Origin of the sequence: Paenibacillus pectinilyticus (assembly GCF_001700435.1) — a bacterium.
Classification (GTDB): domain Bacteria; phylum Bacillota; class Bacilli; order Paenibacillales; family NBRC-103111; genus Paenibacillus_E; species Paenibacillus_E pectinilyticus.
The window spans coordinates 1-57,671 of the sequence record NZ_LYPC01000014.1; the positions used below are offsets into that span (position 1 = coordinate 1).

Annotated in this window: 49 protein-coding genes, 1 tRNA gene and 1 other annotated feature (1 of these 51 running past the window's edge); of the genes, 39 read left to right on the forward strand and 11 right to left on the reverse strand. The window is 46.4% G+C overall.

All coding sequences use genetic code 11. The features are described from left to right. Positions 1–249: 249 nt before the first annotated feature. Complete coding sequence (locus A8709_RS07655) at positions 250–3,243, reverse strand: efflux RND transporter permease subunit (RefSeq protein ID WP_065851679.1); 2,994 nt, start codon at positions 3,241–3,243, stop codon at positions 250–252. Between the two features lie 288 nt (positions 3,244–3,531). Between A8709_RS07655 and A8709_RS07660 the strand changes: the two genes are divergently transcribed. Then, positions 3,532–4,314 carry a peptidoglycan-binding protein gene (locus A8709_RS07660; RefSeq protein WP_065851682.1) on the forward strand — a complete coding sequence of 261 codons (783 nt, stop codon included), beginning with the start codon at positions 3,532–3,534 and terminating at the stop codon, positions 4,312–4,314. Positions 4,315–4,387: 73 nt separating this feature from the next. Here A8709_RS07660 and A8709_RS07665 read toward each other — a convergent pair whose 3' ends face one another. Continuing rightward, a complete protein-coding gene (locus A8709_RS07665; protein WP_065851684.1) occupies positions 4,388–5,419 on the reverse strand; it encodes an anthranilate phosphoribosyltransferase in 1,032 nt (343 codons plus the stop codon). Then, entirely contained in the window at positions 5,416–6,066 is a 651-nt protein-coding gene (locus A8709_RS07670) for an ANTAR domain-containing response regulator (RefSeq protein ID WP_084224741.1), read from the reverse strand. The genes A8709_RS07665 and A8709_RS07670 overlap by 4 nt, the downstream gene beginning before the upstream one ends. A 482-nt stretch (positions 6,067–6,548) precedes the next feature. Between A8709_RS07670 and A8709_RS07675 the strand changes: the two genes are divergently transcribed. The 5 genes from A8709_RS07675 (at position 6,549) to A8709_RS07700 (ending at position 14,736) form a co-directional block, all read left to right on the forward strand. Then, positions 6,549–7,790: a nitrate/nitrite transporter gene (locus A8709_RS07675; RefSeq protein ID WP_065851685.1), complete on the forward strand. Its 1,242-nt coding sequence runs from the start codon at positions 6,549–6,551 to the stop codon at positions 7,788–7,790. 51 nt (positions 7,791–7,841) lie between these two features. Then, positions 7,842–10,262, forward strand: a complete 2,421-nt coding sequence (nirB, locus tag A8709_RS07680) for a nitrite reductase large subunit NirB (protein WP_065851687.1) — start codon at positions 7,842–7,844, stop codon at positions 10,260–10,262. Positions 10,263–10,296: 34 nt separating this feature from the next. After that, positions 10,297–10,650, forward strand: coding sequence for a nitrite reductase small subunit NirD (nirD, locus tag A8709_RS07685; protein ID WP_065851690.1), 354 nt, complete (start codon positions 10,297–10,299; stop codon positions 10,648–10,650). Between the two features lie 43 nt (positions 10,651–10,693). Continuing rightward, positions 10,694–12,802 carry a molybdopterin oxidoreductase family protein gene (locus A8709_RS07690; RefSeq protein ID WP_244163131.1) on the forward strand — a complete coding sequence of 703 codons (2,109 nt, stop codon included), beginning with the start codon at positions 10,694–10,696 and terminating at the stop codon, positions 12,800–12,802. 377 nt (positions 12,803–13,179) lie between these two features. Continuing rightward, complete coding sequence (locus A8709_RS07700; protein ID WP_084224742.1) at positions 13,180–14,736, forward strand: leucine-rich repeat domain-containing protein; 1,557 nt, start codon at positions 13,180–13,182, stop codon at positions 14,734–14,736. A gap of 142 nt (positions 14,737–14,878) precedes the next feature. Here the strand turns inward: A8709_RS07700 and A8709_RS07705 are convergent, their stop codons facing one another. Continuing rightward, positions 14,879–15,100 (reverse strand): helix-turn-helix domain-containing protein, encoded by a 222-nt coding sequence (locus A8709_RS07705; RefSeq protein WP_028556998.1) that lies wholly within the window; start codon positions 15,098–15,100, stop codon positions 14,879–14,881. Between the two features lie 202 nt (positions 15,101–15,302). Here A8709_RS07705 and A8709_RS07710 point away from each other — a divergent pair, with 202 nt between their 5' ends. From A8709_RS07710 to A8709_RS07720, 3 genes are read left to right on the forward strand one after another with little or no spacing between them, the layout of a single operon-like run. Beyond that, positions 15,303–15,977, forward strand: coding sequence for a DUF6483 family protein (locus tag A8709_RS07710; RefSeq protein ID WP_065851698.1), 675 nt, complete (start codon positions 15,303–15,305; stop codon positions 15,975–15,977). A 48-nt stretch (positions 15,978–16,025) separates the two neighbouring features. Further along, on the forward strand, positions 16,026–16,757 hold the full coding sequence (locus A8709_RS07715; protein ID WP_065851700.1) for a class I SAM-dependent methyltransferase: 732 nt from the start codon (positions 16,026–16,028) through the stop codon (positions 16,755–16,757). A 10-nt stretch (positions 16,758–16,767) separates the two neighbouring features. Further along, positions 16,768–17,748, forward strand: a complete 981-nt coding sequence (locus A8709_RS07720) for an MBL fold metallo-hydrolase (RefSeq protein WP_065851702.1) — start codon at positions 16,768–16,770, stop codon at positions 17,746–17,748. A gap of 78 nt (positions 17,749–17,826) precedes the next feature. On the opposite strand, the gene A8709_RS07725 is transcribed toward A8709_RS07720, so the two are convergent. Further along, positions 17,827–18,213 carry an IS3 family transposase gene (locus tag A8709_RS07725; RefSeq protein ID WP_065851704.1) on the reverse strand — a complete coding sequence of 129 codons (387 nt, stop codon included), beginning with the start codon at positions 18,211–18,213 and terminating at the stop codon, positions 17,827–17,829. A 74-nt stretch (positions 18,214–18,287) separates the two neighbouring features. Continuing rightward, positions 18,288–19,250, reverse strand: a complete 963-nt coding sequence (locus tag A8709_RS33580) for a phosphatidylglycerophosphatase A family protein (protein ID WP_084224743.1) — start codon at positions 19,248–19,250, stop codon at positions 18,288–18,290. A 282-nt stretch (positions 19,251–19,532) separates the two neighbouring features. Here A8709_RS33580 and A8709_RS07735 point away from each other — a divergent pair, with 282 nt between their 5' ends. The 3 genes from A8709_RS07735 to rdgB all read left to right on the forward strand — a co-directional run bounded on the left by A8709_RS07735 (position 19,533) and on the right by rdgB (position 22,174). After that, on the forward strand, positions 19,533–20,579 hold the full coding sequence (locus A8709_RS07735; protein WP_065851706.1) for a GerMN domain-containing protein: 1,047 nt from the start codon (positions 19,533–19,535) through the stop codon (positions 20,577–20,579). A 205-nt stretch (positions 20,580–20,784) separates the two neighbouring features. After that, positions 20,785–21,543: a ribonuclease PH gene (gene rph / locus A8709_RS07740; protein WP_065851708.1), complete on the forward strand. Its 759-nt coding sequence runs from the start codon at positions 20,785–20,787 to the stop codon at positions 21,541–21,543. Further along, the gene (rdgB, locus tag A8709_RS07745; protein WP_065851710.1) at positions 21,527–22,174 is read left to right on the forward strand and encodes an RdgB/HAM1 family non-canonical purine NTP pyrophosphatase; all 648 of its coding nucleotides are present in this window, start codon (positions 21,527–21,529) and stop codon (positions 22,172–22,174) included. Before rph ends, rdgB begins: the two co-directional genes overlap by 17 nt. A 48-nt stretch (positions 22,175–22,222) precedes the next feature. On the opposite strand, the gene asnB is transcribed toward rdgB, so the two are convergent. Continuing rightward, positions 22,223–24,067 (reverse strand): asparagine synthase (glutamine-hydrolyzing), encoded by a 1,845-nt coding sequence (gene asnB, locus A8709_RS07750; protein ID WP_065851711.1) that lies wholly within the window; start codon positions 24,065–24,067, stop codon positions 22,223–22,225. 188 nt (positions 24,068–24,255) lie between these two features. Between asnB and A8709_RS33585 the strand changes: the two genes are divergently transcribed. Both A8709_RS33585 and A8709_RS35415 read left to right on the forward strand, forming a co-directional pair. Then, positions 24,256–24,369: a DUF4023 family protein gene (locus tag A8709_RS33585; protein WP_082593271.1), complete on the forward strand. Its 114-nt coding sequence runs from the start codon at positions 24,256–24,258 to the stop codon at positions 24,367–24,369. A gap of 164 nt (positions 24,370–24,533) precedes the next feature. Continuing rightward, positions 24,534–24,665 (forward strand): hypothetical protein, encoded by a 132-nt coding sequence (locus A8709_RS35415; RefSeq protein WP_279615850.1) that lies wholly within the window; start codon positions 24,534–24,536, stop codon positions 24,663–24,665. Between the two features lie 141 nt (positions 24,666–24,806). On the opposite strand, the gene A8709_RS07755 is transcribed toward A8709_RS35415, so the two are convergent. Continuing rightward, a tRNA-Arg gene (locus A8709_RS07755) sits at positions 24,807–24,880 on the reverse strand. 180 nt (positions 24,881–25,060) lie between these two features. Here A8709_RS07755 and A8709_RS07760 point away from each other — a divergent pair. The 6 genes from A8709_RS07760 (at position 25,061) to A8709_RS07785 (ending at position 31,687) form a co-directional block, all read left to right on the forward strand. After that, a complete protein-coding gene (locus tag A8709_RS07760) occupies positions 25,061–25,957 on the forward strand; it encodes a hypothetical protein (RefSeq protein WP_208607656.1) in 897 nt (298 codons plus the stop codon). A gap of 112 nt (positions 25,958–26,069) precedes the next feature. Continuing rightward, positions 26,070–27,371, forward strand: a complete 1,302-nt coding sequence (gene tig / locus A8709_RS07765) for a trigger factor (RefSeq protein ID WP_065851716.1) — start codon at positions 26,070–26,072, stop codon at positions 27,369–27,371. Between the two features lie 195 nt (positions 27,372–27,566). After that, positions 27,567–28,157 carry an ATP-dependent Clp endopeptidase proteolytic subunit ClpP gene (gene clpP / locus A8709_RS07770; RefSeq protein WP_065851718.1) on the forward strand — a complete coding sequence of 197 codons (591 nt, stop codon included), beginning with the start codon at positions 27,567–27,569 and terminating at the stop codon, positions 28,155–28,157. 12 nt (positions 28,158–28,169) lie between these two features. After that, positions 28,170–29,438, forward strand: a complete 1,269-nt coding sequence (gene clpX / locus A8709_RS07775; RefSeq protein ID WP_065851720.1) for an ATP-dependent protease ATP-binding subunit ClpX — start codon at positions 28,170–28,172, stop codon at positions 29,436–29,438. 97 nt (positions 29,439–29,535) lie between these two features. Next, complete coding sequence (gene ispG / locus A8709_RS07780) at positions 29,536–30,636, forward strand: flavodoxin-dependent (E)-4-hydroxy-3-methylbut-2-enyl-diphosphate synthase (protein WP_065851721.1); 1,101 nt, start codon at positions 29,536–29,538, stop codon at positions 30,634–30,636. A 247-nt stretch (positions 30,637–30,883) separates the two neighbouring features. Continuing rightward, positions 30,884–31,687 carry a divergent polysaccharide deacetylase family protein gene (locus A8709_RS07785; RefSeq protein WP_065851723.1) on the forward strand — a complete coding sequence of 268 codons (804 nt, stop codon included), beginning with the start codon at positions 30,884–30,886 and terminating at the stop codon, positions 31,685–31,687. A gap of 3 nt (positions 31,688–31,690) precedes the next feature. Here A8709_RS07785 and A8709_RS07790 read toward each other — a convergent pair whose 3' ends face one another. Next, positions 31,691–32,371, reverse strand: a complete 681-nt coding sequence (locus tag A8709_RS07790) for an N-acetylmuramoyl-L-alanine amidase family protein (protein ID WP_167357027.1) — start codon at positions 32,369–32,371, stop codon at positions 31,691–31,693. 203 nt (positions 32,372–32,574) lie between these two features. Between A8709_RS07790 and lonB the strand changes: the two genes are divergently transcribed. From lonB to hemG, 15 genes are all read left to right on the forward strand, one after another. After that, positions 32,575–34,293 carry an ATP-dependent protease LonB gene (gene lonB, locus A8709_RS07795; protein ID WP_084224745.1) on the forward strand — a complete coding sequence of 573 codons (1,719 nt, stop codon included), beginning with the start codon at positions 32,575–32,577 and terminating at the stop codon, positions 34,291–34,293. A gap of 245 nt (positions 34,294–34,538) precedes the next feature. Beyond that, the gene (gene lon / locus A8709_RS07800) at positions 34,539–36,890 is read left to right on the forward strand and encodes an endopeptidase La (RefSeq protein WP_065851729.1); all 2,352 of its coding nucleotides are present in this window, start codon (positions 34,539–34,541) and stop codon (positions 36,888–36,890) included. Positions 36,891–36,907: 17 nt separating this feature from the next. Then, on the forward strand, positions 36,908–37,555 hold the full coding sequence (gene yihA, locus A8709_RS07805; protein ID WP_065851730.1) for a ribosome biogenesis GTP-binding protein YihA/YsxC: 648 nt from the start codon (positions 36,908–36,910) through the stop codon (positions 37,553–37,555). 243 nt (positions 37,556–37,798) lie between these two features. Continuing rightward, positions 37,799–38,386 carry a non-ribosomal peptide synthetase module gene (locus tag A8709_RS07810; RefSeq protein WP_065851732.1) on the forward strand — a complete coding sequence of 196 codons (588 nt, stop codon included), beginning with the start codon at positions 37,799–37,801 and terminating at the stop codon, positions 38,384–38,386. 309 nt (positions 38,387–38,695) lie between these two features. Then, a complete protein-coding gene (gene speD / locus A8709_RS07815; RefSeq protein ID WP_056610310.1) occupies positions 38,696–39,103 on the forward strand; it encodes an adenosylmethionine decarboxylase in 408 nt (135 codons plus the stop codon). 118 nt (positions 39,104–39,221) lie between these two features. Further along, entirely contained in the window at positions 39,222–39,758 is a 537-nt protein-coding gene (locus A8709_RS07820; RefSeq protein ID WP_065851734.1) for a hypothetical protein, read from the forward strand. 154 nt (positions 39,759–39,912) lie between these two features. Next, entirely contained in the window at positions 39,913–41,316 is a 1,404-nt protein-coding gene (gene hemA, locus A8709_RS07825; protein ID WP_065852597.1) for a glutamyl-tRNA reductase, read from the forward strand. A gap of 32 nt (positions 41,317–41,348) precedes the next feature. Continuing rightward, positions 41,349–42,179, forward strand: coding sequence for a cytochrome C assembly family protein (locus A8709_RS07830; RefSeq protein ID WP_065851736.1), 831 nt, complete (start codon positions 41,349–41,351; stop codon positions 42,177–42,179). Further along, positions 42,176–42,904, forward strand: a complete 729-nt coding sequence (locus tag A8709_RS07835; protein ID WP_167357028.1) for a precorrin-2 dehydrogenase/sirohydrochlorin ferrochelatase family protein — start codon at positions 42,176–42,178, stop codon at positions 42,902–42,904. Before A8709_RS07830 ends, A8709_RS07835 begins: the two co-directional genes overlap by 4 nt. Before the next feature lie 22 nt (positions 42,905–42,926). Next, positions 42,927–43,871 (forward strand): hydroxymethylbilane synthase, encoded by a 945-nt coding sequence (hemC, locus tag A8709_RS07840; protein WP_065851739.1) that lies wholly within the window; start codon positions 42,927–42,929, stop codon positions 43,869–43,871. 5 nt (positions 43,872–43,876) lie between these two features. Next, positions 43,877–45,421, forward strand: a complete 1,545-nt coding sequence (cobA, locus tag A8709_RS07845; RefSeq protein ID WP_065851741.1) for a uroporphyrinogen-III C-methyltransferase — start codon at positions 43,877–43,879, stop codon at positions 45,419–45,421. Further along, positions 45,418–46,410, forward strand: a complete 993-nt coding sequence (hemB, locus tag A8709_RS07850) for a porphobilinogen synthase (protein ID WP_065851742.1) — start codon at positions 45,418–45,420, stop codon at positions 46,408–46,410. Before cobA ends, hemB begins: the two co-directional genes overlap by 4 nt. 193 nt (positions 46,411–46,603) lie before the next feature. Then, positions 46,604–47,668 carry a uroporphyrinogen decarboxylase gene (gene hemE, locus A8709_RS07855; RefSeq protein WP_065851744.1) on the forward strand — a complete coding sequence of 355 codons (1,065 nt, stop codon included), beginning with the start codon at positions 46,604–46,606 and terminating at the stop codon, positions 47,666–47,668. Between the two features lies 1 nt (position 47,669). Further along, the gene (hemH, locus tag A8709_RS07860; protein WP_065851746.1) at positions 47,670–48,617 is read left to right on the forward strand and encodes a ferrochelatase; all 948 of its coding nucleotides are present in this window, start codon (positions 47,670–47,672) and stop codon (positions 48,615–48,617) included. Further along, entirely contained in the window at positions 48,614–50,080 is a 1,467-nt protein-coding gene (gene hemG / locus A8709_RS07865) for a protoporphyrinogen oxidase (RefSeq protein WP_065851748.1), read from the forward strand. Before hemH ends, hemG begins: the two co-directional genes overlap by 4 nt. On the opposite strand, the gene A8709_RS07870 is transcribed toward hemG, so the two are convergent. After that, positions 50,081–50,740, reverse strand: coding sequence for a Crp/Fnr family transcriptional regulator (locus A8709_RS07870; protein WP_065851749.1), 660 nt, complete (start codon positions 50,738–50,740; stop codon positions 50,081–50,083). Positions 50,741–50,822: 82 nt separating this feature from the next. On the opposite strand from A8709_RS07870, the gene hemL reads away from it, so the two are divergent. After that, positions 50,823–52,121 carry a glutamate-1-semialdehyde 2,1-aminomutase gene (gene hemL, locus A8709_RS07875; protein WP_065851751.1) on the forward strand — a complete coding sequence of 433 codons (1,299 nt, stop codon included), beginning with the start codon at positions 50,823–50,825 and terminating at the stop codon, positions 52,119–52,121. 103 nt (positions 52,122–52,224) lie between these two features. On the opposite strand, the gene A8709_RS07880 is transcribed toward hemL, so the two are convergent. Next, positions 52,225–53,685 carry a phosphodiester glycosidase family protein gene (locus A8709_RS07880; RefSeq protein WP_065851753.1) on the reverse strand — a complete coding sequence of 487 codons (1,461 nt, stop codon included), beginning with the start codon at positions 53,683–53,685 and terminating at the stop codon, positions 52,225–52,227. 270 nt (positions 53,686–53,955) lie between these two features. Here A8709_RS07880 and A8709_RS07885 point away from each other — a divergent pair, with 270 nt between their 5' ends. The 3 genes from A8709_RS07885 to A8709_RS07895 all read left to right on the forward strand — a co-directional run. Further along, positions 53,956–54,843, forward strand: a complete 888-nt coding sequence (locus A8709_RS07885) for an RluA family pseudouridine synthase (RefSeq protein ID WP_065851755.1) — start codon at positions 53,956–53,958, stop codon at positions 54,841–54,843. 116 nt (positions 54,844–54,959) lie between these two features. Continuing rightward, the gene (locus A8709_RS07890) at positions 54,960–56,051 is read left to right on the forward strand and encodes a LysM peptidoglycan-binding domain-containing protein (RefSeq protein WP_065851757.1); all 1,092 of its coding nucleotides are present in this window, start codon (positions 54,960–54,962) and stop codon (positions 56,049–56,051) included. Between the two features lie 195 nt (positions 56,052–56,246). Further along, positions 56,247–56,508 (forward strand) — a binding site (T-box leader). 102 nt (positions 56,509–56,610) lie between these two features. Further along, on the forward strand, positions 56,611–57,671 hold the start of the coding sequence (locus A8709_RS07895; RefSeq protein ID WP_065851759.1) for a valine--tRNA ligase. Its footprint extends 1,600 nt past the window's final position; the window shows 1,061 of its 2,661 coding nt (coding positions 1–1,061); its start codon is at positions 56,611–56,613; its stop codon lies off the right edge, out of view.

Here is a 57,671-nt window from a genome sequence, read left to right on the forward strand (position 1 = left end):
ATGGACTGACACCTCTTAGTCATAGTTAAGATTATTATTACTGCTACACTAAGAGACGTCCACTATTAATTCTAAGAGCAGGTTTCCATCTATCATGCTAATGCGAGCGTGCGAGCGTGCGGTGCGGTGCGCTGCGCTATTAAGCAGCGCAGGTATCAGGTGGAAGCTACAAGGTCAGCAGCTTGAAATACCAAAAAAAACTGGCCCCAAGCAGATAAATCTGCGCAGGGCCAGTCGAATCACTTCATGTTAAACCGTTTCTACTTGTTTCCTTTGACGTTTAGCTTTTCTAGCATGCAAGAGTTCATAAACAGTTGGCACCATGATCAAGGTGAAGAGGGTTGCGGAAGTTAATCCGCCGATAACCACAACAGCCAAGCCTTTGGAGACGATACTGCCTTCTTCCGCTTTGGAGATAACCAGCGGTACCATCGCACAGATGGTAGCTACGGCTGTCATCAGAATCGGACGCATCCGTGTAGCTGCGGCTTCAAGCAAGGATTCACGAATCGTCATGCGTTCTTCATTTTGTTTCACACGGTCGATCAATACGATCGCATTCGTGACGACGATACCGATTAACATCAAGAATCCGAAGATGGATGTTACGTCGAATGAAGTTCCTGTAATCATCATACCGACAATGGCACCAACAGCTGCGAACGGCAGGGATACCATACTAGCGATCGGAGCGCGGAATGATTTGAACGTGATCACCATGATCAGTAATACGATACCGATGGAGATACCCATTGTCATGAACAAGTCAGCGAAATCACTGGATTGTTCAGCAGATGCACCGCCAACGATTAATTTAACGCCCTCAGGAAGCTTCACATCTTTCGTTTTCGTTGTGATTTCTGTGTTGATTTTGGATAGTTTTGTGGAGTCAACGAGTGCTGTCACACGTAAGAATTGTTGGCCATTCTTGTGCAGAATCGTATTGGACTCATTGGTTTTTTCGATTTTGGCAACCGATGTTAAGGCTGCTGGACCTGTAGCTGTCATGATTTGAATATTGGAAAGATCAGAAACGGTCGTTGGATTAATTAAAGCATCTAATACAACGGGGATTTCTTTGTCTTCCAGCTTCATCGAACCAATTGGAGTTGGGTTCATCAAGGAGCGGATCGTGTTGGCAATATCCTGCGGTTTTGCAGCAGAAGGGTCAACGGTAATCGCAAAGCCTGGCTTCGTGACATTTTGATTACTTGTAACCTTCTCTACACCTTCGATGCCTTTGATGGATGCAATGATATCAGCAGCAGCTTGATCAAGGCTCTTCGCGGAATCGCCCGTTAAGTCTACGGTAATTGCGGAACCTGTGCCGCCATCAAAGCCACCGCCCCCAGCTTGTAAATCAGCATCCGGATATTTCGATTTTTGGCTAAGAATTTGATCGATAAAATGTTGCGTGTCAACATCCTTCTTCATGAAAATTTGGAAGTTGGCAATGGTCGGTGGAGCTACGCTGCCCCATTTGGCATTGTCTTCGGTATTCCCTTGTTGAAGAATGATATGGTTCGGTTCACTTTGTTCTAGCATGAATTTCTCTAATTCAATGGCTTTTTCACGAATCGTTGCGATCGGTGTTTCAGGCGGGTAAGAGAGTGACACGGAAATCTGACTTGCCGTGGAACCAGCAACCGCACCTTTTGGCATAACAAAGTATAGGGCAATGGATCCGCCAAATAGGATTAGTGAAACCAATATGGAGATGAACTTATGATTCAAGTTCCAAGCCAAGAAATGTTTCAGTTTCTTCGACTCTTTATGCTCCTTTAATTTGGTGTTGCGAAGTAACCAAGCACTCATGACAGGCACAACGGTTAGAGCAACAAGCAAGGAAGAAAGCAGAGAGTACGTTACAGTTAAAGCGAAAGGAAGTAGGAAAGCTTGTAACGACCCTTTCAACAAACCAAGCGGCAAGAATACAGCAACCGTTGTAAGGGTAGAAGCTGTAATGGCTCTGGCTACCTCGCGCGTTGCTTCGATAATTAAATCCTTGGAGAACTCAGATTTCTGTGTGCGGCGGAAAATATTTTCGATAACAACGATACTATCATCGACTAGTCGACCAACGGCAACGGCGACACCGCCTAGTGTTAGAATGTTCAACGTTACACCTGATCGTGAAAGCAGGAATAGCGTTAAACCAAGTGATAGTGGAATGGAAACAATGGTAATAAAGGTAGAACGAACATTTCTTAGGAAAAGAAGAATAACGATAGTCGCAAATAGTGCGCCTAACAACACTTCTCTCATCATGCTGTTAACCGAAGTTACGACGGATTCGGAAGTGGAGAAAATCACTTCAGCTGTTGCATTCGGGTATTGTTTATTGATTTCAGCTGAAATTTTGTCGACTTCTTTGGCGATATCAACCGCATTGGACGTCGTATCTTTTGTGACGACTAAGGTAAGAGAATCCTTGCCGTTGATACGTGTTAATGTATCTTTATTTGCAGCTACTTCAACGGTAGCGACATCTTTCAATTTGACACCTGGTGCAACAGATAAATTGCTTAATGTATCCAGATTGTCTAGGTTCCCAACGACTTTAATCGCACTTGTTTTGCCATCAATCGGTCTTTCGCCAACGCTGACGGTCACATTCTGGCCTTGCAGAACGCCCATCAGTACTTGAGCTGGCAGCCCGGCCTTAGCTAATTTATCTTTATCTGGGTGAATAATCACTTGAGAAACGGAAGTTCCGCCAAGTGCAACGCTAGCTAGACCTTTAATTTGTTGGAATTCAGGTAAGATTTTCTCTTCTGTTAATTCAATGTTTTGTTTCGTGATCCCATCTTTGAAGTTAAGGGATACCCATGATAAAGGAATCATCGATGTGTTCAAACGAATAACGAAAGGCTTTGACATGCCTGCAGGTAGAACAATTGAGGACAAGGCCTCTTGTACACTTGCCTGGGCATCCTTCATTTTGATATCCGAATCGAACGTCATGTCAATTTTCATGAAACCGTCAGACGAGGTTGAGAAAACTTCTTTTTTACCAGGGACACTGGAGACTGCCTTCTCTATAGGTGTAGTTGCACTATCTAGCATTGATTTGGCATCGTAACCTTGCCCAACAACCGTTACGCTGATCTGTGGGAAATCTGCACTAGGTAGAAACTCCATGGGTAGTTTGAAATAACTGCCGATTCCTGTTCCTAATATTAATATTACTAAAAAAATTACCGCGGCTTTATTACTAAAAGCCCATCTTGTAAACCATGTCACGCGTCTCGCTCCCTTTCAACTATCTCTATATTTACTTGTAACCTTGCTAAAGTATAGCAAGAATTAGGTAATTATGTATATGGCTTGGGTCGGGTTTCATCTCGGTCTAGAGTCTGAGTTTATGAAAATGAAGGGTCACAGCACAGTTCGTTCTATGTGTTTAGGTACAAATTATTTTAAATAGATAAACTTTCATGTTTTGGATAAAAGGTAGAGAGTGAGGAAATGCTACCCCTATCGTCCATCGTGTGACGAAGATACTGAAGACGACGGGAAGTGACGCAACGCATGTTACAAGGCAAAAAGAGGTTCATCTGGATAGCCCTCATTTGTGTGGTCTTGTTTAGTGCTTCCACAACGACTGTATTCGCATATGGCAAGGGAGCCAAAGGACCTGATGTCTATGCGGTACAAGGGATGCTGAAGTCTCTAGGTTACTATTCAGGACCGATAACAGGGTATTATGGTAATCAAACTCAAGCAGGGGTCAAAGCATTTCAAAGCCGCTACGGTTTGCCGGCAACAGGAAATGTAGATGATCAGACTTTACAGTCGATTCTGTGGGCTTATGGCAATTTGAAGATTCCTAAAAAGGTAACCCCTACGCCAACACCGGCACCGGAACCAACGCCAACGCCATATACACCGAGCCCAACACCGGTTCCACAGGTTCCTTCAACGTCGGGCTTAACGGTAGAAGAGCAACAAATGCTGGATCTGGTAAATAAAGAACGGGCAGCTGCCGGGCTTTCACCGCTTACGGCGGATCCCGCTCTCGTCAAAACAGCACGAATCAAAAGCCAAGACATGGTGGACAACAACTATTTCTCACACGATTCACCAACCTATGGCTCACCGTTCGACATGATGGAGAAATTCGGCATTACTTACAATGCAGCGGGTGAAAATATCGCGTGTAATCAGAATGTCCAAGCGGCGCATGAAGCGCTGATGAACTCTCCAGGCCATAAAGCCAATATTCTGAGTAAAGATTATACACATATCGGGATTGGCATCGTGAATGGCGGTCCATGCGGTAAAATGTTTACACAGCAATTCATTGGGAAATAGCGGGTAATAAAGTGCGTATAAAGTGAAAAAAGGACCTCGTGGATGCTCATTCATCCATGAAGTCCTTTTTGATTTACGTCGCAGAAACTGGCTTGATCGCTTCGGTCCATTCGGTGAATTTCTGAAGCGCAGCACCTTGTTCAATCGCGTGACGGGCCATATAAATGCCCTCTTCGATAGAGCCTGCCTTCTGAGAAACCCATAAGCGTACAGCACTATTAAGCAAGACCATGTTCAGGTAGGGAAGTGCGGCATCGCCGCGAAGAACAGACAGTGCCGTTTCTGCTTGGAGTTCAGCGGTCCATTCCACCTCTGGGACTTCAACCATCAGTTCATAAATTTCTGGATCGACAATGAATAATTCGCTGGCCCCGTCTTGAATGAGATACGTACGCGTCCGTTTGTCGACGCCAAGGTCTTCCGAGCCTTCCATTCCTTGCACAACAATGCCGCGAGAAACGCCTAATTCGATTAATAAGTTCGTGATTTTCTCGAAAACGGTTCCGTGAAACACGCCGACAGCCATATAAGGGGCTTCTGTGAAACGCAATAGCTTCTCAGCGGTGTTGAAAACAGTACGCAGACCGAGTTCTTTACGAAGTTCGCGCAGCTCACCGATCGGTGGACACCAGCTTTCCGTAGGTGTAAAAAGGAAGCCAGTGCGCGCCGCTGCGGAGATTAACGCTTCTCGTGAAGCGTCCAGGGCTTGAACGCCCAGCGCGGCGAGAACATCGGACAACGTGATGCCCCATTTGGGCGGCATACTTGGGCTGCCGTGCAGCGTTGTTGGTAAACCGCAGGCTGCAAGGACGAATGCCGTCGGCAGGGTTGCGATGAAGGTGCGCGTGCGACCATCATAGGGTCCTGCGCAGTCGATGCTGCCAGCCATGGGATAGGTCGTAATCCGCTGGCGCAAAGCTTCAATGAACGCTTTGATCTCATCCGGGGATTCCATTTTGATCCGTTCTGCTACGAGGAAAGCGCCCATTTGGGCTTGGGTAGCTTTTCCAGTAAGAATGAGTTCGGCTGCTTGAGTTGCTTCTTCATACGTAAGATCTCTAGCGCCGCGTTTACCGCGGCCAACTTCTTTAAGTAAGGATATCATCGTTTACGGCCCCCTTTGTTCTGATCTTGAAGTATCTGATATACCTTGACGATGGAGGTAGCGACGTCTACCATGCGTTTACGTTCATTCATCGCTTGTTTACGGAGGAAATCGTAAGCTTCCGCTTCCGAGATGCCTTTGATTTCACATAAAATTCGCTTGGCCTGATCGACCCATTTGCGCTCTTCGAGCTTGGATAGCAATTGTTCGCGTTCTTGCTGCCATTCGGTACGTTGAAAATAATGGTTTACCCCCAGGATCAACGCACAGTGAATTTCCAATGAGCTCATGTGAGGGCCGATTAAGCCATCAATACCGGCATCTAGCTTGCATGCATTGGAAGGAAACGTATGCGTATCACACCACCAGAACATCGGAAGACTCCTTTGTGCCAGCACCCGTGAACGCCACCCCCCAACTTGATCAGGGCCTACGGATAATAATACAGCATCGACCTTGGGGATGATAAAGGAAATTTCTTTCATATCCGAAGTAACGAAAGTACGAAATCCCATGTTCTGTAGAATGTCATCAGGTAAAGAATGCTTTCCTTGTATGCTTTCCGTTCGTACAACTGGTGACGGCTCAGAGGAGGCAGCTGAGCGAGTAAGCATAAAATCGTCGATCAGTATGAATGATTGTAACATGGGAATACCTCCATCTTGAATAGCTTTTATCTGATGATAAGTTCATGTTAGGTTTAGACGTTAACTGGAATGATTATACGGCAATACTATAGCATATGACCTGAAAATTTGTCGATATGCTAATTCATCACAAGGAATAATATTTTTGTGTTATGTTTATTGACATGCGAGAAAGTGCATCGTATAATCAAGTTAGCAATCGGCACAATGATGTGTCGTCTAACGAAGGCAATGGCGCCTATCCTCCTTACAATTACGTAGAGGGATAGGCTTTTTATGTTCTATTGAATGAAAGAAATACGTGTAAGGACTAATTTCATCTATCATGCTGCTCACGAGGACGTGGCAGCAGTGGCAATGAGGCCGATAAGCATCCCGAGTAAATGGGGATAGTTTGTCGGGCTTTTTTGTCAACGTGCAGTCAAACAAGGTAGGATAGGTAATAAAGAAGGCGAAAAGCCTCACAAAAGGAGAGGGAATGCATGGTAGATCGGAAAAGTTTTCTGCAAGTGGGGCACAAAGGGTCGTTGTTCAGTTCATTCTTATATTTTGACATGAGCTTCATGGTATGGGTGCTGCTAGGGCCGCTAGCGGTCATCATCTCCAATGAATTTCACCTGAACGCTGCGGAGAAAGCGAATTTAGTGGCCCTGCCTACGCTTGGGGGCGCTGTGCTTAGACTTGTACTTGGCGTACTGACAGATAAAATAGGGCCGAAGAGGACCGGCCAAATTGGTCTTACCTTAACGTTAATCCCATTACTATGGGGTTGGCTGTTTGCAAATACGATGAACGAGATGTATTTCGTAGCTTTAATGTTAGGTATCGCTGGAGCGAGCTTTGCAGCAGCCTTACCCTTGGCAAGCAGCTGGTACCCGCCGCAATATCAAGGCTTAGCGATGGGGATTGCCGGTGCTGGAAACAGCGGAACCATCTTCGCAACTCTTTTCGCGAATCGAATCGCGCAGCATTATGGCAACTGGCACATCGTATTTGGGATTGCACTTATTCCAATTTTAATAACGCTGCTGCTTTTCAGCATTTTAGCAAAAGACAGTCCAAATAAGCCGGCACCGAAGACGTTGGCGGAATACGGCAAAGTACTGAAGCAACGGGATGCATGGCTGTTCTGTATTTTCTATAGTGTAACTTTCGGTGGTTTCGTAGGGATGTCCACGTACCTCACGATTTTTTTCAACACACAGTATGGGCTTTCTCCGGTTCGTGCGGCTGATTTTACAACCCTATGCGTGATCGGTGGCAGCTTCTTCCGTCCGGTTGGCGGTTGGCTCGCAGATCGTATCGGCGGTATTCGGATGTTAATGGTGCTTTATGGTGTGGTGGGTATGATGATGGCGGGGATTTCGACGCTTCCAGCACTTTCGTTGACAACCGTGATGCTTTTCATTGCGATGATGGCTTTCGGGATGGGGAACGGTTCGGTTTTCCAATTGGTACCGCAACGATTTCGGGCTGAAATTGGTGTGATGACGGGGATTGTAGGTGCAGCTGGCGGATTAGGCGGCTATTTCTTACCGAAAATTCTAGGTAATGTGAAGCTCTCGACAGGCTCATTCACTCCAGGGTTTCTTATTTTAAGCGGAATCGCATTCGCATGTATCATTATTATAGCGATTGTGCAAGGGCAATGGAAACGTACCTGGATTGGTGAAGGCGGCAAAGTGAAAGTGCAGGCTTCAACGATAGATTCGGTTCAGGCATAGCTGAAAATAAGCATATCGACATCTAGTTCATGAATGGGAAGGATGATCACAATGACAGTCACGAAAGAGAAGTTAGTTCTGGTCGGAAACGGGATGGCGGGCGTAAACGCCGTTGAACATTTACTCAAGCTAGCGCCAGATAAATATGAGGTAACGATATTTGGCAGTGAACCACATCCGAATTACAACAGAATCTTGCTGTCGTATGTGCTCTCTGGCGAATCCCAAATGGCGGATATCGTGATTCATCCTTATGAATGGTATGCGAATAATCACATTACGTTATATACGAATCAAACGGTCACAAGCATCGACACGGCGGGGCAAACCGTTACTAGTGATAAGGGACTAACCGTTTCTTATGATAAATTAATTTTGGCAACGGGCTCTAACCCCTTCATGATTCCTCTGCCTGGGGTGGACAAAGAAGGCGTCATGGCCTACAGAACGATCCGTGATTGCGAGAATATGATGGCGGCGGCTAAAAAGTATAAAAAAGCCATCGTCATCGGCGGCGGCTTGCTAGGCTTAGAAGCGGCGCGTGGCTTCCTGAATCTCGGTATGCAAGTCGATGTGGTTCATATCGTGGATACGATTATGGATCGTCAACTCGACCGAACAGCTTCCAAAATGCTGCAAGCAGCGCTGGAAGAGCAAGGCATTAACTTCTTGCTGGAGAAGCAATCTGCGGAAATCTTGGGCGGCAAGCGTGTAACAGGCTTGAAGTTCAAAGATGGAACGGTTGCAGAGGCGGATCTGATTGTAATGGCAGTGGGGATTAGACCGAATGTTGCGATTGCCAAAGAAGCTGGTATTGCATGCGATCCGGGCATTATCGTGAATGATTATTTGCAAACGAGCGTGTCGAATGTGTATGCCGTTGGTGAGTGTGCGATGCATAGAGGCGTCGCCTATGGTCTGGTAGCACCGCTCTATGAACAGGGCGCGGTACTCGCGAAGCATTTGGCCGGGGTGGATACGGGGCCGTATGAAGGCTCTATTTTGTACACGAAGCTCAAAGTATCTGGGGTTGATGTATTCTCTGGCGGGAAATTCGTAGATGCTGAAGGCACTAAGGCCATTCGCATCCACGATGAATTCACGGGTGTCTACAAGAAGGTCGTGATTCAAGACAACAAGATTATCGGTGCAGTACTATTCGGCGATACGGCTGACGGCACGAGATTGATGCAGATGATTCGCGAAGAAACGGACATTAGCGGCATGGGGAAAACGGCGATTTTGACTGATACTTCAGGCGGTGGTGGGGCTGCTTCCACTGTAGCTGACATGAAGGATGACGCGATTATATGCGGCTGTAACGGAGTAACAAAGGGGACGATTTGCTCCGCGATTAAAGATCAAGGCTTAACGACTGTGGATGAAGTGAAAAACTGTACGACGGCATCCCGTTCATGTGGTGGTTGCAAGCCGTTAGTCAGTGATTTGCTAGCCTTCACTTTGGGGGCTTCGTACGATAAACATGCTGCCAAAGAATCGATCTGTGGCTGCACATCACATACGCGTGATGAGATCGTTGCTGCGATCCGGGAAAAAGGATTATCCCATGTACGTGAAGTGATGAACGTTCTGGCATGGAAAAATGAAGAGGGCTGCTCCAAATGTCGCCCAGCACTGAACTATTATTTGGGCATGATCAGCCCTGAAACGTATAAAGATGACAGCACTTCGCGTTTTGTGAACGAGCGTATGCACGCCAACATTCAGAAGGACGGTACGTACTCCGTTGTTCCACGGATTTATGGCGGAGTGACGAATCCAACCGAACTCAAGCGCATTGCTGAGGTGGCGGAACAATTTAATGTACCTACTGTGAAATTTACCGGTGGTCAACGACTTGATTTGCTTGGTGTGAAAAAAGAGGACCTCACCGCAATGTGGGAAGCGCTGGATATGCCGTCTGGGTATGCTTACGGGAAAGCCTTGCGTACGGTGAAAACCTGTGTTGGCGATACGTTCTGCCGCTTCGGCACTGGGGATGCCATGGGGGTTGGTATTGAGCTTGAAAAGCGCTTCGAACGCTTGAATACTCCAGCCAAAGTGAAGCTAGCTGTATCGGGTTGCCCACGAAATTGTGCGGAATCTGGTATTAAAGATTTAGGTATTGTATCTGTTGATGGTGGCTGGGAGCTGTATGCTGGCGGGAATGGCGGCGTGAAAGTGCGTGTTGGCGACCTGATGAGCACTGTGAAAACAGAGCAAGAGATCATCGAATACACGGAAGCTTACTTGCAATATTACCGTGAGACAGGAAAATATGGCGAGCGCACAAGCGAGTGGGTGCACCGCCTAGGCATCGATCATATCCGAGACGTTGTAGAGAATGCGGAGGAGCGTAAGCGATTGTGTGCTCGTATGGATTTGGCGCTTTCCGTGATGCAGGATCCTTGGAAGCAAGCGATTGAGAGTAAGAAAATCCAACGTGATCTTTACGAAGTCGTCGAATTATAGTACATGAGGGTATGAACGGGGAGGATCAAAGACGATGAAAACACAAGCTGAGCAGCAGTTGATATGGGTGCAAGCCGTACTATATGAAGATTTAGCTTTTAATACGGGGAAAACGATTCGTTACCAAGGGGAAGAAGTGGCCCTCTTCAAGCTGAAAAGCGGCAAGCTGCAAGCCCTGCAGAATCGTTGCCCGCACAAAGAAGGTGTCCTTGCTGAAGGTATTGTTTGTGATGACCATGTTTTTTGCCCGATGCATGATCGCAAAATTCATTTGCCTTCCGGGCTTGTGCAGGCACCAGATACGGGATGTGTGCGTACGTACGTGACGAAAGTGGATGACGGAACGGTGTACATTGGCTTTCCCACAACGAAAGAAATGGCGAGTTAACATTTTGCTATTAATATGAGCGGAATTAACGGGGGTGGGGTGCGTGAAAGCAGCACTAATCACATTATCGGATGAACAACCCTCCTCCCATTGTTGCTTTTGCAGTATGCAGTGTGGCTTGGAGATACTGCCGAGTGAGAAAACAGAGGGGCTTACGATTAAGCCGAGTGCACATTTTCCCGTAGCGACAGGTCGTTTATGTCAAAAAGGGTTAAATGCCTTGGAGCATGTCATACACTCGGAACGCATATTGGAGCCGCAATATCGAGTGAAGGCCCTGGAGGGGCAATGGCAGTCTGTTTCATGGACACATGCGTATGCTGATATTGCGGAGAAAATTAAATCGTTGCAGGCGGAACATGGACGTGATGCGATTGGCGTGTATGGTGGTGGCTCTTTAACGAATGAAGTAAGTTACTTACTTGGGAAGTTTACACGTGTGGCACTTCGTTCGAAATATATCGACTATAATGGCCGTTATTGTATGTCTTCGGCAGCGGCAGCGAGCAATCAAGCTTTTGGGATCGATCGCGGGATGACCATGCCCTTATCGGAAATTCCTAATGCGAAATATATCATTCTAGCAGGTACGAATATCGCTGAGTGTCAGCCTACGATGATGCCCTATCTATTAGAAGCGAAGAAACAAGGCGCCGTAATCGTCACGATCGATCCCCGCAATACCATGACCTCCAAGACAGCTGATATTCACGTTCGCTTACAGCCTGGCTTCGATTCCGTATTCATTAATGGACTCCTTCATGTGATGATCGAGGAACAGCTAGTGGATCAAAGATTCATTGAAGCGCGAACGGTTGGTTTCGAGAAGGTGAAAGAAGCGGTGAAATCCTTTACGCCGGAGCGGGTTGAGCTGTTAACGGGTGTTCTTGAAGCGGTCGTTCGTACCATTGCAAGAGGCTTCGCGAAGGCAGAGACGGGGATCGTGCTCACAGCTCGGGGGTTGGAACAGCAGGTGAATGGGGTCGAGAATACACTCAACTACATTAATTTATCCTTGCTCACGGGTAAAATAGGGCGTAAGGGCTGCGGATACGGGGCTGTAACCGGGCAAGCCAACGGTCAAGGCGGGCGGGAGCATGGTCAAAAAGCCGACCAGCTACCTGGCTATCGCCTGATCGAGGACCCCGCAGCGCGAGAGCATGTCGCGAAAGTATGGGGCATCGATGCCAGCGAGCTGCCTGGAAAAGGCGTCTCCGCCTATGAGCTGCTGCAGAAGATCGATGAAGGCGAGATCAAAGGCTTAATCGTACTAGGCTCCAATCCGCTCGTTTCCAGCCCGAACAACCGGATGGTGGAGCGGGCACTGCAAAAGCTAGAGCTGCTCGTCGTGGTGGATATGTTCGAGACAGAAACGGCGCGCTATGCGCACTATATATTGCCGGCATCTTCGTTCGCTGAAGCGGAAGGGACCATGACCAACCTCGAAGGCCGTGTGTTTCATCGGCGGAAAGCCCTAGAGCTTCCGGGGAATTGCAAGCTTGATTTCCACATCCTATGTGAGCTGGCAGCTGCACTAGGGCGGGGCGCCTATTTTCAATATGCGGGTATTGAAGATGTGTTTCACGAGCTGACAGCGGCATCCGCAGGTGGTAAGGCTGATTATAGTGGGATCACCTACGAGCGGTTGCAAGCGGAGAAGGGGATTTTCTGGCCGTGCCCTGCTGACGATCATCCAGGAACACCGCAATTGTTCCAAGATCGGTTCCATCATGCCGATGGCAAAGCTAAGCTTTTCGGCATCCAGCCGAAGATGCCGGCGGAGCCCATTGATGCCGAGTATCCCTTCGTGCTAACCACAGGCCGATTGGCTAATCATTACTTGAGCGGTGCGCAGACGCGCCGAACCGAAGCGCTGAATAAAAAGGCACCCGTTCCGGTTGCCGAGATTCACCCTTCTTTGGCCAAGCGTATTGGCCTGAGTGTGGAACAGAAGATCCGGATAACAAGTCGCCGGGGATCGCTCGAATTTCAAGTCAAGGTCACCGAGGGCATTCAGCCACGTACCGTGTTCGTGCCGTTTCATTGGGGCGACGAGCATTCGATTAACGTGTTGACGAATGATGCCTTGGACCCGACGAGCCGGATGCCGGAGTTTAAGATTTGTGCGGTGAGGGTTGAGCGAGTGGAGTAGATGGACTGAAATAGATGAAAGAAACCGAATAAACCCGAGGGGGAACAACCCAGTTGGTAGGTCCAACTGGGTTGTTTGGTGTTTGGTTGTCATCTGCGACTCCTAATTTGAAATCATTGGATATATCCATTGAATTCTTCTAAATAGGAGCCGATTCATGAATTTGATTGGACAAATCCATTCAAATCTCAAATGTATGCGCTATGATCTATGATTTCGAGCTATCTGAATGGATAAATCCAATGAATTTAAAAATTGCTGCCTATTTTGAGTGGATCCACTGTATTTATCCAATAGAAATGAGGTATAGCGAAGCTAACATCAACAGTGGTAAACTAATTGTAAATATTATACAACAGTCATTGGAGTGAGATAACTTGGAAGAAGTAACCATCCTTAAGAGATTTGCTCAATTCTTTTCAATAGGGAGTAGGATCACGAAAGTAATATTACTCTGTTGTTTGTTTCTAAGCTTTTCATTACATACTAGTCATTTTGCAAAGGCAGCAGACAAATTAATTGAAGATCCTAACTTAGAGATCGCTATTAGAGATGTATTACAAAAGTATAGTGGGGATATTACAATTGACGATTTGGAGAAGCTGGACACGCTATATCAAACGAGGAAAGAAAATATCGTTAACAGCTTAAAAGGACTGGAATATGCAAAAAACTTATACAGTCTTTATTTTTCTAATAACAATATAAGTGATGTCTCCCCGATAGCTAATCTTCCTAAGTTAACAAAGTTAAGTTTAGGGGGCAACAAGCTAAAAGACATTAGTAAGTTAGGATCATTACCTAGTTTGACGAATCTGGGTTTAAATCACAATCAAATTGAAGAGATAAGTGTGTTATCCAATTTTCCGAATTTAGAAATCTTAAGCATTAACCATAATCAAATAAAAAATATTAATAACTTGAATAATTTGACCAAACTAACTTTTTTGAATATTGAAGAGAATCAAATCACCGATATTTCAGCTATTCATGACTTGAAAAAATTAAATTTATTTATGGCAAATAGTAATCAAATTCGTGATCTTACGCCATTTATCAATTTGCAGATCCTTTCTATACAAATCAATAATAATAAAATAGAAGACTTAGCACCTTTAGCGGCAATGAAAGACCTAGGTAATTTAAGAATTGCAGGGAACCAAATTAAAGATATTAGTCCACTAGCAAATTTGAATAAACTTACTCTTCTGGAATTGGCCAACAATCAGATTGAAGATATAACGCCACTTAAAAATTTGAAAAACATTGCTGGATTGTACATAAGTAAAAATCGCATTCAAGACATTTCTCCACTAAAAGGAACTAATTTTAGAACGGTTGATTTGAGAGAGAATCACATTCAAGATATTACACCACTTGTTCAAATGAGCAGCCTTCAGCACATATTGCTCTCAAAAAATAATATAGATGATATCCAGCCACTAGAATATACGCAGTACTTAAGTGAAGTCGATATTTCAGCTAATCCATTGAATCAAGAATCTAATTCGTTGATTGAAAAAATACAGCGACAAGGAACGATTGTTAAAAGCGGTGATCTGTATTATAAAAACTGCTCATTTGATTGCATCTACGTTTGGTTAAATGGTCAAGAAAAACAAGTCGAGAATAGAATATTCGAACAAGATGGTCGTATGCTAATCTCATTACGTGAAATTTTTGAATTACTCGGTGCAACCGTAACTTGGGATCCAGAAACCTACCATATTACAGCTGAAAAAGGGACTAATAAGGTTACGATCCAAATTGGATCGAAAGAATCACAAATCAATGATATTCCCACTGCGATGGATGTGGCACCTACACTTGTTGGGGATGTTACCTATGTACCCATCCGATTTGTTAGTGAGGCGATTGGTGCAGTTGTAGACTGGGATGCAATGAGTCAAAGAATCTTAATTAAAAGTAAATAGCAGCTTATTTACACGAGGACTGGTAATATTCAGTCCTTTTTATTGTAAACACAGCTATCAATGAGCCCCAGACAAACATAAAAGCCCCCGTTTCCCTCCGTGGGAGGGTGGGTGGCTTGCATGGATCCCTTTGCTGACGGAATCAGATCTTTAATTCCCCAAGCTTAATCAGTTCTACAACCGCTTGTGAACGACCCTTTACGTTCAGCTTTTGCATGACGTTCGATATATGATTCCTCACAGTCTTTTCACTTATGAAAAGCTGCTGTGCGATATCCTTCGTCGTTTTGTCCTGCACTAAGAGTTCGAATACTTCGCGTTCGCGGTTCGTAAGTAAAAATTTGTTTTTGTGGTCGCTGCCCATGGATGTGTGTCACCCCTCCTTGCTCGGGTATTGGGAATTACAAGGTTAAGGGATACAGTCAAAATTAGTTTATGAAGGGCTGTTGTCAATGGTGCGGTAATAAAGAAAAATAGGCGGAATGTATTTTTGAGTTTCAAGGCGAGGCGTGGTAAGCTGAAATGAGGTGTAGGTTTAGGTTTGAAGCCGAAAGGGGCTGCTTCTCATGTTCAGACGTGATTATTTAATGCGACAGATTGAACAATTGACTGTGGTACTGCATCGGATTCTTTTTAATAAGGAACATCTTCCCATTGAGGATGCACAACGAGAGCTAGATGAAGCAAGCCGCCATCTACTGGGTTTGAATATTCGTTCGCTCCAATCTCTATCCAGTAAGGATATTCTAGAGTTGCTATCTTACCATGGAAGCATCGATACGGCGAAGGCGCTTGTGATCAGCGATATGTTGGTTGGGCAAGGTGATTTACTTCACCGGCATGATGAAAAAGGCGATGCTTATTGGGCATACCTAAAGTCGGCAGATCTTCTTTTACATTTATCCCTGTCCGATGAGGTTGAGCCGCAGGATGAGGTGAATGAGGAGATTGGCACCCGACTTGCCAAGAGCTTGGACCATCTACAGGGCTGGGAACTCCCGGAGGGGCTGCAGCGGCTGCTTTTTGCCCATTATGAAAAGGTTAGCAATTACGCGAAGGCGGAGGATGCCTTGTTTCATTATATGGAGGACTATCCTGAGAGATCGGAAGTACCGCAGATGGGCATTCTTTTTTATGAAAAGCTATTGCAGGTGGAGGACGCGCAGTTAAATGTGGGTAATTTCAGTAAGGAAGAAGCCATTGAGGGGTTACGCATCATACAACAGAAGCTGCAATTATAGACGTTATTAGGTTGAAATTATAATCACAACGCTGAAGGTGTGGAAAAAATGGCTTGGTACCAAGAAAGTTTTGGAAATGATTACTTACTTGTTTATAAACATAGAGACATGCAAGGCGCTTATCATGAAGTGAAGAAGATGATCAGTTGGCTTGAGCTGGAGCAGGGCGCACAAATTTTGGATTTATGCTGTGGGATGGGGCGGCATTCGATGGCGCTTTCGGAATGTGGCTATGTGGTGACGGGGGTCGACTTGTCTGAAGTCCTTTTGAAAGAGGCAATGAAGCTGGATGCGGATGGGCAAGTGACTTGGATTAACGGAGATATGCGGCATGTACCGCTAAGTAAGTCATTTGATGCCGTTGTGAATTTATTTACGTCTTTCGGCTATTTTGATGAGGATGAGCAGAATGAGAAGGTCCTTCATGAAATGCATCGTTTGCTTAAAAAAGAGGGGCGCTTCATTATCGATTTTTTGAATCCCGTTTATGTGAAAGCGAATTTGGTTTCGCTATCTGAACGGCAGGAAGATGACCTCACGATACGTGAGACGCGGGTCATTGAGGATGGTTGCGTGCGTAAGCGAATCATGATCTCGCAGCCAGGCGAACCCGATCGTCATTATTTGGAACAGGTTAAGCTCTATGAACGTTCGGAATTTGAGGCGATGCTGCAAAAAGCAGGCTTACATATTGATCATGTTTTTGGTGATTATGAAGGTCAAGCTTATAAACAGGATATCTCGAGTCGATTGATTTTTGTAGGACATAAGGAAGGATGACAACGCGGATATGAACGTCGTGACCATACATACAGATGCAATTATACAAGTAAAAGTACCGCTGCCTTTCCCGCTGCGCTGGGTTAATGCGTACCTGATCCGCGGCAGCCGCGGATACACCGTGATTGATCCGGGGCTGCATACCCCGGAAGCGGAGGCGCTCTGGGAGCAGGTGCTCCAAGAGCAAGGGATCGCGTTCGAGCACGTGGAACAAATCGTGCTCACCCACCACCATCCCGACCATTACGGGATGGCCGGTTGGTTCCAGGAGCGCACGGGCGCGCCGGTTCTCCTCTCGGAGACCGGATACGCGCAGGTGCAGCTTCTGTGGGGCGCCGAGCAGCCGATGTCTCAGCTGCTGCTGGAGCTCTTCACTCGGCACGGGTTCCCCGCAGCCGAGCTGGACGAGATGACGAAGCACATGGTGAGCTTCGTCGAGCTCGTGTCCCCGCAGCCGCAGGTAACCCTGCTGCGTGAAGGGCCTGTGCGCCTCGGCGACCGCGTCTATGAAGCCATCGAGACCCCCGGCCATGCCGCGGGGCATCTCGTCTTCTACGACGCAGAGGCGCAAGTGATGTTTTGCGGCGACCACGTCCTGCCGCAAATCTCGCCGAACGTTTCCTTCCTCCCGCAGGTGGAAGAAAACCCGCTCGGCGCGTATCTGCACAGCCTGCAGGAGATCGGCAGGCTGGAAGTAAAGATGGCTTACCCGGGGCACCGGGAGCCATGGCAGGGCTTCAGCGCACGCGCCTCGGAGCTTGTGCGCCATCACCATGAGCGGCTCGCGCTCATGGAAGGGCAGCTAAGCGCGCCGCAGAGCGCTTATGAGGTGTGCCGGGCGACGTTCGGCGACCGGCTGAGCATGCACCAGATGCGATTCGCGCTGTCGGAGACGATCGCACACTTGATCCTGCTGGAGGCCGAAGGTCGTATCCAACAGGTGGATCCAGAAGCAGACCGCGTGTATTACGTCGCAGCGGCTTCCCAATAAACAAAATCCCTGTCCAACGCATATCGTCGGACAGGGATTTTTTCATCCTCTGATATTCCAGATGCCGCGAGTTCGAGCCTAACCACGCCGTTTCAGATTTGCCTTCAAACCATTCTCTTTCATAATTCTACCGACGAATCGCTCGGATAATACCCAGCCTTCTTGTCTCAGATACTCTGTAATTTTAGGGCTGCCATACTTACCGTCGTAGTCACGAAAGAGCGAAATAATACGATTTGTCAACGCTGCGCGACGCTTTTGATAGCTGTTCTCATCTGCTTTGCCAAGCAGCCATTTATAGTAACCGCTTCGAGAAACCTGAAGTAGCTTACACATTTTCTCTACTGAGAATTCGGAGTGGTGGTCTTCAATAAACTGGAACCTCTGTTCCTTTGATTGGCTTTGAATGAGACACTCTGTTTTTTGTGCGAATTCTGCATGATCCCTTTGTAATTCTGCTCCCATTGGCGTACCTCTTGAACGTTATTCTTGTTTATTCTTGCTCACTTTCTGATCTACCTCTTGTTCCCATTTCCCACTTACTTTACCGGCTTACTATACGTCGGCGTATTATTATGCGCCAGCCGCCCACAAGCAGCAGCGACAATCCCGCATACCATATCATCGATGAACGTGTTGCACTTTCCGTCTGTATGGTCGCTGTCGAGCCGCTCAATGATCCCGATTTTCTCTTTATCGAGATAGCCGAAATTCGTGAGCGCAATGGTTCCGTACATAAGGGGGACTGCGGTTGCGATGCTTTCATCGACGCCGAAAAGTCCTTCATCCATCGCCACAATGTGATTGTACTGCGGATTGAATTCTTTGGCTTCGACGGCGGTATCGATTTTGATTGCGAGCTGAAGAGCGTGGAACGTTTGCTGCTTGCGCAGAACGGCGAGAATATGTTCCTCGCAGAGGCTGCGGGGCATATCCGGATTGTAAGGACGTTGCAATTGATCGAGAATATCGACCATATCATCTAGGAGTACACCGCGTGCTTCTAACATTTGAAGGTTCCGTTTGGTGTAATCAATTTTCACATTATCCGAAATAATCACACTGGCCGTAGACGCTACAATCGCACAAATCCCCTTGGAGATGAAGGATTTAGGTCGTTTTGTCGGAAAAAAGAAACGGAATTTGCAGTCGATGAAGCCGAATAGCGAAATAGCACCGCTTCCATAGAGCCCGCAAATCGACATCGCAATTGTCCTATGGACATTATAGGCAGGATCTTTCATGCTAGCTAAAAGTTCGGCATCGTGTTTCACCTTTTTTTGAAGCTCCATCAAGGTGGACATGACATTGAACGTTTCTGTTTTACTTAGGACACCTAATAGGGTGGTTGTGATCAAGTCTGTGGGGATTTTTTTGATGCCTTTAATTTCAACGAGCAATCTAGCAACAGCTTCCTCAATGACAGCTTGCGGGTAGTGACTGAAAACCTCATCACGAAACTCGTTGAAAATGAGGGTCTTTTCCTTCAGAAATGTTCTCATCACAAGCACCTCCTAGTTTATATATAAGAGTTGGTATTTTTCACAGGACTAGCCAGCTATAAGATTTGATAAGGCTGGTATTCAGTATAGCATATGAGAGGAAATTGACGAAGATTGGGTACTTTTTACATGGAAAAAGGGGATCATCTGAAATCTTTACAATTTATCTAAACGTGGACAAAAAGTAGTTATAAATCGGACAAAGCCCCGTATACATAGTAATACGAAAAAGCATCGTACAGGCCATGCAAATAGCGAAAACGCGAAGGAGGAAAAAAGCAAATGAAACATCAACAATGGGTTCGTTCAGCCGCTTTAGCGGGGGTGATTGTTCTGATGACCACGGGATGTTCGGTATTGGGCAGTGGAAAGAAGAGTGACATCGATGCGCCTCCGACAACGGGGGCAGAAGTAGATGCACAGACGACATCGGCTGCTGTTACCATTGACATGAAAGATGATGTAACATCACAAATGACGGTTTATGTGGAAGATGCCAAAGGCTTTGTCACACCAATCAGTCTTGCCTTGCCGAAAACAGTTTCTGTGGCTAAGACAACGTTGGAGAACATGGTGGACGGCGGTCCAGAAGCAAGCTTATTGCCAGCGGGCTTCCAAGCGTTGCTGCCTAAGGGAACCAAGGTCATTAGCCTGAATGTGACGGCAGACAAGCTTGCCATCGTTGATTTCTCGAAGGAATTTCTCAATTACGATGTGAAAGATGAGCGCAAAGTTCTTGAAGCCATTACCTGGAATTTGACGAGTTTTCCAACCGTAGAGAAGGTCCAACTGCGTGTAGATGGCAAGGATCTGAAGGAAATGCCGAAAGGCAAGACACCGCTGGATGTGCCTCTCGCACGTTCCATGGGGATTAATCTTGAGAAAGCGGAGGATGCAGAATTTGGGCAATCCACGCCTGTTACGCTCTATTTCCTCAATCAAAATGATCAAAATTATAAGTATTACGTGCCTGTGACACGCCTTGTGAAGCGTACAGATAATGTGGCTCAAACGGTTGTTGATCAGTTAATTAAAGGGCCTGATTTGAAGAAAGGGCTTAGCGCCGTTCTCAATAAAACGACTGTCGTGAAAAGTGTGAAACCAGGTGAAGGCCTCATTACGGTTGACTTCTCGAATACCTTGTTAGGTGCTGATCAGAAAGCTTCAGCGGATGCTTTGCAATCGGTCATTTTATCCTTAACGGAGAATACGACCTTTAAACAAGTTCAAATCAAAGTGGATGGGGCTGTGAAGATTACATCTACCGATGATCAGAACTATAATAAGCCTGTCCTTCGTCCCGCCCATATCAATCCTGCTAAGTTATAAAAGGATTAGAAAACCGCAAGCCGCTTGGTAGCTTCTCTGTTAAACAACAGGGGAGTAATCAAGTGGCTTATTCTTTTTAAAATAGTAAAAAATGACATAACTGTTTATTCCCTCAGCAGCAGGATGCTTTTCCTTCACTTGTTTGTTACAATGGGTCGTATGGATTAGAGTTTTCGATGGAAGTTACAGGAGGAGAAAGACATTTATGAGAATTGGCGGAAGAACGGATCAAGAATTACGACCTATGCAAATAACCCCTCATTATATAAAGCACGCGGAAGGCTCGGTCCTCATTGAGGTCGGAGATACGAAAGTGATTTGTACAGCTACAATAGAAGAAAGAGTACCTCCTTTTATGAAAGGGCAAGGCAAAGGCTGGGTAACAGCGGAGTATTCGATGCTGCCGCGTGCTACACAAGTTAGAAATCAACGTGAAGCGGCCAAAGGTAAGCTAGGTGGACGGACGATGGAAATTCAACGTCTAATTGGACGTGCACTGCGTTCCGTTGTTAACCTGGAAGCACTTGGCGAAAGATCAATCACACTGGATTGTGATGTGATTCAAGCGGATGGCGGCACGCGTACAGCGTCCATTACCGGAGCCTTTGTTGCGATGGCTTTTGCGATGAACAAGCTCGCCACCGATAAGAATCTAGCGAAGTTTCCGATCAATGATTTTCTCGCTGCAGTAAGCGTTGGTGTCATTGGTGATAAGCCGAAATTAGATCTAAACTATGAAGAGGATTCCAAGGCCAAAGTGGATATGAACGTCGTGATGACGGGGCAAGGTCAATTCGTTGAAATACAAGGAACTGGCGAGGATGCCCCTTTTTCCCGTAAGGAGTTAGATGAATTACTTGCGTTGGCGGAAACAGGTATTAACACGATGATTGAGGTGCAGTCCAGCGTACTAGGCCCGATTGCAGATCGTATTCGAGGTGCTCAGCATGCGGCTTCAAAGTAATTTTGTTGTCATTGCCACACGAAATGAGGGTAAAGTGAAGGAGTTTGCTAAGCTTTTCGGAGACAAAGGCTATAAGGTCCGCAGCTTGGCAGACTATACGGATTTGCCGGAAATCGTGGAAAGCGGCAAGACGTTTGCCGAAAATGCCCGGATCAAAGCCCAGATTATTTCGGCGCATCTTCATGTGCCTGTGCTAGCGGATGATTCTGGTCTCTGTGTTTCTGCTCTAGGTGGTGATCCAGGTGTATATTCCGCTCGCTACGCGGGGGAGGATGCTACGGATGCGGATAACAACGCAAGGCTTCTACAAGCTTTACTTGCGCTGAAAGACCAAGCGGAACTAACTGTCGGGGAAGGGCATCCGAAGCTGTTAAGCGAGGCATCTTTTGTGTGTGCCCTTACGTTGATAGATCCCGTCGCGAATGAAGTCATCGAAGCTGAGGACATCTGCCAAGGGTACATCATCCACGAGGGGCGCGGAGAAAGCGGCTTTGGCTACGACCCATTGTTCTACATTCCTTCACTGGGCAGAACAATGGCTGAACTAACGATGGAAGAAAAGAATGAAATGAGCCACCGGGCCAAAGCGTTGCGTTTGTTTCTAGACCAGCTTCCGGATCAAAGTAATTAAAAAAAAGACCTGCAGCCGTGTAAGTAACGGATGTAGGTCTTTTTATCTTTACCTAATTGAAATCTTATAAGTCCGCAGCCACATATCCACTTGAGCCAAATAAGCGAATAGCTGAGGTCCTGTCATTAATTGACCAAACCAAGGCAGATCGAAATCATTCGACTCCGAGCTGGCGAGTGCGCGAATCTTTTTCACATCGATGAAGGGCAGGAGAGGAGAGGAGGGATCATCCAGAATTTCCAGCACCCATTTGCGAACGGCCGTTAAATAATTGGGGTTATGGGTCTTCGGATACGGACTTTTCTTCCGCGTCAGCACATCTTCAGGGAGCACACCGCGTAACGCTTTTCTCAAAATGCCTTTTTCCCGATCTCCAGATGTTTTGATCTCCCACGGAATGTTCCACACATACTCAACAAGCCGATGATCACAGAAAGGAACGCGGACCTCGAGGCCAACGGCCATACTCATGCGATCTTTGCGGTCAAGTAAAGTAGGCATGAATCGTGTAATGTTCAAATAAGACATTTCCCGCATGCGATTTTGCGCTTTCGTTTCCCCAGCCAAGCGAGGCACCTCGCTTAAGGCTTGCTGATACCGATTGTTCACATACTCGACCGGTTTGATCCAGTCCACGAAGTCTGGGGCGAGCAGGTCGACCCGATTCGCCAACTTCAAGGACCAAGGGAACGTGTTCGCTTCCAGCGCTTCTTCATTGTGGAACCACGGGTACCCACCGAAGATTTCGTCGGCAGCTTCGCCAGAGATGGCAACCGTCGCTTCCTTTTTAATTTCGCGGCAAAATAAATAAAGAGACCCATCGACATCGGCCATCCCTGGGGTATCACGAGCCAGTACGGCAGCTTTCAGCGATTCGACGAGTTCAGGTGTGTCAAATTCAATATAATGGTGCTCCGTGCCCAGATGGTCAGTCATTCGCTTGATCCAAGGCGCATCCGAATTTGGTTGGAAAATGTTCGCTTTGAAATGCTTGTCATTGTCCTTGTAATCGACGGAGAAGGTGTGGAGCGGTCCTTTCCCGCTTTCTTTGTAATGACCGGCAGCAAGCGCCGTCAGAGCGCTAGAATCCAGCCCGCCAGACAGAAGGGTACAAATCGGCACGTCGGAGACCAATTGGCGTTCAGAGGTGTCACGTAGAAGCTGTTGAACTTGCGCAGCCGTACCGGCGATATCATCGGGGTGTTGGTGGCTTTCCAGCTTCCAATAGGTCCGAATGGAGAATCCATTGCGGTCGAATATAGCGAAATGGCCGGGCTTCAACTCCGACATGTTACGATAGATTCCGTGACCTGGTGTTCGTGCTGGACCTACTGCGAATATCTCTGCAAAGCCCTCAGCGCCAACCTCCGCTTTGAAATCGGGATGTGCAAGGATAGCTTTCGGTTCAGAACCAAAGAGCAGCACGCTGTCTTGGTGCGAGTAGAAAAGGGGCTTAACGCCGAGTCTATCCCTCACGAGCAGGAGTGATTGCTCTTGGTCATTCCAAGCGGCGAAGGCAAAGATACCGTTGAGGCGGTCGATACAAGCTTTTCCCCACTCGATAAAAGCTACCAGCAGCACTTCGGTATCACAGGTCGTACGGAAGTGATGGCCGCGGATCTCGAGTTCTTTTTTTAACTCAGGAGCGTTATAAAGTTCGCCATTATATACGATAGTATACGTATAGTCGCCTTGTTTGCGGACCATCGGCTGAGCGCCGTTCTCCGGATCCATTACACTTAGGCGTCGGTGTCCAAGGGCACAATGCTGTGAAATCCAGGTACCTGATGCATCAGGTCCACGCAGGTGGAGCGTTTCCGTCATATTTTCTAGAATGGACGGGTACCCGGTTAAGTCTTTCCGCCAATCTATCCAACCCGTTATTCCGCACATAGACGTTCCTTCCTTTCTTCTGAAGAGAGCATAATGATAAAGGGTATGCAAATGGCAGGTATTAAATGTCTGTCCAGAAGGCGGCGACTAGAAGGAGGACGGCGCTTTTTATGGGGGCTGTTTAAATTTCGACCCAGCGAGACATTCTAAAGAGGTAATGCCATTCTTTCTTCAGGAGGCGAGTGCTCATGGATAGTCATTTCATTAGCAAGCTGCATGAGAAGCAGAGGAAAGCCGAGAAGAATAAAAGGACACAAGGTGACGGTCAGACAGGCAAGAATTTGCCTCACAAGATGCACTAACGTCGTTTGGCATGAGCAAGAGCCTGCAGGGAGAAATCCCTGCAGGCTCTTTGTTTTCATAGATTCTTCTCATGCTGGAAGTTGGAGAGAATACCCAGCATAGTCTGGATAGCTTTTTTTCATACTAATGAAGCTTTCATTCTAGCATAGAGGAGTTGCTGACCATGGGAAAGAAGAAAAGCATGATGCAGAAGACGCAAAGCGCCATCGATAACTCGAAGCAATCATCCCGCATTCAGTCGAATCTAGATTCAACAGAGCCGGGGCGCCATCAACCAAATAGGCCATCCGTATAAGGCAAATGTAAGTTGAAGCACCCCTGCTGAGGAGGTTTAGGGGCGCTTCTATTTGCATGCAAAGATCTTAGCTTCCACTCAGGTACACGTGGGATAAATATAAAAAGACCGCGATTTCTCGCGGTCTTTCTACTTGCTTGACGTCCCAGGAGGGATTCGAACCCCCGACCGCACGCTTAGAAGGCGTGTGCTCTATCCAGCTGAGCTACTGAGACATAGGTCACTTCTTACCCCGCGGACATGATCCGTGTGGCGAAGCAAGAGTTATAGTATCATATCGAATTATAGGAAGTCAACACTTTTTCAAATATTTATTTTTGCAATCATTTGGGGGATGGAGTAAACTGTCACAAGCGAGACCACGAACAGAGGTGATTCCTATGCCAGACTCTATGATGGATAATGTTGTCCTTTTCCCTAAAACAGAGAAGTTCTACGAAGACGAGTTAACCAAATTACTGCGGACCGAGCAGTATCAAGAAGCACTGGAGATGCTAACATTCCTCCTGCAATTTCCGAATGTGGACACGATTAAATCTGATCAGTGGGAGGCGCTCCGGCACTGGCTGCTTACCATGTTTCCAGAAACGGTGTTCCCGCCATCTTCGGTTGAGGAAGAGGATTCGGAAGAAGAAGCCAACTTATTACGACAGTACATACTTGATAAAGCTGCCTCGGATGACGGGGCATTTGTTCGAAAGCTGCAAACGATGCTTCAAGAAGGAACGCTGGAAGAACAAGTAAGTGCCCTGGAGCAGCTTGCATTTATTGAGCAGCTCGAAGTCAGTCAATTTGTTCGTACTTGGCTCTGTGAAAGGCCCAGACACCCGCATCTTCAATTCAAAGCACTTCAGACGCTGAAACAAATGGGAGAGCAGGGGCTGATCGAGTTTCCCAAACATGGTAAAACCGTTCTCGTTGAAATCGAGGAAACGCCTCTCGCCGCGGAGGATTTTCCATTGCGGATTCGTGATATGATTCGCAGAGTCGGGGACATTAGTGAAATAAGCCAGCCTGACTTTGTCTACTTTGCGACACAGACTTGGCAGGAATTTCTTGCCTATGCGTATGGCACCGCGATCTACACGGAGCTGCTTAGAACGGAAGAGAGTGCGGTGGACGTGTGGGCTTCCGCGCTGCATGCAATTCTACAAGAAAAGTTGTTTGGAACAGTTGATCGAGAAGAATTGCTAGATACATATGGAATTGTCGATGCGATGACGCTGCAGTGGAAGCGGGCACACAACGTATTGACAGCTTTTGTGAAGCAATTTAGCCCAGATCCTACCTAGGAAACAAAGCCCGCCTTGAAATGAAAATGTTATATGGTATAATAGAATGGTTATAATGAGCTTAACGTGAAAAATATATGTCATGATACATTTTTGGAGGGGAAGGCATAAAATGAAAGCAAGTTGGGAAAAAATAGAGAAGAACGTTGGCGTTCTTGAAGTTGAAGTTGGGGCAGAACGAGTTGCAGATGCTTTGGATAAAGCATTTAAAAAGGTATCAGCGAAAGTGAATGTTCCAGGATTCCGTAAAGGAAAAGTGCCACGTTCTATCTTTGAAGCTAAATTTGGCGTTGAGAGCTTGTACCAAGATGCGATCGATATCATCTTACCAGAAGTTTACGTTGAAGCGATTGAAGAGGTTAAAATCGAGCCTGTTGATCGTCCTGAAGTAGACGTTGAGCAATTTGGTAAAGGTCAAGTTATGAAGTTCAAAGCGAAAGTAACTGTGAAGCCTGAAGTAACGCTTGGCGATTACAAAGGTATCGAAGTTGAAGCAGTTAACGCTGAAGTTTCCGAAGAAGAATTGAATGAAGAGCTTGCACGTTTGCAACAACGTCATGCTGAATTAGTCGTTCTTGAAGAAGGACAAGCTGCTAACGGCGACGTCGTTGTTCTTGATTTCGAAGGATTCGTAGACGGAATAGCATTCGAAGGCGGGAAAGCAGAGAAGTATTCTCTTGAGCTTGGATCCAACTCCTTCATCCCAGGTTTTGAAGATCAACTCGTAGGTCTTGGTAAAGGCGAAGAGAAAGATGTTAACGTAACTTTCCCTGAAGAATACCAATCCGAAGAGCTGAAAGGCAAAGCAGCTGTGTTTAAAGTGAAAATTCACGATATCAAACGCAAAAACCTGCCTGAGCTTGACGATGAGTTCGCGAAAGACGTAAGCGAGTTCGATACGCTTGTTGAGTACAAAGCTGAGCTTCAAAACCGTATGCAAGAGCGTAAAACGAAAGATTCCGAAGCTGCTCTTGAAACAGCGGTTGTTGAGAAAGCTGCAGCAAACGCAGAAGTTGAAATTCCAGGTTCGATGGTTGAAGCTGAACTTGAAATCATGGTAAAAGAATTCGAAAGACGTCTACGCTCCCAAGGTATGACACTTGAGATCTACTACCAGTTCTCCGGTCAAAACGAGAGCGCATTGAAAGAACAAATGAAAGAAGATGCTGAGAAGCGTGTTCGTAACAACCTTGTTCTTGAAGCGATCGCAGCTGCAGAAAGCATCACAGTATCCGACGAAGAAGTTGACGCGGAACTTGAGAAGTATGCACCGTCTTACCAAAAATCAACAGCTGAGCTTCGTGAACTGTTCGCTTCAAACGGCAGCCTTGAAGGACTTAGCAATGACCTAGTAATCAGAAAAACGGTTGATTTCTTGCTTCAAAATAGCAAGCATGTTTCCGCAGCCGTGTAAATAAGGTAAGTAAAGGCACGTACGTAAGCAACGTGCCTTTCTTTTACCCTAATTTACGTCTAAACTCCGTAGTACATACGTATTACCCGCCTACATAGCTCTTTCAGAAAAATGACATTGTTGTTCAATCGTGTTAAACTGTAACTGAATCTCATTTGAGAGAACATGGCTATTGCCGCAAAAGGAGTTGGTACAATGAGTCTTATTCCTATGGTTGTAGAACAAGAGGCTCGTGGGGAGCGTTCCTACGATATCTACTCGCGTTTACTTAAGGACCGCATAATCTTCATCGGGACCGCTATTGATGACGATGTGGCTAATTTGGTCATTGCCCAGCTGCTCTTTTTATCCGCCCAGGACCCTGAAAAAGATATTCACTTATATATCAACTCACCTGGTGGGTCTGTTACGGCTGGAATGGGTATCTTCGATACCATGCAGTTTATTAAACCGGATGTATCTACGATTTGTGTAGGTATGGCCGCAAGTATGGGGTCTTTGCTGTTAACAGCAGGAGCCAAAGGTAAGCGATACGCGCTGCCGAACGCAGAAGTAATGATACATCAACCGCTCGGCGGTGTTAGAGGTCAAGCAACTGATATCAAGATCCATGCGGATTGGATTATCAAGACCAAGCATAAACTCAACCAGATTTACGTGGACCGAACGGGACAGCCGCTTGAAAAGATCGAAAGAGACACCGACCGAGATAACTTTATGAGCGCTGACGAAGCGAAGGCATACGGGTTAATCGACGAGGTTATCACTCGAAACGACTTGAAATAAAGGAGTGATCCCATGTTTAAATTTAACGATGAAAAAGGCCAACTCAAATGTTCCTTTTGTGGAAAATCCCAGGACCAAGTTCGTAAACTTGTTGCCGGACCGGGAGTTTACATTTGTGATGAATGCATAGAGCTTTGTACGGAAATCGTGGAAGAAGAATTAGGACATGAAGAAGAGCTGGATCTGAAGGATGTTCCGAAACCGAAAGAAATTCGCAATATTTTGGATCAATATGTTATTGGTCAAGAACAAGCGAAGAAATCATTGGCTGTAGCGGTATATAACCACTACAAACGGATCAATTCCCAGAACAAGCTCGAAGATGTTGAGCTTCAAAAAAGTAATATCGTTTTGCTAGGGCCAACAGGTAGTGGTAAAACACTTCTTGCGCAAACCCTTGCCAAAATTTTGAATGTGCCATTTGCCATTGCAGATGCAACTTCCTTAACAGAAGCGGGTTACGTAGGTGAAGATGTGGAAAACATCTTGCTGAAGTTGATTCAAGCTGCTGATTATGATGTTGAAAAAGCAGAGCGCGGCATTATTTATATCGATGAGATCGATAAAGTTGCACGTAAATCCGAGAACCCATCCATTACACGTGATGTTTCCGGTGAAGGTGTTCAACAAGCGCTTCTCAAAATTCTTGAAGGCACAGTAGCTTCCGTACCTCCACAAGGTGGACGTAAGCATCCGCATCAAGAGTTTATTCAAATCGATACAACGAATATTCTGTTTATTTGCGGCGGAGCTTTTGACGGCTTAGAGCAAATTATCAAACGCAGAATCGGTAAAAAAGTGATCGGCTTCAGCACAGATGGCGCGAAAGTTGATTTGAAACCAGGTGAATACCTATCTATGGTCCTTCCAGAGGATCTATTGAGATTCGGATTAATTCCGGAGTTCGTAGGCCGTTTACCGGTGATTTCAACGCTAGAACCGCTTGATGAAGCAGCGCTTGTGCGTATTCTTTCCGAGCCTAAGAACGCGCTCGTTAAGCAATATCAGAAGATGCTTGAGATGGATAACGTATCGCTTGAATTTGATGCAGAAGCGCTTGATGCGATTGCCAAAGAAGCGATTAAACGGAATACAGGTGCGCGTGGTCTGAGAGCGATCATTGAGAGCATTATGCTTGATGTGATGTTCGAAGTTCCTTCAAGAACTGACGTATCTACTTGTGTCGTTTCCAAAGAAACGGTTCAAAATAAGATCACGCCTGTTTTGACGACCAAAGAAGGCACTCAACCTTCCGGTAAGAAGAAGGAAGAAAGTGCTTAAACCATAATTTTATAAAATAACAGGCAGCCTCCAATCCGATTTCCATTTCTGGGAATTGGAGCGGAGGATGTTTGGTGTCATGGGGAGAGAAACCAACATGTTCCATAGAAAAGATACGAGACCCGTACGCGTAGGCGATTTGACGATCGGCGGCAGCAACGAAGTGATCATGCAAAGCATGTGCACAACAAAAACAGCTGACGTGAAAGCGACCGTTGCGGAAATTCTTCGTTTAGAAGAAGCAGGCTGTCAGCTCGTGCGTGTGACCGTAAACAATAAAGAGGCTGCTGAAGCAATCAAGGAAATCAAGAAACAAATTCATATTCCACTTGTCTCGGATATTCATTTTGACCATCGTTTAGCGCTTGCAGCGATTGAGAATGGTATTGACAAGGTACGTATTAATCCAGGTAATATCGGCCGACGTGAGAAGGTTGAAGCTGTTGTTAAGGCTTGTAAAGAACGCGGTATCCCAATTCGCATTGGCGTTAACGCGGGCTCACTCGAGAATCATCTGCTAGAGAAGTACGGTTACCCTACACCAGAAGCTATGGTAGAGAGCGCGTTGTTCCATATTAACATCCTGGAAGAACTGGATTTCCACGATATCATCGTGTCACTGAAGGCTTCTGATGTGCCGATGGCAATCGCCGCGTATTCCCTGGCTGCGAAATCGTTTAATTATCCGCTTCACCTTGGTATTACAGAGGCTGGAACCCTCTTTACAGGCGCTGTGAAGAGCGCTGCAGGGATTGGAACGCTGCTTAATATGGGGATCGGTAACACACTGCGTATTTCGCTTAGTGCGGACCCTGTTGAGGAGATTAAAGTCGCTAGAGAGCTGCTCAAAACTTTCGGCTTAATTACGAATGCAGCGACCCTTGTTTCTTGCCCGACATGCGGCCGTCTAGATATCGATTTGTTCTCGATCGCCAATGAAGTCGAAGACTACATCGCTAAGATTAAAGTGCCGATTAAGGTTTCTGTATTAGGTTGCGCGGTGAATGGGCCTGGTGAGGCGAGAGAAGCGGATATTGGTATCGCGGGTGCTCGCGGCGAAGGTATGTTGTTCCGTTACGGGGAAATGATTCGTAAAGTTCCTGAAGCCGAGCTGTTAAGCGAGCTTAAGAAGGAAATTGATATTATTGTGGCTGCCTATGAGCAAACTGGCGTTATTCCAGGTCGTAAACAACACTAATTATAAAAAATGTAAACAAGCCGTTATAGATTCTCTTTTGAGGTCTTTAATGGCTTTTTTATGTCATAATAGTTTCTACATGGGTTTACAATAACATTTTTCGCCCTAAACGCACCCGTCCTTGAAGGACGCGTAGGCGTTTATTTGGCATGCGCATATTTGTGCAAGAAGAGAAGCATAATGAGTGAAACTGGAAAGCATGCTCAATTTCGGCAAGACTTTCTACAACCATGAGGAGGCGTAGAGAATGAAGGTGTATCCAACGTATAAGGGGCTGCGAAAGGTGGCATTTACACTGATTGCCGGCTCTATTTTGCTCGTTAATCCAGGTTATGTTGGAGCTGAACCTGGCGTAATCCCACAGCAGCCAGAAGGCGTTGCAACGAAGAAGATAGCCATTGTGATTGATGATTTTGGAAATAATATGAATGGTACCGCAGAGATGATGAAGCTGCCTATTCCGTTCACAGTGGCTGTAATGCCTTTCCTGCCTTCCACGAAGCAGGATGCTCAACTTGCACATGACAGAGGGCTTGAAGTGATTCTGCACCTGCCTATGGAGCCTGTAAGAGGCAAGAAGAGTTGGTTAGGTCCAGGCGCAATTACAACAGACTTGTCCAGCGAAGAAATCCACAAGCGGATTGTTGCAGCCATTGATGATGTTCCTTATGCAATCGGCATTAATAACCATATGGGCTCTAAGGCAACTGCAGATGAAAGAGTAATGAAAATATTGATCGAGATTTGCAAAGAGAGGAACTTGGTTTTACTCGACAGCAGAACCACACCAAAAAGCCTGATTGGCAAAATTGCGGATTCCCGTGGAGTCCCACATGCCGATAATCAGTTATTCTTTGATGATTTGTATACGTACAGCCATATTAGCAAGCAAATGGTTAAATTAAAGCGATTAATTCATGAGAAAGACGAAGTTATCGCGATCGGACATGTAGGCCCTCCTGGCAAGAAGACAGCCCAAGTAATCAATGAAGCAATTCCTGCTATTCAAAAGGAAGCTACCTTTGTCACTATTTCACAAATGGTCAAATAAATACTATTTCGGATGCGTCATCGAGAAGTATTGATCCACAGCCTGTGTAATAGCTTTGGCGAGCTTTGTTTGGTGGTGACTTTCACCCAGCAGCTTTCGATCTGATCGATTGGATAGAAATCCAAGCTCCACGATAACGGAAGGGCATTTGGTGTTCTTGAGTACATAATATTTCTTGCCAAGAACAGGAAGCTCTTCCGTCCCATAGACACGGTTTAATGATTCTTGTAGGAGGCTGGCAAGCAAAATGCTATCCGATTGATTTTGATAAATAACGAGCGGCCCGCGTGTACTCGATTTTTTGGACCAATTAATATGCAAGCTAAGCATCATACGCGGTTTGATTGTATTTGCAAGCCCAGAACGCTGCGCAAGATCCTTTCGGTGTCTGCCCCCGTATGACCACTTGTTGTCATCGCTAAGAGCATAATCTTCGGTGCGATTGATAATAACGCGATATCCCCTTTTTTGAAGATACTTATATGTTTTTTTGGCGATTGCAAGATTCATATCTTTTTCTTCTATTGTTCCAAACATGGTTCCGCTATCTATGCCCCCATGCCCTACATCCAGAATAATATCTGCGTTCGGTAACAATGGATCATCATTAGCAGCTGCAGCTACTTGCGAGTTGGGCACACAAAGAATTATGGAAAGTACAATCATCAACATGTATTGCTTCAATCCCGCCACATCCTTTTGCAAATATCTATGCTTATCCTTCTTCCGCAGGCAGGCTATCATACGTCATGCAAAAGTTTGCATGGATTGGATTAACCTTCTTTTACACGGGAATAATGGAAGTTATGAGAAAAGCGGAAATGTGATCAAGTCAAGCGCATAATTACGCACAATTGAAGATGACAGTGTATAAGGAGGTTCAACACATGAGTTTAAGTATTATTTTAATGGTGATTCAAGTGTTTTTTGCCGTCGTAATTGGGTTGTATTTCTGGAATTTGCTACGAAATCAACAGACGAATCGGTCTGCCGTCGATAGAGAGTCCAGGAAGGAATTGGAGAAATTACGTAAATTAAGATCGATTTCACTATCCAAGCCCTTATCGGAGAAAACAAGACCTTCTTCTGTGCAGGATATTGTTGGTCAAATTGAAGGTTTGAAAGCCCTAAAGGCAGCTCTTTGTGGACCAAATCCGCAGCATGTGATTATTTATGGCCCTCCAGGTGTAGGGAAAACGGCTGCCGCGCGTGTCATCTTAGAAGAGGCTAAGAAAAATCAGGAATCACCTTTCCGTCCAGATTCCAAATTTACGGAGATTGATGCAACAACAGCACGCTTCGATGAACGAGGAATCGCAGATCCACTAATTGGTTCGGTTCATGATCCGATCTATCAAGGAGCTGGCGCGATGGGAGTGGCCGGCATTCCTCAACCTAAACCTGGTGCGGTGACGAAGGCGCATGGCGGCATTTTGTTTATTGATGAAATCGGTGAATTGCATCCGACACAAATGAACAAATTATTAAAGGTGCTGGAAGACCGCAAAGTCTTCTTAGAAAGTGCCTATTACAGCTCAGAGGATACGAATATCCCTGGGTATATTCATGATATATTTCAGAATGGACTGCCGGCGGATTTTCGCTTGGTTGGAGCAACAACTCGTACACCTAGTGAAATACCTCCTGCGATCCGTTCCCGTTGCTTAGAAATTTTCTTCCGTCCGCTGCTTCCTAATGAGGTAGGCGAAATCGCAAGAAAAGCTCTGGATAAAATTGGCTTCAAAAAATGTGAAGATGCTGTTCAAGTCGTTACGAAATATGCAACGAATGGCCGTGAGGCTGTGAATGTGATTCAACTGGCAGCGGGCATTGCCTTGACTGATAAGCGTGATGAAATCACCGCGGCCGACATTGAGTGGGTCGTAAATTCTTCCCAAATTCCGCCAAGACCTGAACGGAAGATTCCTGCGCACCCGCAAATTGGCTTCGTAAACGGCTTAGCCGTATATGGTCCTAATTTGGGCACACTGTTAGAGATTGAAGTAACAGCTATCCCGATAGCCGTTGCCGGTACGGGGAAATTCAATATCACAGGTGTTGTCGATGAGGAGGAAATGGGTGGAGGCTCTCGAACGATCCGCCGCAAAAGTATGGCTCGCGGTTCTGTAGAAAATGTGCTAACTGTCCTACGTAAGCTTGGTTTCAACACATCCGATTATGACCTGCATATTAATTTCCCAGGCGGAGTGCCGATTGACGGACCTTCTGCAGGTATTTCAATGGCTACCGCAATAGCGTCCGCCATACATAAAATACCTGTCGATAACAAGCTAGCGATGACTGGCGAAATGAGCATCCATGGCAAGGTGAAACCGGTAGGCGGCGTCGTGGCTAAAGTAGAAGCAGCATTCCAGGCTGGCGCTACGAAAGTCATCATTCCTAAGGAAAATTGGCAAGCCATGTTTGTTGATTTGCCGGGCGTTGAAGTCGTGGCTGCCGACACGATCGAGGAAGTGCTTGCTGCTGCGCTGGGTATTGAGCTGCTAGACAATGTTATACCGCTGCCTTTCGCCGTGGAGAGAACGGTGCCAACTTCCACTTTACCCATTCTACATGCGAATCCACAGCATACAATTGACTCTTAACAGGTGTTTTCAGCGATCTTACACGTCGTGTTAACTGTCAATTGGTGTTTTGTTTGGAGTTTTGTTAAAATGTAAAGGGCAACGAAGGGAGAAAATCCCACTTAGATAATTGATGGTGAATAGTCACTTTTCATCGCTCAATAATCCCGACAGGAGACACTTTGAACGCGCTGTTCAAAGATCCCAACAAGGAGAGACTTTGAATGCCATTTGTTCAAAGATCCCTATAATTGGAGGTGCAGAGGATGGGACCTGGAAAAATGAAGGTGCGCAGATTACCGTTATTGCCTCTTAGGGGACTGCTGGTCTATCCGAGCATGGTTCTACATTTGGATGTAGGACGAGAAAAATCGGTGAAAGCACTCGAACGGGCAATGGTGGATGACAGCATGATTCTCCTCTGCTCTCAATCAGAGATCAACATAGAAGAACCAACCAAAGAGGATATTTATCGCATCGGAACCATTGCCAAAGTTCGCCAAATGCTCAAGCTGCCGAATGGCACAATTCGGGTATTGGTAGAAGGCGTGCTGCGTGCAGAGATCGTAGAGTATTTGACGAATGACGAGTATTATGAAGTCACGGTGAAAGAGTTGCCTGAGCAAGAAATCTCAGATCCTGAGATTGATGCCTTGATGCGTAGTGTACTTAGTCAGTTTGAGCATTATATTAATCTATCGAAAAAGGTAACACCGGAGACACTTGCTGCGGTATCTGATATCGATGAACCTGGTCGCTTAGCAGACGTTATTTGTAGTCATTTATCGCTCAAAATCAAAGATAAACAGGACATTCTCGAGACCGTTGATGTGCGCGAGCGGCTCGAGAAAATGCTTAATATTTTGAACAATGAGCGTGAAGTGCTGGAATTGGAACGGAAGATCAGTCAGCGTGTGAAGAAGCAAATGGAGAAGACGCAGAAAGAATACTATCTCCGCGAGCAGATGAAGGCAATTCAGAAGGAGCTTGGGGATAAAGAAGGTCGTGCAGGTGAAGTCGATGAGCTGCGCAACCAACTGACCGAAGCCGAATTACCGGATAAAGTACGCGAGAAGGTCGAGAAAGAGATCGATCGATTGGAGAAAATGCCAGCAACCTCAGCAGAGGGTGGGATTATTCGCAACTATATCGATTGGTTGTTAGGCTTACCGTGGAACAAGCAAACGGATGATGATTTAGACCTTAATAAAGCAGAAGAGATCCTGAATGAGGATCACTTCGGTCTTGAGAAACCGAAAGAACGAGTGCTGGAATACTTAGCCGTTCAGAAGTTAGTCAAGAAGCTGAAAGGTCCGATTCTTTGTCTAGTGGGTCCTCCAGGTGTAGGTAAAACATCCATTGCACGTTCCATTGCTAGATCCATGGGAAGACAATTTATTCGCATTTCGCTTGGCGGCGTCAGAGATGAAGCTGAGATTCGGGGCCACCGTCGTACCTATGTGGGGGCAATGCCGGGTCGAATTATTCAAGGTATGAAGAATGCCGGCGCGAATAATCCTGTTTTCTTATTAGATGAAATTGACAAGATGGCGATGGATTTCCGAGGTGATCCGGCCTCAGCCTTGCTTGAAGTTCTGGATCCCGAACAAAATAGCACTTTTAGTGATCATTTCATTGAAGTACCGTTTGACTTGTCCAATGTGATGTTTATTACGACAGCGAATGCTGTGCATAATATTCCTCGTCCTCTGTTAGATCGGATGGAGGTTCTCTACATTCCCGGTTACACAGAGATTGAGAAGCTTCAAATTGCGAAGAAGTATTTGCTTCCTAAACAGAAACGCGATCACGGTCTAGAGGAAGAGCAACTCGTCGTCGATGAGGCTGCTCTGATGAAGATCGTGCGTGAATATACACGGGAAGCAGGTGTGCGCAATCTTGAGCAGCAAGTCGCGGGTATGAATCGGAAAGCGGCGAAGAAGATTGTGTCTGATCCTGCAACACCTGTTCACGTTACAGAAGAAAACTTGAAGGATTATTTAGGTCCTGTGAAGTTTAAATATAATGTCGCGGAAGAGAAGGATCAGATCGGTGCCGTCACTGGGCTTGCTTGGACGGAAGTGGGAGGCGATACGCTCGTCATTGAGGTCTCCGTACTGCCTGGTACAGGTAAGCTGACCTTAACGGGTAAACTGGGTGATGTGATGAAGGAATCCGCGCAAGCGGCATTCAGTTATACACGCTCACGCGCAGATGTGCTCGGTATTGCTGCTGATTTCCATGAGAAAAATGATGTGCACATTCATATTCCAGAAGGTGCTATCCCGAAAGATGGTCCTTCTGCAGGTATTACAATGGCAACGGCACTCATTTCTGCTTTGACGAACATTCCTGTCTCGCGCGTTGTAGCCATGACCGGTGAAATTACCCTTCGCGGGCGTGTGCTTCCGATCGGCGGCCTGAAAGAAAAGGCGCTTGCCGCGCATCGCGCAGGTATTCGAACGATTCTTCTTCCTCAGGACAACGAGAAAGACATTATCGAAATTCCAGAAAGTGTCCGCACGGAGATGACGTTCATTCCCGTCAGTCATATGGATCAAGTGCTGGAACATGCACTTATCAAAAATAAGCCGACAGCTAACGTCGGATCGACTTAGAAAGTAGTTGACCATCCATGAAAGTCAATCAAGCTGAGTTTGTCATCAGCGCGGTTGGACCTAGCCAATATCCAGAGGATGCCTTGCCAGAGATAGCGCTGGCAGGGCGTTCTAATGTCGGGAAATCATCACTCATTAACTGTTTGATTTCACGCAAAAATTTAGCTAGAACCAGTTCTCAACCGGGCAAAACACAAACACTGAACTATTATAAAATTAATCAGGACTTATATTTCGTCGATCTTCCCGGATACGGCTATGCGAAGGTTTCCAAAACCAAGCGAGAGCAATGGGGTAAATTTATTGAAAACTATTTATTGAACCGTGAGCCTTTGCGCCTTGTTATGCAGCTAGTCGATCTCAGACATCCACCGTCTAAAGACGATCAAGCGATGTATGAATGGCTCAGACATATGGATGTTCCTGTGCTTGTTGTTGCGACGAAAGCGGACAAGATTCCGAAGAGCCGTTGGGCGAAGCATATGAAAATCGTACGAGAAACGTTGAACATGGACAAAGGGGTACAGCCTCTTATGTTCTCATCGGAGCTGGGTCTCGGTAAAGATGAACTGTGGGGGATCTTAGAGCAAGCTATTGCTTACGGTGAACCGCAGCCACAGATTGAAGAAGAAGCCGTCCCTGTCTCAGATCCGCAACCGTCCTAATCGCAGGACGGTTTTTTGCGTAAAATGGGGCTTAGCGGTGAAAGAGAGAGGAAATCCAAAAGAAGCATACAGGAAAGCGAGGTAATCTGGGGGAAATTTGATGGCATTCCAGTATTCCAAGGTTTTTTCAGAATATTTGGCTGATTATCATGAATTGCCGGCAGGAATATTCATGGCTCATGTAGTATAATAATAAACAAGGTAATAGTTAATGGCTTGAAAACAAAGAATCGAGGGATTTTTATGGCACAAAGGTTAGCGACTGAATATGTCAAAACCTGCCTCCAGTTAACAGAAGCCGATATGTTGAAGTTTTTTCAAATGTTTGTGGACCATCAGGTGACACTGCAAGTCAAAGTTTTGGAAAATGGGAACCAAGAGGTTGTTTTCCAAGATGGCGAAGGACAAGAAATTGCCCTCTCATTTGAAAAAAAATCGGGCCTATATGAATGCACAGGATCCTGCAGATTAAGTAATACCTTACTAGCTAATTTAATGCGTAAAGCGGTATCCGAGTTCAAAGGAAGCGCGAAGGTCAATCGGATTTACCCTAGCTACACAATGGTTTATTATTATGAACGCGGAACCGTTGTGAAGATCGAGGAAATCAAAGGTACGTTGTTAACGATTATTTATGAACACAAAGATACCATTGGTCTCATGCAGATGATGTTCCAGAAGAGAGAAGTTGAGCAAGAAATTGAGATGATCCATGATCAAATCAATCATCTTCTTGATTTGCGTAACATGCTGCAAGAACGGGAAGAACACCAACAGATCGACATTCGCCTCAATGAGCTTACCCATCGGTTGTTCGTTTTGGAGGCATAATCACCCATACATGTATACATTCTTAGGGGACCCATTTTTGGGTCTCTTTTTGTTTTGACGCACATGTGACGGCATAACTACATAATTTAGATATGGCGTCATTGTGACATCAGGCGCTTGGCAAAAAAAACTATTGCAATTATCGTCGATAGATGTTATTTTTATTCTCGTTGAAACAATATAGGAACCAGGATTCACTCAGGACATTGAATGTTGCGAGAGATTATACCCTCGGGAAGTGAATGACGTAGGTCCTAGCGGATGAAATTTTTTCTACACATTTTATTCCTAGGAAGGGGGAACCGAAAGATGGAAACAGAATACTCAACTTTCGGAAGACACGTTGCTGTTGATACTTGGGGGGTAGATTTTGAACTTCTGAACAATGCAGAATGGCTGCAAGCTCAGATGGTTGAAGCTGCCGAGGTATGTGGAGCAACTGTTCTATCTGTACAATCGAAGCAATTTGAACCACAAGGTGCAACAGTACTTGTTATGTTGTCCGAGAGTCATCTCTCCATTCATACTTATCCTGAGAGAGGTTTTGCCGCGCTTGATTGTTATACATGCGGTGAGACAGTCGACCCTCAATTAGCAATCGACTTTATGGTATCCGTACTAAAACCAGAAACATTCTATGCGAAGAAACTTGTTCGCGGAATGGGTGAACTACAAGTAGAAACTCCTGAAATAAAGCAAGCAGAGCTTGTTAAATAAAATCTGCCTATCTCAATAACGATAACCACGGAGAAATCCGTGGTTATTTGTTTGTTTACTGACCCATACAATGATATTGGCGATACATGTCCAATTTACTTGGAGTGGGGGAAGGAAGTTGAAACAAAAACTTATTAGAAAAGCAATCCTTTATGGCGTGGTTCTCTTTCTAATCATTTGGCCCATTTATCAACTAACGCAAATGTTTGGTTCTCCTAAGGAGGATCACGATGCGACGCATCTACTTTTTCAAGTTTCTCTTTTTCAAATGGAAATCGTGAAAAGCAGCTTAGAGTCAGCCGCGCAAAGCAAAAACACGAATGATCTGGACGCCGTTAAACAAGCTTTGTACTCAGCCGAATACACCCATGAGCGATTGGTACTCGCGGCAGGCGGGAACGATGAATTAACACCGTTGACTTTCATGAGTCAGCTAACCCAATATGTACAAAGGCTGCAGCTAGGTGGAGCAAGAACGTTGAAGGCAGACGAGCTGCAAACGATGAAGGAAACGCAAAAGGAATATAACGATATGTATGCCGTCTATGAAGTAATGATGGCTTCCAATGGCCATATCATTTCATCACAAAATGCCAAGTTAACTGAGCTCGATCGCAATCTCACAACCTTTTTAAGAAAAAAAGGGCTGCAATGAGGGAACTTGGTAACCGGAGGTATAGAGGAGCTTAGAGCTGTTAAAACTAACGATCAGTACCTCAGCATTCATAATTTATTCAAATATTTTGTCGGAATGTATGTTTTGCTGTGCTATAATGAGTGATGAAAAGACGGAAAGGCAGGTGGTAATGGTGCATATTATCGCAGTTGGCTTGAATTATCGGACAGCCCCGGTGGAAATTCGTGAGAAGTTTGCGTTCTCTGATCAGGATTTACCGAAGGCAATCGCTGAATTGAAAGAGACGAAGAGCATATTGGAATGTGTCATTGTTGCCACCTGCAATCGCACCGAAATTTATGCCGTCGTTGATCGGCCTCAGTTGTGCAGTCATTATTTGACTCACTTCATCGAACGCTGGTTTGGCGTAAGCAAAGATCAATTCCAGAAGCATTTATATACGTATGAAAATGAGAAGTCGATTGAACATTTGTTCCGTGTAACGAGTGGATTAGATTCCATGGTTATCGGGGAAACACAGATTCTCGGGCAGGTGCGGGATGCTTTTTTAGCGTCTCAACAAATGAAAGCAACGGGATCGTATTTCAACACATTATTCAAACAAGCTGTGACGCTAGCGAAGAAAGCCCATTCCGAGACGGGGATCAGCAACAATCCGGTCTCTGTAAGCTATGCTGCGGTAGAGCTTGGGAAGCGTATTTTCGGAAGCTACATGAATAAGACGGTTATGATTATTGGTGCGGGCAAGATGAGTGAGCTCACTGTGAAGCACTTGTATGCCAATGGTGCGAATAAAGTGATCGTTGTCAATCGCACATTAGAACGTGCTATGGAACTAGCCGGTAAATTCAGTGGCGTAGCTTGTACCTTAGAAGACATGCCGACCTATTTACCTGAAGTGGATATCATTATTAGCTCGACAGGTGCTCCTGGCTATGTACTGACTAAGAATGATATTCAATCGTATGTGCAAAAAAGAAAATCACGTCCGCTTTTCATGATGGATATCGCAGTTCCACGTGATCTCGATCCTCAAATCAGCGGCTTACCGAATGTGTTCCTTTATGACATTGATGACTTGGAGCATATTGTTGATAAACATTTGCAGGAACGTAAGAAAGAAGCGGCAAAGATTGAGGTTATGATTGGTTCTGAAATACAAGCATTTGACCAATGGACGAAGACGCTTGGCGTAAGTCCACTCATTAGCGCGCTGCAAACGAAAGCGAATTCCATCCATGAAGAAACGATGGAGAACATGCTCAAAAAGCTGCCAGAGCTGGACGAACGTGAAATTAAAGTGATTCGCAAATTAACGAAGAGTATTGTGAATCAAGTATTGCGGGATCCCATCCTGCGGATCAAAGAAATGGCGGGAGAGCGCCATGGCGATGATGCCTTAGAGATTTTTACCAAGCTATTCGCACTAGAAGAAACGCTACAACAACAAGAACAAGCCGATCAATTAGCACAAGAGCTGGCGACTAGCAATAACAAAGCGGAAATGAAACAAGCGTTGGAAGAGAAGCTGTCCGTACGTGGTTTACAAAGCGCGGATGTTCTAGCTCCATCTTGATAATAAGGCGCTAACCGCCTAGGAGAGGTGCCATGGTAACACGTAGCTGGTTGTTCGATGCGATGATTTATATGTATGCCCTGAGCCTACTGTTTTACTTTTCGGATTTCGCCAATGCGAGCCGGAGCGCGAAACGGATGGGGACGGGGCTGCTTTTGTTTGTATGGGTTTTGCAAACCGCTTACTTAGCTGTCAGTCTATATGGTCATTTAACGCAGTGGGCTTTTGTCCGATCCGACGTTCTATTCATGTTTTCATGGCTATTCGTCACGATTTCGTTGATCATCAACCGCTTTTTCCGAATTGAACTGTTCGTGTTTTTTGTGAATGTACTTGGTTTTGCGATATTAGCCCTGAATGTATTCGGAAATCCCCATGTCGTACCGATCAAATCGGATTGGGACATCAATGATGAGCTATTATTCATTCATATTTCGCTAGCAATTGGCAGCTATGCCGCATTCTCGATTGCCGCTATTTTTTCAGGGATGTACGTATTTTTACATAAAAGATTGAAAACCAAAAATTTCTCTCAGACTGTGATGAGATTGCCGTCCCTTGAGAAAATTGAGCATTATACGTATTTGTCTGTCATTATCGGAGGACCATTGCTTCTCATGGCACTCAGTCTTGGTGTCGTTTGGGTGGTTCTTGAGGGTGATCGGAACTTGCTTTATGATCCGAAAGTAATCAATTCCTTTTTCGTATTAGCTGCGTATGCCTTTTATTTATTCCAACATAAGTCGATGCAGATTTCAGGCAATCGATTAGCTGTTTGGAACCTGGCAGCGTTCTGTGTTGTTGTATTGAACTTTGTGGTTTCTAATCTTGTTTCTGATTTCCACGGGTGGATATGGAGTTGAAAAACTGGCAGCATCCATACCCTCTCATGTTGAACTTGTCAGGCCGAAGCTGCTTAGTTGTTGGCGGTGGGCCTATCGCAGAGCGCAAAGTGCGTGGTTTGCTTGCAGCGGGTGCGAATGTGACCGTAATCAGCGAGGAATTCACGACTGGTATTCAGGCGATGGCGGAACGCACTGACGTGGTCTTGTATAGGCAGACGTTCGACGCTGCGATTGTTCAAGCAAGTGATAAGGAACGTTTCACGCTAGTCATTGCTGCGACGAATCAAATGGACGTAAATACACAGATCGCGCTGGCTGCACAAGCACAAGGCTATCTAGTCAGTGTTGTGGATCAGCCTGAGCTCAGCTCGTTTATTCTGCCGTCTGTCGTTCGACGAGGCAAACTGGTTATTACCGTTTCAACAGGTGGCGCAAGTCCATCGGCAGCTCGCAAAATTGCCAAAGAAATCGATAACGCCTATGGCGATGAATACGAAATATATTTGGATTTTTTAAGTGAAACGCGCTTGCTGATTCAGCAGCGTGTGGCAAATAAAGAAGCCAGACAGCACTTATTTAAAGACATGCTGAGTTGGGATGTCATGAGTCTGATCAGGAACGGTACGTTTGAAGGTTGGAAAAAGAAATTTGAGATCGCCTTGCAGGGTGCATCTTGGATGCAGCAGCAAGAAACAGAAGAAGATGAGCTCCCTACTTGGTCATTCATCGATGAGATTGGGTAGCACGTACAGGAGGCGGAGAAGCATGAGAACGATTGTTGTAGGAACAAGACAAAGCGCATTGGCTTTGACCCAAACAGGACAAGCTGTGGAGCTTTTGAAGCAGCTTGCTGAAGAACACGGGATCGAATGTCAATTTGAAATTAAGAAAATTGTAACAAAAGGTGACCGTATCTTAGACGTCACGTTATCGAAAGTCGGCGGTAAGGGGCTGTTCGTTAAGGAGATTGAACAGGCATTGACGGACGGCGAGATTGATATCGCGGTGCATAGCATGAAGGACATGCCCTTCGAGCTTCCTGAAGGGTTAGTGGTCGGCGCGATTCCGAAGCGCGAAGATCCCCGCGATGCGTTAATCACGCGCGGATATAGTTCGCTTGACGAGCTGCCGCAAGGCGCGCTCGTCGGGACAAGCTCGCTGCGCCGCGCCAGCCAGCTGCAGCATCATCGCCCGGACCTCCGGATCGAGTCGATCCGGGGCAATATCGATTCGAGGCTGCGCAAGCTCGAAGAAGAGAATTTCGATGCGATTATGCTTGCTGCCGCCGGTATGCACCGGATCGGCTGGCAAGATCGCATCAGCGCGTACTTGCCGCCCGAGCTATGCCTCCCTGCCGTTGGGCAGGGAGCGCTGTGCATCGAGTGCCGCGGCAACGACACATTCGTGCTGGACTTGCTGGGCAAGTTCCAGCATGAGCCAACAGCGCTCGCAGTGCGAGCGGAGCGGGCTTTCCTTGGCAGACTCAATGGAGGCTGCCAGGTGCCGCTCGGCGCCTACGCGAGCGTGGTCGAGAACAGCAGCGGTGAATCAACGCTGCTGACCCTTACAGGCATGGTTGGCACGCCGGATGGCGCGACCATGCTCAAGGAGACAGCTTCCGGTAATGATCCGGAAGCGCTGGGAAGGTTGGTCGCTGAGAAGCTCATCGAACAGGGAGCTGAACGGATACTAGCTGAAGTGAGGGAGTGAGCTTAGTGAACAAAGGTAGAGTTTTTCTAGTTGGAGCCGGTCCAGGAGACCCTAAGCTTATCTCGGTTCGTGGGATGGAAGCCATTCAGCGGGCAGATGTCATCGTGTATGACCGTCTGGCTAATCCACGATTATTGAAGCATCGCAGACCGGAAGCAGAACTCATCTTTGTTGGCAAGCTGCCGGACAAACATATATTAAAGCAAGAAGAGATCAATCAACTGCTGGTAGATTTGGCGTTGCAGGGCAAAGTGGTGACTCGGCTTAAAGGCGGCGACCCCAGTGTATTTGGCCGAGTTGGCGAAGAAGCCGAGCTGCTTGTAGACAACGGAATTACGTACGACATCATCCCGGGGATTACGTCTTCTATTGCCGTCCCTGCCTATGCAGGAATCCCTGTTACACATCGCGATTTTACTTCATCCGTTGCGATCGTCACGGGACATGAATATCCGAACAAAACGTATTCCTCCTTGAATTGGGAACATCTTGCCAAAGCGATTGGTACGATGGTATTCCTCATGGGCGTTGCCAATCTGGAGCAAATTTGCCGAGAATTGATTCGCTGCGGCAAACCGCCCGAAATGCCAGTTGCACTAGTGCGATGGGGCACTTGGGCAGATCAAGCGACGATAACAGGTACATTGGCCGATATCACAGAGAAGGTAAGAGAAGCGAACTTCAAATCACCGGCGGTTATTATTGTGGGTGAAGTTGTCAAGCTTCGTGAGAAGCTGGCTTGGATGGAGAAGAAGCCGCTGTTTGGTAAACGAGTACTCGTTACGAGAGCTCGGAGCCAAGCAAGTGAACTTGTGGATCTCATCGATGATCTCGGTGGAGAGCCTGTGGAGTTCCCTGTCATTCGCTTGCAGCCGCCAAGTCGCCCAGAAGCGCAACAGGCGCTAGACCAAGCCTTAGATGATCTCCAGCAATACGATTGGATTTTATTGACGAGCGCGAATGGTGTCGAATTCTTCTTCCGCAGAATGAGGGAGCGGGGGATCGATGTCCGCAGAATGGGCAGCGCCCGCATCGTGGCTGTTGGTCCTAAGACAGCTGAGGCGTTAGCTGAGCGCGGCATCGTGGCAGACGTACTTCCAGCCAAGTATCATGGCGAAGGCATCTTAGATGCCATTCAAGGGGATTTGAAAGCAGGTCAGAAGGTTCTTCTGCCGACGGCTGACTTGGCACGTGATTACTTACCTTCTACACTGAAGGAGTTAGGTCTAGACGTGACGGAAGTCGATGTGTACGAGAATGTACTTACCACCGATGACGGCGAAGAAATCATTCACCTTTTGCAAAATCAAAGCATTCATATTATCACTTTTACAAGCTCATCTACGGTGACGAATTTACTTGAAGCCCTCAAGCAATTGGGGATAGAAGATCCACTATCGTTGCTCCAAGGTGTTGAAATTGCAGTTATTGGTCCCAAAACGGCAGAGACCGCTGCTCAAGTTGGTCTGCCGATCACATACATGGCTGAAGAAGCGACAGTCGCTTCTTTGGTACAAAGCATGATTCAAGGAGGCGGAAATCTATCATGAGTTTTCCAATCGTTCGTAACCGCCGCTTACGCGGAAATGCAGCTATTCGTAATTTAGTACGTGAAAATCAAGTAACGGTTAACGATGTTGTTCAACCTATTTTTGTTACTCATGGCACGAATGTGAAGTCTGAAATAGCTTCTATGCCAGGTGTGTATCATTTTTCGTTAGACCGAGTAAAGGAAGAAATCGATGAAATCACCCAGCTAGGGATCCAAGCGATTCTGCTATTCGGTGTTCCGAATACGAAGGATGCGATTGGGACATCGGCCTTTATGGAGGACGGCATTGTTCAGCAAGCAGCACGACTGATTAAAGAAATTAACCCGAATTTACTCATCATTGCGGATACTTGCCTTTGTCAGTTTACGGATACAGGCCACTGTGGCGTTATTCATCATCACCCCATTACAGGCCAAGCGGACGTTGCGAATGATCCATCTTTAGAGCTTCTTGTTCGCACAGCGGTATCCCAAGCCAAAGCAGGTGCAGATATTATTGCACCATCGAACATGATGGATGGCTATGTACAAGCCATTCGCACTGGACTCGATGAGGCCGGCTATGAGAACACGCCGATTATGGCGTATTCGGTTAAGTATGCTTCAGCCTATTACGGTCCATTCCGTGATGCTGCGGATTCCACACCGCAATTCGGTGATCGGAAAACGTATCAAATGGATCCGGCGAACAGCCGTGAAGCCCTTCGTGAAGCGGAGAGTGACGTAACAGAGGGAGCTGATTTCCTTATGGTGAAGCCAGCGCTCGCTTACATGGACATTATCCGTATGCTCAAGGAGAACTTTGACCTGCCAGTTGTAGCTTACAATGTGAGCGCTGAATATAGCATGGTGAAGGCTGCTGCGAAGCAAGGATGGGTGAACGAAGAAGCGATCGTGATGGAGACGATGACAAGCTTTAAACGTGCGGGTGCTGACATTATCTTGACGTATTTTGCTAAAGATATTGCGCGTTACCTTCAAAAATAAGTTCGAATAAGAACCATTTGCTCTCAGTGATCTCTACAAGTTGTTTCTCCGGGAAACGGCAGGTGAAGGAATCAGAGTGCGGTGGTTCTTTTGTCATACTTTTGTCGCAATACGTCAGCTTACGTTGGTTGTGAGAGGGGTATAATTAGGGCATAATGAATGAGAATAGATGGAAACAAGAGGAAGGTGCCTCATGAGCTATAGGGATAATTTTATTAAAGCATGCCGCAAGGAACAGGTAGATACACTGCCGGTGTGGTATATGCGCCAAGCGGGTCGCTACGACCCGGATTACCGGAAGATCAAGGAAAAGTACACATTACTCGAAATTTGTCAGCAACCGGAGCTTGCAGCTGAAGTGACCATGATGCCGATCAAAAAGCTGGGTGTAGATGCAGCTATTTTGTACTCGGATATTATGAATCCAGTTGCGTCTTTGGGTGTTGATTTTGATATTGTCAAAGATATCGGGCCGGTCATACATACGCCAGTTCGCACGGCACAAGATGTGGAGCGTCTGCGTCCGATTGATGTGGAGAAGGACTTATCTCACATTCTTCAAACGATTCGCATCCTCGATAAAGAATTAGAAGTACCGTTGATTTCATTCGCAGGGGCTCCATTCACGATTGCCAGCTATTTGATCGAAGGAAAGCCTTCCAAGAGCTACATTCGTACGAAGCAGATGATGTACTCGGAACCGGCTGTGTGGTTTGCGTTGATGGATAAGCTCGGTGATATGGTCATTACTTATTTGCGTGCGCACATTGCTTCTGGCGCCAAAGCAGTTCAAGTGTTTGATAGCTGGGTTGGTGCGCTTTCTCCGGCCGATTTTGACGTCTATGTACGCCCAACCATGATGCGAATTTTCCAAGAGCTGTCGGATCTCAAAGAACCTAAAATTTATTTCCCAGGCGTGAGCTCAGGGGAATTGCTGCCGTATTTAACGACGATTCAAGCGGATGTCATTGGTTTGGATTGGCGCGTGCCAATTTCGGTTGGCCGTGAAAGACTCCAGAATCGTTATGCGGTGCAAGGTAACCTGGATCCGTATATTTTAACAGCGCCGATGAGCGTAATTGAAGCGCAAGCGAAGGCTATTATGGATGAAGGTATGAAGCAGCCTGGGTTTATTTTCAACTTAGGACACGGCTTATTCCCAGAAGCATCGCTTGAGAAGCTGAAGGAATTAACGACGTTTGTTCATTCGTATTCGCATTCCGTTTTGACACAGCAAGCAGAAAAGAGTGGTGTTTAACATGACGAAAACGCGTATTGGTGTATTAGTAATGTCCTATGGTACGCCGGAAAGCTTAGATCAAGTTGAAGCGTACTACACACATATCAGACGTGGCCATCCGCCGACGCCTGAGCAGCTGCATGAATTGACGACGCGTTATGAGGCGATTGTTGGCGGCTTCTTCCCGCTGCGTGAAAATACGAATAAGCAAGTCAAAGGTCTTGAAGCGACGCTTCGCGCTGAGCATCCTGACCTCGAATTTGTGTGTTACCAGGGTCTGAAACACGCTCAGCCTTACGTTGAAGACGGTGTTGAGCAAATGGTTAAGGATGGCATCACAGAGGCTGTAGGGATCGTTCTAGCGCCTCATTTCTCAACGATGAGTGTCGGTGGTTATGTGAAGAGAGCTAAGGATAAAGCGGAAGCGCTTGGTCTGAAAATGACGTTCGTACTGGATTACCATCTTCATACGAAGCTGCTTGATGCTCTGCAAACACGCGTAGAGAACGCGCTGAGTAAGTTTGAAGCAGGAGATCGTCATAACGTTCGTGTCATTTTTACGGCGCACAGCTTGCCTGAGAAAATTCTTGAAATGAAAGATCCGTATCCGGATCAATTGCTCGCAACTTCCAAAGCACTTGCTGAGCGAGTTGGCCTTACGAATTGGCAATTTGGTTGGCAAAGTGCGGGACAGACGGCGATGCCTTGGCTAGGTCCAGATATTTTGGATGTGATGCGTACGATCAAACAAGAAGAAGGCGTGGATAAAATCCTGCTGTGTCCGATCGGCTTTGTTTCTGATCATTTAGAGGTGCTTTACGATATCGATATCGAGGCACAAGCGTTGGCCAAAGAACTTGGCGTACACTTGGAGCGTACGGAGTCGCTGAATACTGATCCTTTATATATGGAAACCTTGAGCGATGTTGTATATACCAAATGGCAAGAAAGTACGGCAGCGAAATGAGTACGAAGGTGCCTCATTACATGATTATCGGCGGCGGCATCACGGGGCTCAGCGCTGCTTTCTATTTGAAAAAACAGCTGGAAGCAAGCGGTGCCCCCTTCCGTATTTCTGTGGTGGAGAAGTCACCTAAGTTTGGCGGGAAAATTCATACGCTTGAACGAGAAGGCTTTGTCATTGAAAAAGGGCCGGATTCCTTCTTAGCTCGGAAACGCCCTATTATTGATCTGGCCTATGATCTTGGCCTGGAGAATGAACTTACAGGGACTAATCCGAAAGCGAAGAAAACCTTTATCGTTCGCGGGCGCAAGCTGCATCCGATGCCGCCAGGCTTAGTCCTGGGCATCCCGACTCAAATGACACCTTTTATGAAGACAGGCTTGATTTCTCTAGGCGGAAAAATTCGTGCGGCAATGGATCTAATTCTACCTAAGCGGAATATCGCAGGGGATGAGTCACTCGGTCATTTTCTGGAACGCCGTCTGGGTAAGGAAGTACTGGAGCGAATTGTTGAGCCGCTGTTAGCAGGGATTTATGCGGGGGATACCTATAAACTTAGTTTGAAGTCCACGTTCCCGCAGTTCCGGGCTATGGAGCAGAAGCATCGGAGTTTGATTCTAGGGATGATGGCGAGTCGCAAAAATGTGTCAGAGGAAACCGCTCATTTGCCTGCAGCCATTCGCAGTTCGGTTTTTGTGACGTTCAAGCGCGGACTTCAAACGCTAGTGAATGGATTAGTCGAAGCTTTGGGGACCGTTGATTTACGTCCTGAGGTTGGTGTTGCAGCTGTGCATCAAGTCGATGGGGAGCAAGCGGAGGTTACCTTTGAGGATGGGCATCGTGAGATCGTTGATGGTCTCATTGTGACGACACCAACTTATCAAGCGGCCAAGATACTCTTCGAGCTGCCAGCAGCTTCACAACTTGCGAAGATCGATTATATTTCGGTTGCGAATGTCATTATGGCATTCGATCGCAAAGACATTCCGTTCGAACTAGATGCATCAGGGTTCCTAGTTCCCAAGCATGAAGGCTATACCATTACCGCATGCACCTTAACGTCAGCGAAGTGGCTTCATGCTGCGCCTGAAGGGAAGGTTCTGCTGCGTTGTTATATTGGTCGTGCGGGTGAGCAGGCATGGCCTGCGTGGTCAGATGAGGAATTAATCAGTAAAGCACGACATGATATTAATGATTTACTTGGTATCTCGGCGGAACCGCATTTCGCTGAAGTCACGAGATTGATGCAGTCGATGCCGCAATATCCAGTGGATCATTTGGAGAAGCTCGTTCAATTCCGTGAGGAGCTTGCAGCGTTGATGCCACGCGTCTTCGTAACAGGTGCTGGGTTCCATGGCGTTGGGCTGCCGGATTGTATCCGACAAGGAAAAGAAGCCGCAACACAGCTTGCGGATCTTGTCCTGCATCAAATGAAACAGAATGCTGTTGCAGCAGCTATAGGCTAATCAGCGCAGCTTTGTCAAATCAAGAGTGAATTCTGTGGAGGAAATCGTCAGAATTTTCTTCTCTTCGAGATCACGCATCACTTGCATGAGCGTTGCTTTCTGAACACCGGCAAGCTGCGAAATTTCATCATAGTTAAGTACGAGCTTAATTACGATTGATGTACCTTTCCGCATGCCATGCGAGTTGGCCATCTTAATTAAGCTTTTGATGACGCGGGTTCTTGCATCTACAAAGGTGAGATCATACACTTGCTGGTTCGTATCGCGCAATCGATTGCTAAGCTCTCTCATGATGCCAAGGCTCATGTCAAAATGGGCACGAAGCAATTCCAGAAAGCTCTGGCCAGTTATCGTGAGTAGCACAGATTCCTCTAAGGTTTGGGCGGAAGCAGAGCGGGGCTTGCCATCAATGAGTGACAGCTCTCCAAAGCTTTCGGTAGATTTACAAATGGATAATATTTTCTCTTCACCGGAATTGCTTGTTGTATAGATTTTGACTGAGCCACTAAGTACCATGTAAAAGACAGAACCAACTTCTTTCTCTGCGAATAAGATCGTACCGGTTTTATAAGTACGTCTTGTACATATTTGAACTAGGGCGTTCAATTGCTGCTCGCTGAGTTGGGCGAATAAAGGTACTTTTTTGATAAGCTCTAGCATGAAGTGTACCGCCTTTGTAGGTAGTTATGGGTAGATGATTACCTCATTTTATCACAATATCAAGTCATTGGGGGGTTAAGAAATGGAAAATTCGAGCAGAATCGACAAACGTTCCTCGGCAGCCTTTCAAGAAGCGAAGGGACTGATCCCTGGGGGCGTGAATAGTCCCGTTCGTGCATTCAAATCAGTTGGCTTAACGCCGTTATTCATGGAAAGCGGATCTGGCTCAAGGGTTACGGATATCGATGGGAATACCTTTATTGACTATGTTGGCTCATGGGGTCCACTGATAGTTGGGCACGCCCATCCTACGGTTTTGGAGGCTATTCACGCTACGGCCGTGAAGGGGACTAGCTTTGGTGCTCCGACACTGCTGGAAACCGAAATGGCGAAGCTGGTCATTGAACGCGTGCCATCCATTGATATGGTGCGCATGGTAAATTCGGGGACGGAAGCGACGATGAGTGCGTTACGTCTTGCACGTGGATTCACAAAACGCGATAAAATTGTGAAATTCGAAGGCAGCTACCATGGTCACGCAGATGCGTTGCTCATTAAAGCAGGATCTGGCGTCGCGACGCTAGGACTGCCGGACAGCCCTGGTGTACCGAGCAGTGTAGCTTCCAATACGATTACTGTGCCATACAATGATTTAGCCTCTGTGAAACTCGTATTCGAAAAGTTTGGCGAAGAGATTGCAGCGCTAATCGTTGAACCTATCGCAGGAAATATGGGGGTTGTTCCTCCCGCGGCAGGCTTCCTGCAAGGTCTACGTGATATTACGAAGCAATATGGCTCCTTATTGATTTTCGATGAGGTGATGACAGGCTTCCGCGTGCATAAGAACTGTGCACAAGGGTTATACGGCGTTACACCGGATTTAACCTGTCTTGGTAAGGTTATTGGCGGTGGGCTTCCTGTAGGCGCTTATGGCGGCCGTCTGGACATTATGGAGCAAATGGCTCCAGCAGGCCCGATTTACCAAGCGGGAACCCTCTCGGGTAATCCTCTTGCCATGGCAGCAGGATATGCGACATTATCTTTGCTCGGCCAGCCGAATGTGTACGAGGAATTGGAACGGAAATCGGCTAAATTAGAAGCAGGATTTGCTGCAAATGCAGCAGAGTTCGGCATCGCCAGCACGATCAATCGTGTAGGGTCGATGGTTTGTCCGTTTTTCACAGAGACGAAGGTGACCAACTATGACACAGCCAAAACATCAGACCTGAATCGTTTCAATGCGTATTTCGGTCATTTATTGGATCTTGGCGTATCGGTTGCTCCTTCGCAGTTTGAGGGCATGTTCGTCTCCACTGTTCACTCGGATGAGGATATTGAGTTGACGATCGGCGCTCATCGTGAAGCGTTGAAGCGTCTGTAAAATGTTAAACCGCTCTCTCCATTCGGAGAGGGTGGTTTTTTTGTACATAGAAAAGGGCAGCTCTCGTAGCTATGCTACGTAAGAGCTGCCCATCCATATATCCTTAATTCGGTTTAACCGTTGGTGATGTTGTATTGACTTGAGAATTAGGCGGGTTTGTTGAGCCGTTCCCTGTTGGTGATGGTTTCGGTGTCGCACTTGGTGTAGGCGACGGCGTTGTTGATGGCGGCTTCGTGCTGCCACCTTCAGTAGTCCCATTATTAGTTCCTGTCCCAGTCCCTGGAGATGGCGTTGGGCTTGTTGCTGGTGGATTAGATGAACTAGGCTTATCGCTCGCGTTCGGTTTGCCCGATTCAGTAGCTGATGGGGATGACGATTCACCAGGTTTACCAGCTTCATGCGTATTTTCAGGTATAGCTGAAGGCTTAGGCGTTGCTTTCGGCGTTGGGGTAGGCAGTTTGCCTGCGGCTTTCAGCGCGGCTTGCTCTTTCAAGAAATCAGGATGATCATATGCACCGCCTGGATCAATGGAAGTCAATCCTGCCCAGACGTTCTTTACTTCTACTTGATCGGGATGATCGAATACCAAGAAAGCGGAAGGCAGTCGACGCTCGCCGTAACGACTGGATGGCTTCGTGACCAATTCATTATTGTAAACCATCTCTGAAGAGGCGCCGCCGTCAAGGAAACCGGCATTAATAACATCATCTTCAAGGAATAGATCCTGTACTTCTTTCAAAGTAGCTCCGACACTTGAAGTTTGACGTCCGTCAATAACGATAAAGATGACAGTTCCGTCTGCTTTTTGCCCAACTGCCGTACGTGGTGCACGTCCCCAACCTCCATCACCGCTTGTGATAAGGGGCTTTCCATTCGCGATAACGCGAGGATAGAAGGATACGGCTTCTGACACACCAAGTTTCAGCAAATCGTTGATCGTATACTTACCGATGATAAGCGTTCCTTCTTTTGTAAAGCCGACAATTTGTTGGGGGATACTGCCTTCTTGGTCGGTATAAAGAATGTTCCCGCCGGACATAATAGCACCGATTGGGGCAAATCCGTTTCCAAGGCCATCCGGGTCATTGAAGCCGCCGCCATTAACGCCGGCAACAGCGCCTGTACGCTCAACCATGGCAGTAATTCGTTCTCCCTCACCTTGTTTAGCAGGTACGACGACACGAATGGTTCGCGGGTCATACACATACATACGTTTACCTTTCCAAAGTGTACCCGAGATGTCTTCAACTTTGACTAGGCTCTCGATCGGACGGTTTTTATTAAATTGAACAGCGCCAATGTCTTGCTTCTCAATGGAATTGACTTCAGTCAAATTCTGCATTTCGAGAACCATCTGATCCCTACGCTGTGCACCAACAAAGATCCATGCCCAGTCACGATGCTGTGTAGTAATGACGGTTTTGGCTAAGTACTCACGAATATATGTACCTGGCGGAGTTAAGAATAAAAAGCTTGAACTTAAGAATGTGCATGCTGCTATAACTAGTAAAGTCCGCTTCAGCCAACTATAATTGCGAAAATGATTTGCTATTGAACTACCCAAGGTTGTTCATCTCCTGCTCTATTCATAAATTGATAGAAAATGTCGAAAAAAAACAATACAAGACTTATAGTATCATATTTTTACATGCAATTGGTAATGGTAATTGTTAAAATAAAGTGTACGTAAACCCTGATAAACACGAAGGAGCTCGTTCTATTATATGAAACGTTATTATTTTTTTGATTTTCCGATCGACCTGATGGCGATTGTTTTTGTATTTCTATTAGTTCTTCTAGCAATCTTCCTTTCTTTCCGTAAAGGTATGAAATCATGATCAATTGGACGCGCAGCGGTGAATGGCTCCAACTCCCACTTCCGCATGAGGGGTGGAAACCGCTTCGGCCAGGCGCTGTTGAGGAATTAGCAGCCTGTTTACCTGTGCCTCGCAAATACTTTCTACGTTTAGCCTCGCAAGGACTTATTCGCGTAGAAGACGGGATGGCACGGTTACGGATATTTCCTCAAGAAAAAGCAGCTTTCAAACCAGAACCCTATTCATTAGACGTTTTATACGAGGATGAGTTCGTTTTAGTCGTAAATAAACCGGCAGGGATGTCGGTTCATCCTAGCGAAGCTGGACAGGGAGGCACACTGGCTTCTGCTGTAGCGCATTATTTTGCAGTGACGGAGCAAGCTTGTGGGATTCGCCATATTCATCGTCTCGATCAGGATACGACAGGTGTTATTCTGTATGCCAAAAATGAATGGGCACACGTTTTATTGGATGAAGCGATGCGAGAGAAGCAGATTGATAGAAGGTATGTGGCGATTACAGAAGGGGTATTTCGAGTCAAAGAAGGTTGGATTGATGAGCCAATCGGCAAAGACCGTTATGTCTCTGGGAAACGTAGAGTTGCTCCGAATGGTGACGAGGCACGTACCCATTATCGGGTTCTTCAACAAATGAAACGGGGAGCACTCCTAGAGGTAGAACTCGAGACGGGAAGAACACATCAGATTAGGGTTCATCTCAGTCATGTGGGTCATCCGCTCGTCGGCGATACCCTATACGGAGGCTCATCGCGATTGTTCCATCGGCAAGCACTTCATGGCGAGAGACTTATTTTTACACATCCTGTAACTGGGGTTGAAGTCGTTGTTCATGCCCCGTATCCGATGGATTTCCAGACTTTATTGGACCAGATGTCGGCCGAATAAAAATGTAGTCATGCCTGGCCTTATCCACCCATATACTTAGAGAGACAATCAAGTATATCACCCAACAATTCGGTGCTGCTTTATCGTCCGAGTTTATGGAAGGGAGGATTCATTCGGTGTCTGAACAACAGCCTGGTTTAAGATTTGATATCTATGAACGTGTGCACTTACAAGAGAATTTGGCAGCCATACAAGAGTTGAATGAGGTTGAATTGCTTCCTCATATTCAAGTGCTAACGCTGGATGATCAAGCGATTCTGAAAGGGAACTTGCTTCTTACGGGCAATTACTTAAGTGAAGAAGGTGGAAGCCCTCGTTCACTAGAGCATTTGATTCCTGTTGAGATTACGTTGCCTCTGAACCGTATTCATCGCGTAGAAGATATTCAGGTGGAAATCGAGAATTTCGATATCGACCTCTTGTCTGCTCGCAGCCTGAATGTGACTGGCGTTCTTTCCTTACAAGGTGTGGAAATGGTATCTACACCGCAAGAAAGCTGGAAAGAGGAAGAAGAGGTTACTTTCGTGCATCAGATTGACTACCCACGATCGGAACCGATTGCTCCTTACAGCATGCCTGCTCCAATGCCTGAGCAAATCCCAGCTCCAATCGCACAGGAACAGCCAGTGCCTCAAGTGATTCAACCACCGCCTGCTCCGATGCCAATCCCTACACCGATGCCAACGCCAATGCCGTCCAATCTAATTGCGGCAGCACCAGAAGCGACGATTTCAGTCCAGCCTGATATGCCTCCAAGCGATGGCTCGGTTGCCGTTGAGTTGGAACAAATCGAGCTGAAGGTGACACCGCATGCTGACAGTACGGTTGTTACTGAGGAGAAAAAGGAGCTGAAAGTTGCCTTCGGCAAAAAGGCGACTGACGCGGTGGAGGTTAGCCCATATGGCATCAAATCGCTACTATCAAAGGCAGGCTCGTATCTTTCCGACAAGCGGATTGCGGAAGCAGAGGCGCAAGCGGCTCTTGAGGCGGAATCGCGGATAGATGCGGTAGAGTGGAAACGATTGTTTTTACAAAGCCGATCCGAATCGCAAGAGTTTAAAAAGCTGAAATTGTGTATCGTTCAGAAAGAAGATACGTTGGAATCCATCGCTAAGCGATATCAATTGACTACACGCGAGCTTCAGTTGATGAATCGTATGGGCGATCAGGATATTACAGTGGGTCAAGTTATTTATCTGCCCAGATAATAACCGATACATAGGCAAGAGCCTCTGGCTGCAAGAGCGGCTGGGGGCTCTTTATGTATTTACACGTATACAATTTCTATTTATACCCAATACTATGGAATAACCGTGACAATCATAGGATCAAGGCGGTTACATATTGACTATATGCCAAATCTTAGTTATCATATAGTGTAAATCATTTTCAAACCAACATATGGAATTGCAAGGATAGGGAGTAGTAGTCGGAACGCCCTTCAGAGAGTGGAACTGCAGCGCTGAGAGGTTCCTCAGGATACATCCGATCGAAGTCGCCCTGGAGCAGTAAATGTGAGTGTAAGCATCCGAATTATCGGTTCTTGCGTGCATTAGCATTTGCCGGTCGCAGCCGTTATCTGTTTTAAGTGTCATGTTATTTGCCATTGGGGCAATCGCATGAAATGAAGGTGGTACCACGGAAGTTATACCTTTCGTCCTTTTTGGGGCGAAAGGTTTTTTTGTGTCTATTTCATCGCTTCTATTCGATCCTTACAAATTAAACTTGCAATCACAATAACATCTACCAGGTATGGAGGTACTTTTTATGAGCGAAACCAAATTACAAACGGAAATGCCTACCACGTATGATCCGAAAGAAGCGGAACGTAAGTGGTACGATTACTGGATTAAGAACGAATTCTTCAAAGCAGGGAACCGCCCTGATGCAGAGACATACACCATTGTAATTCCGCCTCCGAACGTAACGGGGATGCTGCACATTGGGCACGCACTTGATTTTACCCTGCAAGATATTCTTGTACGCACGAAGCGGATGCAAGGCTTTGATACACTTTGGCTGCCAGGCTCTGACCATGCTGGGATTGCAACGCAAACCCGTGTGGAGCAGAAGCTTCGCGAACAAGGGCAAACCCGTTATGATTTGGGTCGCGAGAAGTTCTTGGAGAAGGTTTGGGAGTGGAAAGAATTATATGCGGATACGATCCGTGAGCAATGGGCTAAGATGGGCTTCTCTCTCGACTACTCCCGGGAACGTTTCACGCTGGATGAAGGACTTTCGCAAGCGGTCCGGGAAGTGTTCGTCAGCTTGTTTGAAAAAGGTTTGATTTATCGCGGCAACTATATTATTAACTGGGATCCGGCGGCACGCACGGCTCTTTCGGATATTGAAGTAGAGTACAAAGAAGTTCAAGGTGCCCTGTATCATTTGAAATATGAGACGACGGACGGTTCAGGCTCCATCGTAGTGGCGACAACGCGTCCAGAGACAATGTTAGGCGATACAGCGGTTGCTGTTCATCCGAAGGATGAGCGTTATAAGCATCTGATCGGCAAGTCCTTGCTGCTTCCAATCGTTAATCGTGAAATTCCCATTATTGCAGATGACTATGTTGAGAAAGAGTTCGGCAGCGGCGCGGTGAAGATTACGCCAGCCCATGATCCGAACGATTTTGAAGTAGGAAAACGTCATAATCTGCCGCAAATTCTGGTGATGGACGAAACTGGAACGATGAACGCGAACGCGGGTCCTTACCAAGGGCAAGACCGTTTCGAGTGCCGTAAGCAAATTGTTGCTGACTTGAAAGAGCAAAGTGTTCTGATCAAAATCGAAGAACACGTTCACCAAGTTGGACATAGCGAGCGTAG

What these genes read in the sequence shown, in the direction of transcription:
- A8709_RS07660 (WP_065851682.1), top strand. Translation starts at nt 3,532, where the DNA reads ATGTTACAAGGCAAAAAGAGGTTCATCTGGATAGCCCTCATTTGTGTG.
- A8709_RS07665 (WP_065851684.1), bottom strand. Translation starts at nt 5,419, where the DNA reads ATGATATCCTTACTTAAAGAAGTTGGCCGCGGTAAACGCGGCGCTAGA.
- A8709_RS07670 (WP_084224741.1), bottom strand. Translation starts at nt 6,066, where the DNA reads ATGTTACAATCATTCATACTGATCGACGATTTTATGCTTACTCGCTCA.
- A8709_RS07675 (WP_065851685.1), top strand. Translation starts at nt 6,549, where the DNA reads ATGGTAGATCGGAAAAGTTTTCTGCAAGTGGGGCACAAAGGGTCGTTG.
- nirB (WP_065851687.1), top strand. Translation starts at nt 7,842, where the DNA reads ATGACAGTCACGAAAGAGAAGTTAGTTCTGGTCGGAAACGGGATGGCG.
- nirD (WP_065851690.1), top strand. Translation starts at nt 10,297, where the DNA reads ATGAAAACACAAGCTGAGCAGCAGTTGATATGGGTGCAAGCCGTACTA.
- A8709_RS07705 (WP_028556998.1), bottom strand. Translation starts at nt 15,100, where the DNA reads ATGGGCAGCGACCACAAAAACAAATTTTTACTTACGAACCGCGAACGC.
- A8709_RS07710 (WP_065851698.1), top strand. Translation starts at nt 15,303, where the DNA reads ATGTTCAGACGTGATTATTTAATGCGACAGATTGAACAATTGACTGTG.
- A8709_RS07715 (WP_065851700.1), top strand. Translation starts at nt 16,026, where the DNA reads ATGGCTTGGTACCAAGAAAGTTTTGGAAATGATTACTTACTTGTTTAT.
- A8709_RS07720 (WP_065851702.1), top strand. Translation starts at nt 16,768, where the DNA reads ATGAACGTCGTGACCATACATACAGATGCAATTATACAAGTAAAAGTA.
- A8709_RS07725 (WP_065851704.1), bottom strand. Translation starts at nt 18,213, where the DNA reads ATGGGAGCAGAATTACAAAGGGATCATGCAGAATTCGCACAAAAAACA.
- A8709_RS33580 (WP_084224743.1), bottom strand. Translation starts at nt 19,250, where the DNA reads ATGAGAACATTTCTGAAGGAAAAGACCCTCATTTTCAACGAGTTTCGT.
- A8709_RS07735 (WP_065851706.1), top strand. Translation starts at nt 19,533, where the DNA reads ATGAAACATCAACAATGGGTTCGTTCAGCCGCTTTAGCGGGGGTGATT.
- rph (WP_065851708.1), top strand. Translation starts at nt 20,785, where the DNA reads ATGAGAATTGGCGGAAGAACGGATCAAGAATTACGACCTATGCAAATA.
- rdgB (WP_065851710.1), top strand. Translation starts at nt 21,527, where the DNA reads ATGCGGCTTCAAAGTAATTTTGTTGTCATTGCCACACGAAATGAGGGT.
- asnB (WP_065851711.1), bottom strand. Translation starts at nt 24,067, where the DNA reads ATGTGCGGAATAACGGGTTGGATAGATTGGCGGAAAGACTTAACCGGG.
- A8709_RS33585 (WP_082593271.1), top strand. Translation starts at nt 24,256, where the DNA reads ATGGATAGTCATTTCATTAGCAAGCTGCATGAGAAGCAGAGGAAAGCC.
- A8709_RS35415 (WP_279615850.1), top strand. Translation starts at nt 24,534, where the DNA reads ATGGGAAAGAAGAAAAGCATGATGCAGAAGACGCAAAGCGCCATCGAT.
- A8709_RS07760 (WP_208607656.1), top strand. Translation starts at nt 25,061, where the DNA reads ATGGATAATGTTGTCCTTTTCCCTAAAACAGAGAAGTTCTACGAAGAC.
- tig (WP_065851716.1), top strand. Translation starts at nt 26,070, where the DNA reads ATGAAAGCAAGTTGGGAAAAAATAGAGAAGAACGTTGGCGTTCTTGAA.
- clpP (WP_065851718.1), top strand. Translation starts at nt 27,567, where the DNA reads ATGAGTCTTATTCCTATGGTTGTAGAACAAGAGGCTCGTGGGGAGCGT.
- clpX (WP_065851720.1), top strand. Translation starts at nt 28,170, where the DNA reads ATGTTTAAATTTAACGATGAAAAAGGCCAACTCAAATGTTCCTTTTGT.
- ispG (WP_065851721.1), top strand. Translation starts at nt 29,536, where the DNA reads ATGTTCCATAGAAAAGATACGAGACCCGTACGCGTAGGCGATTTGACG.
- A8709_RS07785 (WP_065851723.1), top strand. Translation starts at nt 30,884, where the DNA reads ATGAAGGTGTATCCAACGTATAAGGGGCTGCGAAAGGTGGCATTTACA.
- lonB (WP_084224745.1), top strand. Translation starts at nt 32,575, where the DNA reads ATGAGTTTAAGTATTATTTTAATGGTGATTCAAGTGTTTTTTGCCGTC.
- lon (WP_065851729.1), top strand. Translation starts at nt 34,539, where the DNA reads ATGGGACCTGGAAAAATGAAGGTGCGCAGATTACCGTTATTGCCTCTT.
- yihA (WP_065851730.1), top strand. Translation starts at nt 36,908, where the DNA reads ATGAAAGTCAATCAAGCTGAGTTTGTCATCAGCGCGGTTGGACCTAGC.
- A8709_RS07810 (WP_065851732.1), top strand. Translation starts at nt 37,799, where the DNA reads ATGGCACAAAGGTTAGCGACTGAATATGTCAAAACCTGCCTCCAGTTA.
- speD (WP_056610310.1), top strand. Translation starts at nt 38,696, where the DNA reads ATGGAAACAGAATACTCAACTTTCGGAAGACACGTTGCTGTTGATACT.
- A8709_RS07830 (WP_065851736.1), top strand. Translation starts at nt 41,349, where the DNA reads ATGGTAACACGTAGCTGGTTGTTCGATGCGATGATTTATATGTATGCC.
- hemC (WP_065851739.1), top strand. Translation starts at nt 42,927, where the DNA reads ATGAGAACGATTGTTGTAGGAACAAGACAAAGCGCATTGGCTTTGACC.
- hemB (WP_065851742.1), top strand. Translation starts at nt 45,418, where the DNA reads ATGAGTTTTCCAATCGTTCGTAACCGCCGCTTACGCGGAAATGCAGCT.
- hemE (WP_065851744.1), top strand. Translation starts at nt 46,604, where the DNA reads ATGAGCTATAGGGATAATTTTATTAAAGCATGCCGCAAGGAACAGGTA.
- hemH (WP_065851746.1), top strand. Translation starts at nt 47,670, where the DNA reads ATGACGAAAACGCGTATTGGTGTATTAGTAATGTCCTATGGTACGCCG.
- hemG (WP_065851748.1), top strand. Translation starts at nt 48,614, where the DNA reads ATGAGTACGAAGGTGCCTCATTACATGATTATCGGCGGCGGCATCACG.
- A8709_RS07870 (WP_065851749.1), bottom strand. Translation starts at nt 50,740, where the DNA reads ATGCTAGAGCTTATCAAAAAAGTACCTTTATTCGCCCAACTCAGCGAG.
- hemL (WP_065851751.1), top strand. Translation starts at nt 50,823, where the DNA reads ATGGAAAATTCGAGCAGAATCGACAAACGTTCCTCGGCAGCCTTTCAA.
- A8709_RS07885 (WP_065851755.1), top strand. Translation starts at nt 53,956, where the DNA reads ATGATCAATTGGACGCGCAGCGGTGAATGGCTCCAACTCCCACTTCCG.